Annotated in this window: 44 protein-coding genes; 21 read left to right on the forward strand and 23 right to left on the reverse strand. The window is 39.8% G+C overall.

The window, feature by feature from the left end:
- The first annotated feature begins 373 nt into the window (after positions 1-373).
- Positions 374-1,975 carry an F-box protein gene (locus AB7E63_RS02615; RefSeq protein WP_013925234.1) on the forward strand — a complete coding sequence of 534 codons (1,602 nt, stop codon included), beginning with the start codon at positions 374-376 and terminating at the stop codon, positions 1,973-1,975.
- Here AB7E63_RS02615 and AB7E63_RS02620 read toward each other — a convergent pair whose 3' ends face one another.
- Positions 1,976-3,121 (reverse strand): trans-sulfuration enzyme family protein, encoded by a 1,146-nt coding sequence (locus AB7E63_RS02620; RefSeq protein ID WP_006340184.1) that lies wholly within the window; start codon positions 3,119-3,121, stop codon positions 1,976-1,978.
- The gene (locus tag AB7E63_RS02625; RefSeq protein ID WP_013925233.1) at positions 3,118-4,104 is read right to left on the reverse strand and encodes a PLP-dependent cysteine synthase family protein; all 987 of its coding nucleotides are present in this window, start codon (positions 4,102-4,104) and stop codon (positions 3,118-3,120) included. Before AB7E63_RS02625 ends, AB7E63_RS02620 begins: the two co-directional genes overlap by 4 nt.
- A gap of 171 nt (positions 4,105-4,275) precedes the next feature.
- Here AB7E63_RS02625 and AB7E63_RS02630 point away from each other — a divergent pair, with 171 nt between their 5' ends.
- The 7 genes from AB7E63_RS02630 (at position 4,276) to rpmB (ending at position 12,021) form a co-directional block, all read left to right on the forward strand.
- Positions 4,276-5,160 carry a YicC/YloC family endoribonuclease gene (locus AB7E63_RS02630; RefSeq protein WP_013925232.1) on the forward strand — a complete coding sequence of 295 codons (885 nt, stop codon included), beginning with the start codon at positions 4,276-4,278 and terminating at the stop codon, positions 5,158-5,160.
- Positions 5,150-5,773 (forward strand): guanylate kinase, encoded by a 624-nt coding sequence (gene gmk / locus AB7E63_RS02635; RefSeq protein WP_013925231.1) that lies wholly within the window; start codon positions 5,150-5,152, stop codon positions 5,771-5,773. Before AB7E63_RS02630 ends, gmk begins: the two co-directional genes overlap by 11 nt.
- A gap of 56 nt (positions 5,774-5,829) precedes the next feature.
- Positions 5,830-6,117 carry a hypothetical protein gene (locus AB7E63_RS02640; RefSeq protein WP_006340188.1) on the forward strand — a complete coding sequence of 96 codons (288 nt, stop codon included), beginning with the start codon at positions 5,830-5,832 and terminating at the stop codon, positions 6,115-6,117.
- An 11-nt stretch (positions 6,118-6,128) separates the two neighbouring features.
- A complete protein-coding gene (locus AB7E63_RS02645) occupies positions 6,129-6,794 on the forward strand; it encodes a hypothetical protein (RefSeq protein ID WP_006340189.1) in 666 nt (221 codons plus the stop codon).
- A 2-nt stretch (positions 6,795-6,796) separates the two neighbouring features.
- On the forward strand, positions 6,797-8,839 hold the full coding sequence (gene metG / locus AB7E63_RS02650) for a methionine--tRNA ligase (protein ID WP_039377242.1): 2,043 nt from the start codon (positions 6,797-6,799) through the stop codon (positions 8,837-8,839).
- A gap of 590 nt (positions 8,840-9,429) precedes the next feature.
- Positions 9,430-11,484: a hypothetical protein gene (locus AB7E63_RS02655; protein ID WP_013925228.1), complete on the forward strand. Its 2,055-nt coding sequence runs from the start codon at positions 9,430-9,432 to the stop codon at positions 11,482-11,484.
- A 252-nt stretch (positions 11,485-11,736) separates the two neighbouring features.
- A complete protein-coding gene (rpmB, locus tag AB7E63_RS02660; protein ID WP_006340192.1) occupies positions 11,737-12,021 on the forward strand; it encodes a 50S ribosomal protein L28 in 285 nt (94 codons plus the stop codon).
- 26 nt (positions 12,022-12,047) lie between these two features.
- Here the strand turns inward: rpmB and AB7E63_RS02665 are convergent, their stop codons facing one another.
- Entirely contained in the window at positions 12,048-12,479 is a 432-nt protein-coding gene (locus tag AB7E63_RS02665; protein WP_013925227.1) for a hypothetical protein, read from the reverse strand.
- 187 nt (positions 12,480-12,666) lie between these two features.
- On the opposite strand from AB7E63_RS02665, the gene sthA reads away from it, so the two are divergent.
- Complete coding sequence (gene sthA / locus AB7E63_RS02670; RefSeq protein ID WP_226987400.1) at positions 12,667-14,070, forward strand: Si-specific NAD(P)(+) transhydrogenase; 1,404 nt, start codon at positions 12,667-12,669, stop codon at positions 14,068-14,070.
- 35 nt (positions 14,071-14,105) lie between these two features.
- Positions 14,106-14,639 (forward strand): hypothetical protein, encoded by a 534-nt coding sequence (locus AB7E63_RS02675; protein ID WP_013925225.1) that lies wholly within the window; start codon positions 14,106-14,108, stop codon positions 14,637-14,639.
- Here the strand turns inward: AB7E63_RS02675 and AB7E63_RS02680 are convergent.
- Positions 14,636-15,529: a methionyl aminopeptidase gene (locus AB7E63_RS02680; RefSeq protein ID WP_036745866.1), complete on the reverse strand. Its 894-nt coding sequence runs from the start codon at positions 15,527-15,529 to the stop codon at positions 14,636-14,638. The two genes, AB7E63_RS02675 and AB7E63_RS02680, sit on opposite strands and share 4 nt — an antisense overlap.
- 189 nt (positions 15,530-15,718) lie before the next feature.
- Here AB7E63_RS02680 and AB7E63_RS02685 point away from each other — a divergent pair, with 189 nt between their 5' ends.
- Together AB7E63_RS02685 and AB7E63_RS02690 are read left to right on the forward strand one after the other, a co-directional pair.
- On the forward strand, positions 15,719-17,569 hold the full coding sequence (locus AB7E63_RS02685; protein WP_039377229.1) for a hypothetical protein: 1,851 nt from the start codon (positions 15,719-15,721) through the stop codon (positions 17,567-17,569).
- A 9-nt stretch (positions 17,570-17,578) separates the two neighbouring features.
- Complete coding sequence (locus tag AB7E63_RS02690; protein ID WP_006340198.1) at positions 17,579-19,003, forward strand: cryptochrome/photolyase family protein; 1,425 nt, start codon at positions 17,579-17,581, stop codon at positions 19,001-19,003.
- A gap of 45 nt (positions 19,004-19,048) precedes the next feature.
- On the opposite strand, the gene AB7E63_RS02695 is transcribed toward AB7E63_RS02690, so the two are convergent.
- A complete protein-coding gene (locus tag AB7E63_RS02695) occupies positions 19,049-19,687 on the reverse strand; it encodes a tetratricopeptide repeat protein (RefSeq protein ID WP_039377226.1) in 639 nt (212 codons plus the stop codon).
- A gap of 240 nt (positions 19,688-19,927) precedes the next feature.
- Between AB7E63_RS02695 and AB7E63_RS02700 the strand changes: the two genes are divergently transcribed.
- The gene (locus AB7E63_RS02700; protein ID WP_428418636.1) at positions 19,928-20,509 is read left to right on the forward strand and encodes a thioredoxin family protein; all 582 of its coding nucleotides are present in this window, start codon (positions 19,928-19,930) and stop codon (positions 20,507-20,509) included.
- 22 nt (positions 20,510-20,531) lie between these two features.
- Complete coding sequence (locus AB7E63_RS02705) at positions 20,532-21,449, forward strand: TIGR01777 family oxidoreductase (RefSeq protein ID WP_013925221.1); 918 nt, start codon at positions 20,532-20,534, stop codon at positions 21,447-21,449.
- Positions 21,450-21,586: 137 nt separating this feature from the next.
- Here the strand turns inward: AB7E63_RS02705 and AB7E63_RS02710 are convergent, their stop codons facing one another.
- From AB7E63_RS02710 to AB7E63_RS02765, 12 genes are all read right to left on the reverse strand, one after another.
- Positions 21,587-22,135: a class I SAM-dependent methyltransferase gene (locus AB7E63_RS02710; RefSeq protein ID WP_226987399.1), complete on the reverse strand. Its 549-nt coding sequence runs from the start codon at positions 22,133-22,135 to the stop codon at positions 21,587-21,589.
- A gap of 10 nt (positions 22,136-22,145) precedes the next feature.
- A complete protein-coding gene (locus AB7E63_RS02715) occupies positions 22,146-22,463 on the reverse strand; it encodes a class I SAM-dependent methyltransferase (protein WP_226987398.1) in 318 nt (105 codons plus the stop codon).
- Between the two features lie 124 nt (positions 22,464-22,587).
- Positions 22,588-23,277, reverse strand: coding sequence for a hypothetical protein (locus AB7E63_RS02720; protein ID WP_059359265.1), 690 nt, complete (start codon positions 23,275-23,277; stop codon positions 22,588-22,590).
- A gap of 10 nt (positions 23,278-23,287) precedes the next feature.
- Positions 23,288-24,382 carry a hypothetical protein gene (locus AB7E63_RS02725; RefSeq protein ID WP_144016260.1) on the reverse strand — a complete coding sequence of 365 codons (1,095 nt, stop codon included), beginning with the start codon at positions 24,380-24,382 and terminating at the stop codon, positions 23,288-23,290.
- Between the two features lie 805 nt (positions 24,383-25,187).
- Complete coding sequence (locus tag AB7E63_RS02730; protein WP_428418640.1) at positions 25,188-26,087, reverse strand: DUF6602 domain-containing protein; 900 nt, start codon at positions 26,085-26,087, stop codon at positions 25,188-25,190.
- A 19-nt stretch (positions 26,088-26,106) separates the two neighbouring features.
- Positions 26,107-27,048: a GNAT family N-acetyltransferase gene (locus tag AB7E63_RS02735; protein WP_428418642.1), complete on the reverse strand. Its 942-nt coding sequence runs from the start codon at positions 27,046-27,048 to the stop codon at positions 26,107-26,109.
- Positions 27,049-27,063: 15 nt separating this feature from the next.
- Positions 27,064-28,047 (reverse strand): alpha/beta fold hydrolase, encoded by a 984-nt coding sequence (locus AB7E63_RS02740; protein ID WP_428418644.1) that lies wholly within the window; start codon positions 28,045-28,047, stop codon positions 27,064-27,066.
- Positions 28,048-28,148: 101 nt separating this feature from the next.
- Positions 28,149-28,442, reverse strand: a complete 294-nt coding sequence (locus AB7E63_RS02745) for a PDDEXK nuclease domain-containing protein (RefSeq protein ID WP_013925212.1) — start codon at positions 28,440-28,442, stop codon at positions 28,149-28,151.
- Positions 28,439-29,131: a hypothetical protein gene (locus tag AB7E63_RS02750; protein ID WP_428418646.1), complete on the reverse strand. Its 693-nt coding sequence runs from the start codon at positions 29,129-29,131 to the stop codon at positions 28,439-28,441. The genes AB7E63_RS02745 and AB7E63_RS02750 overlap by 4 nt, the downstream gene beginning before the upstream one ends.
- On the reverse strand, positions 29,115-30,197 hold the full coding sequence (locus tag AB7E63_RS02755; protein WP_013925210.1) for a site-specific integrase: 1,083 nt from the start codon (positions 30,195-30,197) through the stop codon (positions 29,115-29,117). Before AB7E63_RS02755 ends, AB7E63_RS02750 begins: the two co-directional genes overlap by 17 nt.
- 250 nt (positions 30,198-30,447) lie before the next feature.
- Entirely contained in the window at positions 30,448-31,488 is a 1,041-nt protein-coding gene (locus AB7E63_RS02760) for a hypothetical protein (protein WP_428418648.1), read from the reverse strand.
- Positions 31,489-31,573: 85 nt separating this feature from the next.
- A complete protein-coding gene (locus tag AB7E63_RS02765) occupies positions 31,574-35,524 on the reverse strand; it encodes a zinc-ribbon domain-containing protein (protein WP_428418650.1) in 3,951 nt (1,316 codons plus the stop codon).
- Positions 35,525-35,905: 381 nt separating this feature from the next.
- Here AB7E63_RS02765 and AB7E63_RS02770 point away from each other — a divergent pair, with 381 nt between their 5' ends.
- Positions 35,906-36,541 carry a hypothetical protein gene (locus tag AB7E63_RS02770; protein WP_428418652.1) on the forward strand — a complete coding sequence of 212 codons (636 nt, stop codon included), beginning with the start codon at positions 35,906-35,908 and terminating at the stop codon, positions 36,539-36,541.
- Here the strand turns inward: AB7E63_RS02770 and AB7E63_RS02775 are convergent.
- Positions 36,512-37,891 carry a hypothetical protein gene (locus AB7E63_RS02775; RefSeq protein ID WP_428418654.1) on the reverse strand — a complete coding sequence of 460 codons (1,380 nt, stop codon included), beginning with the start codon at positions 37,889-37,891 and terminating at the stop codon, positions 36,512-36,514. The genes AB7E63_RS02770 and AB7E63_RS02775 overlap by 30 nt on opposite strands.
- 310 nt (positions 37,892-38,201) lie before the next feature.
- On the opposite strand from AB7E63_RS02775, the gene AB7E63_RS02780 reads away from it, so the two are divergent.
- From AB7E63_RS02780 to AB7E63_RS02790, 3 genes are all read left to right on the forward strand, one after another.
- Positions 38,202-38,465: a septation protein SpoVG family protein gene (locus AB7E63_RS02780; RefSeq protein ID WP_428418656.1), complete on the forward strand. Its 264-nt coding sequence runs from the start codon at positions 38,202-38,204 to the stop codon at positions 38,463-38,465.
- Positions 38,466-38,498: 33 nt separating this feature from the next.
- On the forward strand, positions 38,499-40,220 hold the full coding sequence (locus AB7E63_RS02785; RefSeq protein ID WP_428418658.1) for a DUF927 domain-containing protein: 1,722 nt from the start codon (positions 38,499-38,501) through the stop codon (positions 40,218-40,220).
- A gap of 143 nt (positions 40,221-40,363) precedes the next feature.
- A complete protein-coding gene (locus AB7E63_RS02790) occupies positions 40,364-41,746 on the forward strand; it encodes a recombinase family protein (RefSeq protein WP_428418660.1) in 1,383 nt (460 codons plus the stop codon).
- A gap of 208 nt (positions 41,747-41,954) precedes the next feature.
- Here the strand turns inward: AB7E63_RS02790 and AB7E63_RS02795 are convergent, their stop codons facing one another.
- The 4 genes from AB7E63_RS02795 to AB7E63_RS02810 form a co-directional block, all read right to left on the reverse strand.
- Positions 41,955-42,761, reverse strand: a complete 807-nt coding sequence (locus AB7E63_RS02795; protein WP_428418662.1) for an NUDIX hydrolase — start codon at positions 42,759-42,761, stop codon at positions 41,955-41,957.
- A 160-nt stretch (positions 42,762-42,921) separates the two neighbouring features.
- Positions 42,922-46,131 carry an efflux RND transporter permease subunit gene (locus AB7E63_RS02800; RefSeq protein WP_428418664.1) on the reverse strand — a complete coding sequence of 1,070 codons (3,210 nt, stop codon included), beginning with the start codon at positions 46,129-46,131 and terminating at the stop codon, positions 42,922-42,924.
- A gap of 18 nt (positions 46,132-46,149) precedes the next feature.
- Positions 46,150-47,370, reverse strand: coding sequence for an efflux RND transporter periplasmic adaptor subunit (locus tag AB7E63_RS02805; protein WP_428418666.1), 1,221 nt, complete (start codon positions 47,368-47,370; stop codon positions 46,150-46,152).
- A gap of 8 nt (positions 47,371-47,378) precedes the next feature.
- A complete protein-coding gene (locus AB7E63_RS02810; protein ID WP_428418668.1) occupies positions 47,379-48,593 on the reverse strand; it encodes a TolC family protein in 1,215 nt (404 codons plus the stop codon).
- A 156-nt stretch (positions 48,594-48,749) separates the two neighbouring features.
- Between AB7E63_RS02810 and AB7E63_RS02815 the strand changes: the two genes are divergently transcribed.
- Positions 48,750-49,691 carry a potassium channel beta subunit family protein gene (locus tag AB7E63_RS02815; protein WP_006340624.1) on the forward strand — a complete coding sequence of 314 codons (942 nt, stop codon included), beginning with the start codon at positions 48,750-48,752 and terminating at the stop codon, positions 49,689-49,691.
- A gap of 26 nt (positions 49,692-49,717) precedes the next feature.
- Positions 49,718-50,413, forward strand: coding sequence for an SDR family oxidoreductase (locus tag AB7E63_RS02820; RefSeq protein ID WP_059359261.1), 696 nt, complete (start codon positions 49,718-49,720; stop codon positions 50,411-50,413).
- Positions 50,414-50,417: 4 nt separating this feature from the next.
- Here AB7E63_RS02820 and AB7E63_RS02825 read toward each other — a convergent pair whose 3' ends face one another.
- Entirely contained in the window at positions 50,418-51,344 is a 927-nt protein-coding gene (locus tag AB7E63_RS02825; protein WP_013925203.1) for a hypothetical protein, read from the reverse strand.
- A gap of 239 nt (positions 51,345-51,583) precedes the next feature.
- Here AB7E63_RS02825 and AB7E63_RS02830 point away from each other — a divergent pair, with 239 nt between their 5' ends.
- On the forward strand, positions 51,584-51,787 hold the full coding sequence (locus tag AB7E63_RS02830) for a hypothetical protein (protein ID WP_428418671.1): 204 nt from the start codon (positions 51,584-51,586) through the stop codon (positions 51,785-51,787).
- Positions 51,788-52,009 lie beyond the last annotated feature (222 nt).

Raw genomic sequence — 52,009 nt, forward strand, 5'->3', positions numbered from 1 at the left:
TTGCAGACTTTCCTGATTTTTATAATCCTTTAATTACTTCTTTTTTAATCTATTAATTTTATAATCTTAATTTGAAGTGGCTTTACCATAGTAATTTAATATGGTAAAGCCACTTCCTTTTTTTAATTCAATCAAAGTTTATCTGAATTTAAAAATAAAAAATGATCAAACAATGGATTTGATTTTAATTAATCTTTTTGATTAGATAAAGGGGGCTTTATCGCTCCAAATAAAATTTGAGAGAGATATTAAAGTTGTATCGAAATGGATATCGCCAGCTTTTAATTGAATAATCTCTTATAGGACATTTCAATTAGTATAAATTTGTTTCCGGTATTTGGAAATAAGAACTAATCGTTTTACAAGGAAAAATATGACACCCCTTTCGCCTTCTGATCAATTGACCATCGAATCTCTTCCTGATCTTCCTCTTATAAACATCCTGTCTCGCTTAAATCCAGTTGATTTAGATGCTGCTTCATTGGCTTGCAAAACGTTGCAAGCATATTCACATGAGTTGATTCGTATTTTTGCTCGACAATCTAAGGTTTTTTCCAGTCGCAAAATTGAATCATCACAACAGAAAGTGTGTGCCAAGGTTTTACAAATTGTCCGATGTGCGTGTAGAGTATTCCCTGATATGAAACGAATCAATTGTTTACAATTTTCAGTGTTCGCTAATTTTTTAGAGAATAAGAATTTGAAAGAGGAGCTTTCAGCTTATTTGGATGTTTCTACACAGCCGATTGAATTTGTGAAAATTCTGATTGGATTTGGAGTTGAAGCCGATGTTAAAAATTTATACTCTGCAATTGACATGAAAAGCCAAAAATTGGTCCAGCTATTACTCGATTCCAGAAATTGCGAAACATCTTGGTATAATCAGGGAATGGTACAAGAGTACTCCGCAGATAAATCGAAAACAGTCCAACTCGTAAAAAAATATGATATTTGTGCCTATACTTTGAAAATTGCTCCCGAAAAAATTTCTCATCTGGTCATAAAAAAACTATTTGGATCTCTAGAAAGGTTTAAAACGATAGAGGGCGGCTTCCTCAAAGAAATAAACAACACAATCGGACAAAACGTCATTAATTTAACAAACGCAATTGTGATTCGAGATTCCAAAGTTGTCCAAGAAATATTAAAAAATCCCATTTGGGATACAGAACTTGGAGGGGATTATTTAGATAAACCTTATGTCGTTGATATTCCCGATCGTTTTGAGCTTTGTCTCCATGCATTGAAAGTCGGAACCCCTGAAATTTTTCTTATCGTTCTGAATAGATTGTTCAGCTCAATTGAAGAATACTTGAAGGTTTTTGATGGAGATATAAAGGTATTGAAAAGCAGGCTACTTGATCTTTTACCGCTTATTGTAAAGGATTCTTCTTTAAGAAAAGCATGGTATGTCATCGATGTACAAGCAAAGAGCATATTGAAAGCTATTCGGGATAAAGACTTTGAATCCATTGAAAAAATGATTTCTGATAGAGAAAGTGTCATTCCTTGGTTTATAGAAGAAAATATTTTTGGTTTGTGGCGTGCTGCAAAATTAGCCATGGATTATGAAAATTGTTGTTTTGCTTTGTTGAAAGGCTCATCCAAGAGTTTTCTTCTTCTTTTGGATGTCATGCATATTTCCTTTGGCCAATTTCAGGAATTGGCTAATCTAAACAATCTATCGAACTCAAACGATAGAAGTAAAAAAGTGTTACGGCTTGTATCAAATATTGACAAAAACGAAGACCTTAAAAAACAGCTTAAGGCCAATAAAGAACGGGAAATGTGGTTGGAGGCAGATACAGAACTTGATGAAAGTTTCACGGATCAAATGGAATCTGGAGATGAAAAAAGGACTGGGGTGGATTCAACGCATGATTCTGAAACTGATTCTGACTCTGAATGCGGATTTCTTTCAGATGAAGAGTCCGCATGTGATGATCTAATGGATGTTGTTATTGAGCAAAGATAATTAAATTTTTTGCAGGGCTTGGTCGAGATCTTCGATCAAGTCCTCTGCGTCTTCAATTCCTATTGAAAAGCGAATTAACCCGTCGGTGATTCCCATCTTTTTTCGCTCTTCGGGAGGAATCGAGAGGTGAGTCATCAAAGCAGGGTGATTGACGAGAGATTCCACGCCGCCTAAGCTTTCAGCGAGCGAAAAAAGCTTAAAAGATGAAATGAGTTTTTTTGTCTGCTCGAGCTCAAGTTGAAATTCTGCCGAAACCATTCCACTAAAATTACGCATCTGTTTTTTAGCAATCACGTGTCCAGAATGACTTGGAAGTCCTGGATAGTAAACTTTTTTAACTTTTGGATGTTGTTCTAAAAACTGTGCAATAGCAAAGGCGTTTTTTTGATGTTGCTCCATGCGCACAGCCAATGTCTTGACTCCACGTGTAATCAACCACGTATCAAAAGGGCTTGGGTTAACGCCTAATGAAAGGCGTCGAAAATTGAGTTCTTTTTTTAGCTCTGCGTCATTGGTCATTACAACGCCGCCAATTACATCTGAGTGTCCTCCAATGTATTTCGTTGTGCTATGCCATACGATATCTACACCTAAATCTAGCGGATTTTGACAGTAAGGGCTTGCAAAGGTGTTATCTACAATGCTTAATATGCCGTGCTTTTTAGCTATTTTTGCGAGCAACTCAATATCAAAAACTTCCAAGAGGGGATTTGTAGGCGTTTCAAAAAGCAGCCACTTTGGGGCTTCTTTTTTTAAAGTTGCTTCAAGTTCATCATGGCTTGAGGGATTAATCGATTGAAACTGGACACCAAAGGGAGCAAAAATGCGATGAAAAAGGCGGTATGTTCCTCCGTAAACGCCATTCATTCCAATCACTTTATCGCCCGGTTTTAGTTGGCTGACCAAGGCTGTTAAGGCTCCTATTCCGGAAGAAAATACGGTGGCATACTGGGCATTTTCCAAAGAAGCTAACAGGTTTTCTAGAAGAGTAAAATTGGGGTTGCCGCCTCGTGTGTAATCATATCCTTTCGTTTGACCTGGAGCCTCTTGTTCAAAAGTGGATGTCATGTAAATGGGCGGCATGACTGCCCCATAAAGAGGTTCTGGCTCATAGCCAATATGGATAGCTTTTGTTGCGAATTTCATAGGGTTCTCTCTAGTAAATGGTGATTTTCCATCCATTCATTGTCAAATATTTTGCTTAAATATTTGACTCCTCCATCAGGTAGGACGGTGACAATGGTCGCAGGTTTTGTTAAGAATTTTGCTAAATTTAGGGCAGCCCAAACGTTTGCTCCAGAAGATCCTCCAGCCAATAGGCCTTCCATGGTGGCGAGTTGTCGAGTAACTTGAAAAGCATTTGCATCTGTCACAGGGACAACGTCATCGACGACAGAAAAGTCTAATGCATGTGCGATGTGATCTTCCCCAATCCCTTCTAAAAGGTAATTGCAGTTGCCCCCTGGCGGAATGTGCCCTGTTTTAAAGTAATCATAGTAGATAGACCCAATTGGATCTGGCATGATCACTTTTACTTCGGGATTGTGTTCTTTAAGATAGCGACCAACTCCTGTGATCGTTCCTCCGGTGCTTGCACTGGCTACAAAATAATCCACTTTCCCCTGGGCTTGTTCCCAAATTTCGGGTCCCGTGGTGAGATAGTGAGCTTCCGGGTTTTTGAGATTGTCGTACTGATTAATGCGAAAGCTGTTAGGAATGTCTTGTGCTAATTGTTTGGCTCGATTGACATAGTGTTCAGGGGAGTCGGGAGAAGCAGAAGTTGGGCAAACGATGATCTCAGCTCCATAAGCTTTAAGCGCATTTTGCTTTTCTTTGCTAACTTTATCTGGCATGGTTAAAATTACGCGGAAGCCTCGGATGGCACCGATCATAGCAGCGGCTGCACCCGTGTTACCAGATGTGTTTTCAACAATCGTTCCGCCAGGTTTTAGTAATCCCTTTTTCTCCGCATCATCGATGATATATTTGACAATTCGGTCTTTAATGCTGCTGCCAGGATTTAGAAATTCAACCTTAGCTAGGATTGTGACATGTGGATAAGGATTAATTTTATTGAGTTTAACTAGAGGTGTATTTCCGATAACATCTAAAATGGTAGGATGGAACATGGCGGCCCTCAAGTTCTTTGATTGCGACTCTAGAAAAATTGATAAAAACGATCAAGCTTAATTTGATTTATGTTAATTAATATTTGAATGAAATAGCTGTTTTTTTCTGGATTTTAATGTCTTACACAGTGTATTCTGTGGAAAAATCACTTACACTAAACGGTTAATTGCATGCTCAAAAGTATGACTGCCTACGGGCGCGGCAAAGCTTCTACCCCGATTGGAACTTTGACCGTCGAAATTCAATCTGTTAACCGGAAACATTTAGAAGTTCAAACGAATCTTCCCCGTGAGTTTCTTCAATTTGATAGCGATATCAAAAAATGGGTCGCAGAAAAAGTGTCTCGCGGACAAATTAGTCTTAAATTAACTGCCGCATTTGAAGAAAATGCATCCCGAAAATTAAAACTCAATCAACCGCTTGCTCAGCAATTGCAATCCGTTTGCCAAACCTTGCAAGCTACATTACCCGCATGCAATCAACAAGTTAACTTAGATTTTTTCTTGAACTTCCCAGGGATGATCGTTAGTGATGAAGAATTCGTTGATGTAGAGATTTATAGGGCTTCCATTAAAGAAGTTGTGGAAGCTGCTCTTCTGAAGTTGATGGAAATGAAAACAATTGAAGGGGAATCTTTGCAGAAAGAAATGCAAGGAAGATTTCTTTCCCTCCAAAAAGGGATTGATGAAATTAAGGGAAGCTCGACACAGGCGACTGAAAAATATCGGCAAAAGTTGAAAGAGCGTCTGGAAGAAATTTTGCCCGGCAGCGTCGAAAATGATGAGCGAATTCTTCGTGAAATTTGTATTTACGCTGATCGCATTGACATTGCAGAAGAGGTTGTCCGTTTCCAGTCTCATCTAGACCAATGTAAGCAACTCTTCCAGTCCTCCAATGATCGCATTGGGAAAAATCTGGAATTTATTCTTCAGGAGTTGCATCGCGAAATCAATACGATTGGATCAAAAACACCCGATGTTCAAGTCTCGCATTTGGTTGTGCATTGTAAAACTGAATTAGAACGTATCCGCGAGCAATTGCAAAATGTCGAGTAACATTCCACAATCGCCATTAGGGGATTTGAAAGACGGATTAATTTTTATTCTAAGTGCTCCCGCTGGGACAGGTAAAACGACACTTGTTCAAAAACTTGTGCAAGAATTCCCTAATGTTGTGCAGAGTATTTCGACGACAACTCGTCCTCTTCGACAAGGGGAAATTCCTGGAATCCATTACCACTTTGTTAGCGAAGCCGATTTTCAGAAAGCGATAGAAGATGGGGAATTCCTTGAATATGTTAAGCTTTATGGGTATTATTACGGAACCTCGTTAAAGTGGATAACAGATCAGCAAAAAAGTGGAAAACATGTTGTTTTGGTGATTGATACGCAAGGTGCAAAACAATTAATGGGGAAACTTTTGGCAACTTTTATTTTCGTTTTGCCACCTTCACTTGATGTTTTAAAAGAACGGTTGATTCGACGTAATACGGAAGAAAGTCGCGTGATTGAAAAACGCTTAGCCATCGTAGAAGATGAATTAAAGGCGGCTTCTCTCTATGATTATCACTTGATTAATGATGATTTAGAAGTTGCCTATGATATTTTAAGAAGTATTGTAATAGCCGAAGTACACAAAAATCGCGGCAAATCTCATCAAGAGAATTGATGACGCGAAAATTTGATTAAAATGTTTTTTTGATTTTGTTTAACTAAGGAGAATCCATGGATCGTAGTAAAAGTTCGTTAACAAATGAAAAGATAAGTCGCAAATTTGGAAATCAGTTTGATCTTGTTAACTATGCGATTAAACTAGCAGAAAATATGATTAAAACAGGCCGTGATGCGCGTGTGAGAACTGACAGCCAAAATCGTGCTTTACAAGTTTTAGCTGAAATTTCTGAAGACAAAGATCGTTTTGATGAAATCATCACACATGTCGACACAACGAATCAGCCTCAGGCTCATTCAAAACCCGAATCATCCAAAAGACCACCAAGAAAAAACATCTAAATGGATTTTAGATGTTCTTTACTTATGCAATTGATTTTTACATCGCTGCGGTAACACCTAATGACGCCATTTTTTTTAGTGCGCTCATCTTAGGCGTTTTTGTATTGCTTGTTGTTTTATGTGTAATAGGAATATGGATCTCTAGACAGCCGGATAGCGTAAGCCCTTATAGTGGGCTGCCTTTGCGGTATGCGCGAGATTTAAGTCTTGAAACAAAAGAAAAAGTCGTACGTTTTCTATACAATTTTCATCAATATGATAATCGTATTTTTGAATTTTCTCAGGCAACTTTTTGTCGTGAAACGGGACGCATTTTTCCCAATACAATCACATTATTTGGAAAAACTTCTTTAGATTGGACCTTTTTAAAAAAAAGGTACCCGGGAAACTATGTCTCATGGGGGAGCTTATCGGAAACCCAGCAAGAGATTATTCGAGATAAGCATGTTTCCTTGGATGGTTTTCAAACAGAACATTCATGTCCTTCTCCATCACCGCGGGCGATTACTCCCGAGTATGCTTTTACCATCCCAGGTCCCTTGTATGTTGATGTTGAAACACAAATTCTAATTGGTTGGAAGGAAGTTCCCGGAACTGAAGTGGAAGTCCTCATTGTACAAAAGCCGAAAGAATTGAAAATCAAAATTTTACCCGAAGACACTCAACCTGTAAAATAAATATGACAAAAAAAATTCTCGTCACTTCCGCATTACCTTATGCAAATGGTCCTCTTCATTTTGGTCACATTGCAGGGGCTTATCTCCCAGGCGACTGTTACTCTCGTTTTCAAAGATTACAAAAAAATAACGTCTTATATGTCTGCGGGTCAGATGAATATGGGGTGGCTATTACAATGAGCGCTGAGCTCGCCGGAAGAGCTCCCAAAGAACACGTCGACATTTTCCACGAAGTGAACCTCAACTTGTTCAAGAAATTGAATTTTTCCTTTGATCATTATTCTCGAACAACCTGGAAAGGACATGCAGAAACTGTGCATCAATACTTTCTAGACCTCCTGGCAAATGGATATATCGAAGAAAGAACAACCGAGCAATTGTATTCAGAAGTCGATCAACGTTTTTTAGCGGATAGATATGTCGTTGGAACATGCCCTCGATGTGGCTATGAAAATGCGCGTGGAGACGAGTGTACAAAATGTGGTGCTAGTTACGAAGCAACAGATTTAAAGAATCCTCGCTCCAAACTGACAGACGCTCCATTGATTCTAAAGCCAACGAAACACTGGTTTTTGGTCCTAGATCTGTTTAAAGAACGTCTTTTAGAATGGATTGATAGCAAAAATTGGAAACCCAATGTGAGTAATTTTGCCAAAGGTTACATCAAAGATCTCCATGCACGAGCCATCACACGCGATTCTACTTGGGGGATTCCGATTCCGTTGCCAGATACCGAAGGGAAAGTGTTATATGTATGGTTTGATGCTCCGATTGGCTATATCTCTGCCACAAAAGAGTGGGCCGAATTGCGAGGATCTCCTGAGAGTTGGAAAGATTACTGGTGTGATCAGTCTACTCAGCTAGTCAATTTTATTGGAAAAGATAATATCCCTTTTCATGCGGCCATTTTTCCTGCGATGACAATGGGACAAAACCGGCCTTATAAATTAGTTGATGAGCTTCCCGCGAACGAATTTTACAACTTAGAGGGTAGGCAATTTAGTAAATCAGATGGTTGGTACATCGATTTAGATGATTTTTTCAAAAGGTACACACCAGATCAAATCCGCTATGCGATTGCGGCGAATGCACCTGAAACATCTGACTCCGAATTTACTTGGAAAGATTTTCAGCAGCGTTGCAACATTGAATTACTCGGTAAATATGGAAATCTTGTTAATCGCGTTCTCGTATTCGCTCATAAGCAATGTGAAGGGTGTGTTCCACAAAAAAAAGATTTGCAACCGATCGATTTAGGATTTTTGGAAAATATGCAGCGGCTAGTTGAAGAAGCGGCTCAAAGTTACGATACTTTTAAATTACGACGCGCGAGCCAAATCGTTATGGAGCTAGCGCAGTTAGGGAATGTCTATTTTGATGCAAAGCGTCCTTGGCAGGATGCGCGTGAAGAGGCGACTCGTGCAAGTATGGAGACAACCATTGCTTGTTGTTTAGATTGCTTAAAGCTCTTGGCGCTTATTTCATTCCCTATTATTCCTGAATCCGCAGAGCAAATCTGGAAGATGCTTGGATATTCTTCGCCTTTAAAAACGCAAGATTGGAATACCGTGGCTCAAACTCCTATTCCGGTGAGTCAGCCGTTGTTGCAGCCAAAGATTTTATTCCAGAAAATTGAAGATGAACAAATTCAGCAAGAAATAGATAAATTAAAACAGGCAACAACAATGACTCAGCCAAAATCCCAAGAATATACGGCTCTTAAAGATGTAATCGGAATCGAAGACTTTCAAAAGCTCGATCTGAGAGTGGGACAAATTCTCGAGGCCGTTCCTGTTCCTAAGAGTAAAAAACTGCTAAAGCTTTTGGTGGATCTCGGTTTCGAAAAAAGAACCATTGTTTCTGGCATTCACCTGGCCTATAAGCCTGAGCAACTCATAGGAAAGAAAATTGTGGTTGTTGCAAATTTAAAGCCCGCCACTTTAATGGGAATTGAGAGTCAAGGCATGGTTTTAGCTGGTCAGTGGCAAGATTCCTTAGAGGTTCTCTCTATTGAAAATTTAGCTCCAGGAAGCGTTGTGTCCTAGGAAAATAACCAGGTTGAGAAACAATCATTTCTCAGCCTGGTAAAAATAGTTTGCGTCTTTTTTTGAGTAAAAGTTCTCTGTATCTGACGTGTCCAAATCAACTCAACTTATCATTATAAAATTTGTTTTTTGCAATCTGTTCTGCATAAAAAATGGCATGAGATGCTTTGCTCTAAGCCATTATCTAAGACAATCATTACTTCAGTATTATCAAACAAATTTTTGTGGATTGATCCACTTACATTTGTGTATATTTTTAATGTATAATAAGTGGTTTTGCTTTCCAAAAGTTTTTTATGAAAAATTCGACTGTAAATTAAATTTTGTTTATGCAATTGCTACTTAGTGTTCTTGCATGGAAAACAAGAAAATAAAATCACGCCGGATCTAATCTAATAAAAAGAATCTTGCAATGGTTTATTTAAATAATTTTTTATGTTGTTGTGTTTTTATTAATAAATTTGACTGTATTTGCTTTTTATTGCTATAATATTTTTGATATTAATGTAGTTTATTTGAAAGACTGGCATTCTATTTGCAATTTGCGCTTGTTTAAGTATGCCACATGTCTTCGTTACAAAGGATTTTTTATGAATGATTTTAATTACCGGGACTATAAATTTAATAATCATTACGATAAACCCGGTCATAATTATCTTGAGGATTTAAAGAAATTTTCGAAAAAAAAATGGATTGGTGGTAGCCTTGTTGTGAAAAAAGATGGCACGCTTGAAGAAGTTGGGCTTTTTGGAAGTTTTCGTAATTTCTTTCGAAAGGATAGAAAGAAGCTGACACAACTTCGTGTATTGCATTTTATTGCCTTTGGGAAAAAAAATGGTGCTTTTTTGACACAAGAGAGGATTAAAAAAATAGAAGATCTAGCAAGACGTGTTGGAATCAAAGACATCAATAAAAATGACGATTTAAAAAAGCTTATCGGATCTGATGAAACACGCGAGATAGATAGAGCTATCGAGAGTTTTTACTCATCTCATAAAAAAGAATACCTACCCTTCGAAAAAAAGCATGGATGGATCCATGGGTATGAGCAAGACCCTCAAGATTCAAGTCTAGATTCAACTGAAAGCACAAGACAAGATCCTCAAGATTCAAGAAATGACGCAACTAACGATCTCTTAGACACCGATTCTTTCTCAGAAGACGATTCTCATTTAGGAGCCCATTCTTCCTCATCATCTCCATCAACAGATTCTTCTTGCGCAGAGACGAGTTCCTCCTCTTTAAGTACTGATGCGGGATCAACGAATCATGGATCTGAACCGTCTTCCCAAAGCTCAAGTGGTTCGTTATCCGAAACTGTAAGAGGAAGTATTCAACTTGATGAAGGAGAGCCTTCTGAAAAAGAAATTAGCAGTGGGTCAGTCTCAAGCCGCGGCAATTTACGTTTCGCAGATGATTCAGATCGTGTAGATGACCAAGAACAGCCTCGAAGTGAAAGAGAAGAGTTAAGTGATAGTGAAGATGAAGCTTCTGAATCAAGCGAGGGCGGTAATGGATCTGCTTCAACATCATTTGGATCTTCAAGACAAGGTAATGATTCATTTTCTGGTAATACTTATAGAAGAGACAGAACACGTTCATTAGATCTAAGTTCTTCAAAAAAAGCTGAAGATAGTTCTGCAAGGCGAGGATCTTTAGATGCTGGTTCTAGAAATGTATCTCCGGAAAGACCAAGACCGCTAGATGATCTTCCTATTCCAAGAAGTTCAGTAGTGCAGCGGGAAGAAGAGCAACCAGATGATACGCGTTTAGGTTCTCCTGAGCCTCAAGTGCAAGCTGAAATTCCTACAGAGCCACACTTAATACCTGATGCTCCACCTTATGTTCCAGCTCCACCGCCGCAGCCCACTATACCAACTCCCCCCCCTATCGGCATGCCTAATTCATCATCTCAGCCTCCACGACCTTTAGCTCCGCCTCAGCCTCGTGTAGACGACAATTTGAAGAGTCGTGTGGCACAAAGACGAATAGATCTGGGGGGACATGAAGATGAAGGCGAAGATGTCAATAGTTCGGGAGAACTTGAACCATCAACCGAAACTGGTAATGGACCTACTATTAATAATAATCAGATCATTCGGCAAGCAGATGCTATTATAGAATTTGCTCGTGTATTTAGTGAGTCATACAAGAATCTCAAAGAAAAATTTGAGGAATTCAGGCAAATTGTAGGTTTAGAACCTCGTAACGAACGACAACTACAGACTGCATTTAATCTGCTAAACAAAGCATTTAACGATACTGATACTAAATTGTCTAAATTACGAGATTATGTGAGTAACGCAGATAAGTATGAAAGAGCGATGAGAGAATTGTTAGCGATCCGTGCAGCAAGATCAAATCCAAATGTTGTGTATCAAAACACTACCGATGCGATAATGAAGCGTGGTAAACGTATGACAGATAGCTTGAATAAGCTAAAAGAGATTGATGAGGAAGCGCTCCTGCCACGCGATGGAAGAGAACCTTTCTTCCGAATGGCTCGTGCATTTACCAGTGCTAACGCACCTAAAGAAACGATATCCTTGCAGCAGAGGATAGTAGATGCTGGAAGCTCTAGTAATATTACTAATTCAATCACTGATTCGTGGTTGATTGATAGCAGTTATCAAGGTGAAGATTAACAATTAGGTTAGTTGAGATAAAATTAAGCTACAGGGCAATAAGAATATTGTTCTGTAGCTTTTTATTTAATTCCTTTTGAGTCGTCATTGAGCTTTTCTGAGTCGTGGGATTAGGGGAATATCTGAAATGGACGCATAAGGTAAGAGCAAACAATTGTTTGTTTTTCCTGACAAAACTACTTGTTTGGTAAGAGAGTTTATGTTACACTACGCTCTTTACATATACAATACGCTATTATTCTGGAGATTTTCATGTCTAAGGTTTGTCCAGTAACTGGAAAAAAAACAACGCGCGGATTTAAATATGCTATCCGTGGTATTGCGAAAAAGAAAAAAGGAATTGGTCTTAAAGTGACAGGCAAAACAAAGCGTCGCTTTAAAGCAAATTTAGCAGATCGTAAATTATGGCTTGCAGAAGAAAACCGCTTTGTCAGCATTCCTAATTTGTCTATTTCAGGATTGCGCACTCTTGAGAAGAAAGAGGGTGGGGTAGCTGCATATGTTCGCCAAGTGCGTTCTCAGCATAAAGCTAGCTAAAGTAAAAGGCCGAGCTTGCTCGGCCTTTAATGCAAAGGCAACCATTTGTCTCGAGTGTTAAAACGTTTTGTTTTTTGACTTTTCAATTCGGATTCAATAATACGCTCGTTTTCAGAATCTGAATTTTCAGGCTCTACGCTTTTCTTGTATTTTTCGATTTTAGTTTTTAATTCTTCCAACTCAGCAATTTGTTCTTTCGTATAAGGATCTTTTTGTTTGAGTAATTGCTTGATATGGCCTTTTTCCACTTCCAATTTGAGCACAAAGTATTCATCGCGTTTCGCATACCATGTGAATTCGTGACGAAGAGATGCAACTAAAAGTGAAAGCTCATCTTTGTTAGATTTTTCCTGCTTTTTTGTGTGTTGGTCAGCTTCATTTAAGAGCTTGCTGACTGTCATTTTGCGTAAGCCTTCCGCTAAAGCTTCCTCAACTTTTGTAAAATTTGTCTTGGCCATTGTTCTCTTCTCCCGGGTTACCAGTCTAATCCTATTATAACAAACAAGAGAATATGCAATATAGTGAAATACATAAAAAAATCTTGAGTATTTAAAATGAATGTGGATGATCAAGGTTATACCAAGGACAAGGATGGCTGCAAATTTTTGTAGTTGGTCAAAAATTTCCACAACAGGAATATGCGCTATGGAACAGATAAATGTGGATCTTGCTGTAATTGGGGCTGGACCTGCTGGGCAGAAAGCCGCAATTCAGGCTGCTAAGCTTGGGAAAAAAGTCGTGGTTATTGAAAAACTCCCGGAGCCGGGAGGGAATTGCTTATTTTCAGGGACTATTCCATCTAAAACTTTACGCGAAGCAATCATCGATTTAACGCGCTATCATGAGCGAAGTTTTTATGGGGATGCCCATTTCATTCAAGAAGTTTCCATCCATGACTTGAATAATCGTCTTTATAAAGTCATTGATGAAGAAAAGCACATGCTCCAAAGACAATTCAAAAAAAATAACATTCAATTTATCCAGGGAAATGCGTACTTCGAAGCCTCTAATCGCATGACAATTACAAATGCGGATTTTAGGCAGTTGTATCAGATTCGTTCTGAGATGTTTATGATTGCGACAGGATCGCAACCCCGCAATCCTCCCGAAGTCCCTTTTGATGATGATGTCATCTTAGATTCAACCCGCTTACTCGGTTTAGACTTTGTTCCTAAGAGCATGCTTGTCTTAGGGGGTGGGATTATTGGGTCCGAGTACGCCAGCTTTTTTGCAGCTCTAGGAACAGAAGTCACCATCATTGATAAAAAAGAACATATTCTACCTTTTGTTGATGCCGAAATTGGCATTCATTTACAGACTGCTTTAACAGATATTGGTTTAAAATTTATGGGGCATAAGGAGCCGGAAGAAATTTCCCGCGTAGGAAACAAGGCTGTTGTGAAATTTAAAGATGGGACAGTTTGCAAGGCCGACTGTTTGCTATATGCCTTGGGAAGAAAAGCGAATGTGGATACTTTGGGCATAGAAAATGCAGGATTAAAGTTAAACTCAAAAGGGTATATCCCAGTGAATGCGCTTTTTCAAACAGAGTCCTCTCATATCTATGCAGTTGGGGATGTAATTGGCGGACCTTGTCTAGCTTCCACAAGCATGGAACAAGGGCGCTTGGCGGCTTTGCATGCGTGTGGTGTGCAAACGCATTATTTCCCTTCCGTTTACCCGATTGGGATTTACACAATTCCTGAGATCTCAAGTTGCGGGTATACTGAAGAGCAATTGGAACATATGGGATTTCATTACGAGGTAGGGCGCGCCTATTACTATGAAATTGCACGTAGCCACATTGCAGGTAGCAATACGGGGATGTTTAAGATTTTGTTTCACGCCGAGACTTTAGAAATTTTAGGTGTGCACGTAATCGGGCGTAGTGCGACAGAAGTGATTCACATTGGTCAAATAGCGATGAGCTTTAGAGCGCGCATCGATTATTTTATCGACCATGTATTTAACTATCCCACCTACGCAGAAGGTTACCGTGTGGCTGCATTAAATGGGGTGAATAAAATACGTTTAAAGAGTAAAGTGTAGAGAATTTTCTAAGGTTAACTTATTCGAGGCACTTTATGGTACGGTATGAATTTCCGTCGGGCAATCAAGACCCTTCATCAAAAAATGGAGACCCTAATAAAAATGGGGGCATGACTCCACAAAAACTTCCTGAATTTATCTATATTGATGATATTCAAATCGAGCCAGACCAGGAAGAATCGAGAAAAAGCACTCGAGAAGAAAATCTCTATGCTTCGATTAATGAGCTGGAAAAAGCGCGCTACCCCTGGCTTTTACGCGTTCTCACTTTTTTTGCGTCGCTTGTTCTTGTTGTTGTCATTCCCATCTTGCTAATAGTTGTTCTTTGCAATGCACTATTCGCTTTTGGATTGCTTTGGAAGTTTGAACCTTTCAATAAGCAAACAATTCGCTACTGGAAGCAATTGAAAAAAGCTGTGGTGATTGCTTTAGGACTTTTCATTGCGACTTTAAGCCCAGCTTTTGGTTTTGGAATGATTCTCCTTTATTTTGTTTTGCAAGGAGAAGAAATAAACAATAGCTTTCTCAACCAAATGATGAAAAGTCGCAATGGGACTTCTCCCTTTTAGGGGTGTTTCCAAGGAGTCAAAATTTCATAGCCAGTTGGGGTAATTAAGAGCGTGTGCTCCCATTGTCCGCTGGCTTTTCCATCTTTTGTCCTTGCTGTCCATTGATCTTTGCGGTCAACTACAGCTCCACGTACACCCGCATTAATCATCGGCTCAATTGTAAAGGTCATACCGGCCACTAAAGGAATGTGCATTGAGTTTTGATAATGAGGAATTTGAGGTCCTTCATGGAAACCCACTCCAACACCATGGGCGACGAATTGATTGACCACAGAGCACCCACGGGAAATGGCATAGGGTTCAATGACCTTACCAATATCAGAGACGAAGACACCAGGTTTTAAAATGGCACAAGCTCTCATCAAACATTCATAGGAAACATCGACAACCAGTTGTCGTTCAGGTGTTGTTTTCCCTCCAATCACAACCATTCGACTGCAATCTCCGTAGTATCCATTTAAAATGCATGTGACATCTACATTTAAAATATCTCCATCATGTAAAGGGATATCATTTGGAATTCCGTGACAAATCACTTCATTCAAAGATGTACAAATGCTTTTGGGAAAGGGAGGGTGTCCATAATTGAGGGGAGCTGGAATCGCTCCTGCTTCGCGGTGCATTTTATCAGCAAAGTCATTCAGCTCTTGGGTTGTTACTCCAGCTTTAGCAAGAGCACAGGTTTCATCAAGAATTTTTGCTGCTAAATGGCAGGCAGCGCGAATCCCTGCAATTTGTTCTTCTGTCTTAATAATAATATCATATTCATTATAATACTGCTCGGCTACAGATTTGGGAGTATTTTGCGTAATGCCGCCTTCTTCAAGAGGGTAATGGCATTTTTTCCATTTTTTCCAACTTCCGCACCAGCAAGGGTCATTTCTTCCGATCATTAGTCAACCTTAGATTGTTTTCGTTTGCAATAGTTTAGCTGAATCTTTTATTTTTTTACATACCAATACCATTTTCTAATTTTCTTTTTCCTGAGGAGGTTTTGTTAAAAAAAGTTGAGTCTTTGTTGCATAAAATTTCATATCTGAACATAAATAAACGACCGATTACACCATAAGAGTTTTAAAATGGCAAAAATAGAAGAGAACTTATCCGAATTCACCCAGATGTTAGAACAAGATAAAGCGATTCGTTATCAAAATAATGAATGGCACATTGAAAAAGGTGCTAAATCATTTTGTCGACGCCTTTTTCGCTTAGAACAAACGCGCATGCGTGAAGTAGCAAAAGCTTTTAATGCTTTTTTAGATCAGCAAGAGCGCATTCCTGTTGTGTTTTCCACTCAAGGAGTAATTGAAAACAAACAAAAGGAAAAATTTGAAGGAATTTTGAAAGCTTCAAAAGAGATTAAAAAACGCTTACAATCTTCCAACTCTAAAAAAAATCAAGGTGCTCTAAGAGCCTTAAAGATGCGTACAATAGCCTTAAAGTATCGAGTTGGAAAGGAATTAGGGGGGCTTGATTTACAAAAAGCCGAACACATCGACGAGCAGCTTAAGGATGCGATTACAGAAGCTTTTAAGGGATGGAAAGAACGACAAACCGTTTATTCCGAAAAAGCGATTACACCAACAGAGCAGAACATTATAAGAAATCTCTGTCAATATCCTAAATTTGTGAAAATGCTCCTGAAAGATCCTTATCAAAAGGAAGAATGCTTTAAAAGGCTTTTGCGTGATCGCTACGGTGTTCAGGAATATATTGAATTCTATTCTATTTATAAGAGGATGGAAGAATGTTTATTAGTTGGATGGATTGGACGTTTCGGAAAACAATTACTTTCAGTAGAAACGGAACGAGATGGAAGTATCCAGCGAAAAGTGGTTACCCTTAAAGTTGAAGGCAAAAAAGTCAATATTTTAGATGAAAAGAGCTCTGTGACATTCGATGGACATCTCAAAGTTGATATTAAAAATGTTTTAGACGTTTTTAAAGCAAAAAATGATGATCCAGGCAATTTTGCAATTTTTGGCCCTAATGGCGTGACACGTTTTAATGTGCACGTGCATGATCACTATAATGCCGAAAAAAATTGTTATGAACCAATTGACATGACTCAACCGAACATTCCATGGTGGGAACGTTATCCAGTATTTGAAATTGTGAGTCGACAAGAGGTGAGCCGACGTCATCCCCAAGCAATCAATAAAGAAGGCTGTGCAACAGACGTAGCTGGACACCTGAATGGAGGTAAATGGCTAGTGATAGAGAAGGCATCCAAGGAATCTCCTGGATTAGATTTGGATGCAAACCACGGATATTTAGATATTTATATTCCAGCAGGACCAGATCACTATATGCTAGTACCTATTGGCAAATTTGCCAGCCAATTTCCTAAAGGATTTTTGGGCCGCTTAAAATTTATTATGGGGACTTTTGAGGGAAAGATTGCTTATGGCGATGAAAATCAATGCTATTCCCGACGTCAACAAGCCTCGGTTCCCTATTTAGTCGAAGAAGATTTAGGGAAAAAATTAATGGAATTGATTCGCCAAGATATTCTTTTATCTCGCGAAGGATTTTTAATTTTCCAATTTCCTTGGGAAAATTGTTCCCATTGGGCCCACTTTAAGTTAAAGGCGGCTTTAGGGAAAAAAATCATTGTGAATCACTACAAGTTGTCTATTCTTAAAATCACGCCCTCTAATCCTTTATTAAAAAAATTAGTCAAGGGGGTCTCTCGAACTCCGAAAAAAATTCACCCTCCTCTGATAAAATTTGTCTTATTCTTTTTTGGTTCTTTTCGAAAAAAGGAAACTATGGAAAAAGGGGAATTAACGGAAAAATCTATGAGCCGAGTTTTCAAGCAAAGTACTGGAGAGGAAGTTGAAATCTACCTGCCGGGAAATCTGCATGAAAAAATTAAAGAGGGATCTATAGTCGGGACACTTTCTGTAGGTCCATTCGTACAACCATAAGGAATTAGTATGGCAAAAGTCACCATCGTATGGATGCGTCAAGATTTGCGCATTGAAGATCATCCGGCCCTAGACGCTGCAGCACAAAGAGGAAGTGTCATTCCTCTTTACATTTGGTCTCCTCAAGAAGAAGGGCATTGGCCTTTGGGTGGAGCGAGCAAGTGGTGGCTGCATCATTCTTTAAAGTCTTTAGAAAATGATCTACGATCCTTAGGTTTACCCCTGATCATTCGTAAAGGGAAAAGCCTAGATTGTTTGCGCGATGTGATTAAGGAAACGAATGCCGATGCCGTATTCTGGTCACGGCGCTATGAGCCTTATGCCATTAAAAGGGACATCCAGGTTAAATCAAAGCTTTCGGAAGAAGGCCTTTTAGCTAAAAGTTTTCCGGGAAATGTATTGTACGAACCTTGGAGCATTCAAAATAAGCAAGGGAAGCCTTTTCAGGTTTTCACTTTTTTTTGGAAAAATTGTTTGGCTAAAGAACAGCCGCTTGCTCCATTGTCGGCACCCATTGGTGTGAAAGGAAAGATTGTTGAGGTCGATTCTCTCCATATCGAAGATTTAAAATTGCTCCCAACAACTTCTTGGGATGAGGGGATTGCCCATACCTGGAAGCCTGGAAGTGTGTATGCTAAAGAATTTTTGTCATACTTTCTTGAAGGGGGAGCACATGATTACAATGAAAGGCGGGATCGCCCCGATTTGCCCGGGGTGTCTCGTTTGTCGCCCTATCTGCATTTTGGTGAAATAAGTGTCAGAATGGTTTGGGATGAAATTGTGAAAAAGCTTGGATTCCAAGAAGCCGAACCCTATTTAAGGCAGCTCGGTTGGCGTGATTTTGCTTACCATTTGCTCTACCATTTTCCTAAAACCCCAGAAGAGCCTTTACGACAAGAGTTTGCCTATTTTCCCTGGAAAGAAAATAAAAAACTGTTGAAAGTCTGGCAAAAAGGAATGACAGGTTATCCCTTTGTTGATGCGGGAATGCGGCAGCTGTGGATGACTGGTTGGATGCACAATCGAGCACGCATGGTGGTGGGGTCTTTTTTGGTAAAAGACTTGCTTCTTCCTTGGCAAACAGGGGCACAATGGTTTTGGGATACCCTTGTGGATGCCGATCTAGCGAATAATACTTTAGGCTGGCAATGGGTTGCAGGTTCGGGAGCTGATGCCGCTCCCTATTTCCGCATATTCAATCCTATTACGCAAGGAGAGAAATTCGATCCTGAAGGTAGCTATGTGAGAAAATGGGTCCCTGAAATTGCTAATCTTCCTGATAAATGGATTCATAAACCCTGGGAAGCACCTCTAGATGTACTAGAAAAAGCAGGTGTTAAGCTTGGACAAACCTATCCATATCCCATTGTTAATCATGATGAAGCTCGCTTGGCAGCGTTAGAAGCTTTTGAAGAAATCAAAGCGGCTCGATAAAACAAAAGGCCTCTTTCACATTCATGTGTAAGAGGCTTTATTTGATTAAAAACCTTGGGTATCTTCTATATCGCGCCACATTTCAGTTGCCTGAAGTTTTGCTAAGAATCCCAGGGCATTTGCATTTCCAAGATCGACAGCTTTTTTTAACCAGTCATATGCCAATTCTTTGGTTGCTTTTTCTTCAGCATTTTCTAAGTATAGTCGACCAAGAAAGTAAGCCGCTCGGTCTGATTGATAAGCAGTAAAAGCTTCCTCAAACCATTTTTTAGCAGATTCCATATTCTCTTCCGCTTGAAAAATCAAACCTAGTTCAAGTTGTGCTTCTTCATCGCCTAAAATGGCGGCTTGTTCGAGCCAATACTTTTCTTTTTCAGGACTGATTTCACATCCTCCTGTGCCATCTTGATAGAAAGAGCTGAGATCTACCATAGCGTCGACGTTTCTTTGCTCAGCGGCTTTTTGGATCCATTCTCTGGCTAGCGTGTAATTCGGTTCTCCATCCAGTCCATTAACGTACATATTGCCGAGAAGATATTGAGAAGAAGCATCATTTTGCATCGCTGCTTTTTCTAACCAAAATTTAGCTTGTGGATAGCTTTCTTGATCAAGAAAGTACCTTCCAAGCTCAGCTTGTGCCTGTAAATCACCTTTTTGTGCCTTTTCCTCAATGTCTTGCTGCATAAATTTTCCATACTTTTGAAATTATATCTGTTATAAAAATCAAATGATTAACGAGTGCGAGCCAGTATGCTATATTGAGGAATTTAGGGAAATTAATTTTCCGTAAGTCGTTCGTTTTAATCTGTTCTAAGCACAAAAAAGGAAATATATAAAAAATTTAAAAACGGTAAATTGACAAGATTGTGGAAAAAAGAAATAATGCGCCGTGAATAAAGCTTATATATGTTTTGGAGAGAAAATATGCCTTTTACGCTACCTATCGGGGAAAAAGCTCCCAATTTTTCCTTACCGGCTACAGATGGAAAAACCTATGCTTTAAAAGATTTTGAAAAGTATCCCGTTCTTGTACTCTTTTTTACATGTAACCATTGCCCCTATGTAATTGGATCGGACGAGGTGACTCACCAAACAGCAGAAAAGTTTATGCCACAAGGGGTCATATTTGTCGGAATCAATTCAAATAGCAAAAACACCTACCCAGAAGATTCTTTTGAGCACATGGTTCAAAGAATGCAAGAGCATCACTTTCCATGGCTTTACCTGTATGATGAAAGCCAAGAGGTGGCAAAAAAATATGGTGCTCTCCGTACGCCCCATTTTTATGTGTTCGACAAAAATCGCACTTTAGTCTACACGGGAAGGGGTGTTGATCGCCCTCGAAATACAAAAGAAATGAAAGAAAATGATTTAGATCGCGTGTTAACAGAGCTTTTATCAGGGAAATCGATTTCCACCCCTATGTTGAATCCGATTGGATGCAATATTAAATGGGAAGGAAAAGATGCCCATTGGATGCCTGACGATGCATGTGACCTTGTTTGAATTCTAACATTGGAGTGAGTGAATGGATATTGTAATTTCAGGTTCTTCAGGTTTAGTTGGAGCTGCTTTAACCTCTTTTTTTAGAGATCAAGGGCATCTTGTTAAACGCCTCGTCCGAAAAAAAGGGGGATTGGCTCATGACGAAATTGGTTGGGATCCGGAAGCTGGAAATATTGATTCAGACCTTCTTGAGGGAACAGATATTTTAATTAACCTTGCGGGAGAAAATATTGCGCATGGCAGATGGAATGACTTTAAGAAGAAGAAAATTTTAAATAGTCGGCTGAAGAGCACCCAACTATTAAGTAAAACATTGCATCAGCTTAAGGCTCCTCCTCGAACATGGATTAATGCTTCTGCTATAGGCTATTACGGGAACCAGGAAGGAGATGCAATTCTCGATGAAAGTTCACCGGCAGGTACAAGCTTTTTGTCGAAAGTTTGCAAAGAATGGGAAGCTTCCGTACAAGCTCCTGCAAGCATTCGCACTGTTTGTACACGATTTGGATTGATTATGACTCCAAAAGGAGGCGCTTTAAAGCAGATGCTTTTACCCTTCAAACTAGGTTTAGGAGGTATGTTAGGGACAGGAAAACAATACATGAGTTGGATAACTCTGCAAGACCTTATGCATGCCATCGATCATGTCATTAAAACTCCTTCTTTAAAGGGGCCAGTCAATATGGTATCGCCTTTTCCTGTGACGAATCAGGAATTTACACATGCTTTAGGCAAAGCCTTAAATCGTCCCACCATTTTATCAATGCCAGCTTTCGCTGCACGCGTTATCTTTGGTGAAATGGCAGAGGAATTATTATTAAGTAGCATTCGTGTAGAACCAAAAAAACTGTTAGAATCGTCTTTTACTTTTGCTCATCCAAAATTGGAAGACGCTTTACACGCTTTGCTCGAAGTTGAACACCATGCGCTAACGTCTTAATACCAGTAGTCCAGGAAAAACTTTTTCTCCATCTAGTTTTATGAAAATTAGGACTTGAAATAGATACAGAACCTCTTCTAGTTGACCCATAATATGGGTCAACTAGAAGAGGAATATCTATCTTGTGGAGGAACCATCTATTTGTCAGTAAACAGTGCACAGCATTCTGAGCTGGGTTTGATAGCGATCACTTCTAGCTTATTTTGATAGATAAAGGGTTTTTCTGTGGCCTCAATTTCATAATTTTCACTTAGAACTAACGAAATGAGATCAGAAATAAAGTCAGCGCGCTGAAATTCAGGGAGGTAGTGTGCATGGGCGGAAACTGGTAAATAGTAGGCTTCTATTGCATCTTGATCGGAAAATTCGACCTTTTGCAGGATCGTCTCAACATGTTTGGGGATAAACCCCACTTTATATAGCAACTCAGAAAATTCTCTAGAATTATAGTATGTTCGTGTGCTTTTAAATTCTCTAAAGTCATTCTTCCATTTCTCAGATCGTGAGAGACGGTCTGAATGAACAGCCAGTGAACTGTCAAACTTACCAGGTAATGTAATAAGAGCTGCTCCACCGGGTTTTAAGCACCTTAACATGCAGATCAAAGCTTTTTCTGCATCTCCATAGTGAAGAGAATATCCGGCATGAACAACATCGTATTTTTCTTCAGTTGAGAAGTTAGTCATGTCTGCGACTCTAAAAAGTGAGACGTGGATTAAAATAGCTCTGCGAGGCTCTTTCTATCATTTTTTCCGAGATGTCAATGCCCCGAACATGGTTTTTGGTGCGATGTTGGCAAAGATGATCAGTCACTTTTCCATCGCCACACCCAAGGTCAAGCACCCTTTCAGTTCCATTGAATCTAAATAATTCAAAAATCTTCATGGCACCATCCCACTGATATGTCGAATTATTGGCATATTGTTCGACTTGCCCTTTTTCCGAAAAATGTGGGGCTTGAGCGTGAGAGATTGGTTTGATGAATGTCGTTGCTTCTGCATAAGATATGGTCATTAAAATCTCCTCACCATCAAAATTCCTGAACACAATGGATAGCAGGAATTTGTCTTTTTTAATCGATCTTTTAGAGAGGTCTAACGACCTCTCCTTAATTGATTGGTTTGAATCCTCTTATCCGTTATAAATAAATTTCTGTGCTTCGATAATTGTTAATTTTAGGGTTAATGATTTTCCAATAATTGGTGAATTCAGTGTAAGACCCTCCAATATCACTTGGGCACATTTCATTCACATGCTTCACAATTAAACCACGCTCTTCTAAGGATTCTTTTACCCATCCCATCACAATAGGTGAAATCGAATTCGGTTTTAATGTATATTCATGATACCCGGGATATTTGAGAATTGTAGCTTCAATTTTAGAGGTTAATTCTTGATATTGCTTATTCAAAGACTCTTGAATTTTCTTTTTTATTTCCGACGCTTTAAATTTAGGCTCCCAACCATCACTGAAGTATCCATCATCTTCTTCAATAGGGTTTTCGGTAAGAGATACTATTAGTTTTGGTTTAGTAAAACCACCATGGTCACCCATTCCCCCCGGGCAATACTCTGCCTTCATATGCTTACAAGAAAATCCCCGTTTGGTCATTTTAGATTGAAGTTTTGAAAGTGTGGAATGGCCGATATTTTGGGTATCAAATTCCCATGACATTTCATTGAAGTATTTTAAAACGTAATTTTGAATTTCTTTTTTCTTTTTTTTATAAACTTTTTTTTCTTGATCCTCATGTTTTTGCTGGACTGTTTCACTAGTCAGTTTATCCGAAAAACCACCGGAAGGTCTTTGAAAGGTAAGATTATTCATAGAGTTGCCTTTAATTTTCTTTGATTTTTTGATTAAACGTATCGACAATTTCAGCGTATCTTTGAAGGTCTTCTTTTTTTATCAATGGTTGTATGATGTCATTAAATAAAACAGTGAAATATCCCTTTCTTGGGACAGGAAATTGTGTTAATAAAGGCTCCTGAAAATCATTATGATGATAGCGACCGTTTGGCCAAAAAGTTTGATGAGCACCTAACCGAACTGGGATGATTTTTCTTTGAAGTCCTCTTATTCCTTCAATCGCATCAAGCCACATTTCTTCTTTTTGACCGCAGAGACTGTTTTCAGATTTCGCTTTATGTAATGAGTCTGTAGCAATTACCACAACAACTTTAGGTAGTCCAGATCCATTTAGGTATGAACCTTGTAAACGAGCAGGAGATTCTGATTTTTCCAAAGCTTCAGCTATCGTATTTGCTTTAATTGAGGCTACTTTAAGATCATCAGCCAAATCTTTGACCCATACCTTGTCAAGTTCTTTTCCTCTTTCCCATGGGGCAATGTCAACACATAAGAGTACGTCGTTTCTCTGAAAAAATTTACTACCCTCGCTAAGCAATATCTTAATCTTATTTAACGCCTCTTCTTTGGCTAGTTTGACCTTGGAATCTTTTCTCATATCCAAAAATTCGTAGAATGCAGGATCATCAGGTGGTGTTTGTGCTTGTAAAAAGCAGTCATAATGGTAATTGACTTCTTTTTGCAGAAGAGGTTTCACTGTGTGAATTAACTCGACCTGAATATCTTCATCATCAGTAACAAAATATTTTAGTTTTTCAAATGTATGAGCTGTCAATGAATTTATTTGGGATTTTAATTCTATTGCACTTGAATTTGTGGGAAATTCTTTAATCGTTTGAAATATTGATAGGCATACTTTTTTTAATTCTACTAGAAACTCTTTATCCTGAGTAGTCGAACAGGATTTTGCCAGTTCATCTATTTCAGAAAGCGTTGTCCGAGATTTTTCCCGCATCTTAGCTTTTTTTCTCTCAATCCCATCTCTATCTGCTCGGTTTTTGATATCTAATGCAGTGAAACTATCACTAAATCCTAATCCTCCGGGGCGTACAAACATTGACATTGCTACCTCTCTCATGTTGTAATCTCGACTTTGTACAAGTATTGAACTCATCAACGTCGATGTAAATTTAATGCATCGGCGAAATAATATTAAAACGCCTTATTTCTGAATAGAGCCAATATAAGTAGGGAACAATTGGAGAGAAAGTGTTTTGATCGAATGCCCACAAAAAGGTGAGAAGAGATTTTAGTGTTTATTCGAAAATTGAAAAATGTTTAATAATTGTCTCTTTTTAGTATCTATTTGCAAAATACACCAATTCGAATTTTTTTAATTCAAACTGTAAATGACGATCTAAATGAATTGATCAATTTCATGATTAACGTTAAGAGAAGGGATCACAAATTCTTGAAAGGCGTTTTTAGATCCAATTTCTTGAAGTATTGGAATCTCGCCTGGGAATTCAATCAAGAAATTTGCTTGAAAATTTAGTTCAATTGTACGGAACATCGTGATGTCTGGATGAGTTTTAAATCACACATTTTAAGTTTGGTATGGAGCTACTCTCAAGCCGATTTTCAAGGTTAAGTGAAATGAATTTAAATGAAAAAGTTGTGATTTTCAATTATGCTGCCCCTGCAGGGCGGATCGACTTTTTGGATGGTTTTCACATTGAAGAAGTTGTTAGAAGATGAGGAGATATTTCCTAAGAGAAAATAAAAACAAAGGAATTTGGGAAAGATGGGGGCGATTGGACGGCTTCAGAACTTTTGATTGGGTTGGAATGAAGGAAAAACTTCACGTTTTGACCTGCTTAGCTAGTGGTTAATTGCCAGTTTTATGCGTACAAGGGCTTTATTCCTTCTTAGGGTGACTGAATTTGTTTCTTTGTTTGGAACAAATTCTGGTTTTCTTGTGGGAAGAAGTAATTTGAAATATTTTTGATAGGGCGTCCTGCAGTCCTGGATAAATAATCAAGAATTAGCCCTATACCTGTAGCAAGAGCAAATTGATTGTCTTTTTCAGTAAAAAGATATTCATATGTTGAGCTACCTTGTAAAAAACGGTTCCCAGCTGGATCAATACGGAATTTATTTTCAGATACTGTAGGAGCCAGGAGGAAGCCGCTGGCACTCAAGATAATATCAATTTGAGCCTTATCATACAGAGGTGCAAGAGCACTTACCTTGCTAGGGTTATTAAATCCATCTGAACAATCCGCCGATAAAATCCCTAGAAGAGGATTTGTATAGAAACCTCCGCATAAATCACCCAATACGAATCCTCCTGGTAAAATTCTCAGCTGGTTCGTTTTATCTAAAGCAGCCTGTTTTTTTATTTCATCCAGATGATTTAATGATTTATGAATCGACTGTGAATCGCTTTGGGTAAAACTGAGCTTAGATTTTACTTCAAAGACTCCTACGACTGCTTCGACTGGTATTACATCGAATTGAACTTCGGTATTTTCGGCAAGCATTAAAGAGTGAACAACGTTAGTATCTGCGATAATTATGTCGCATTGACCGGAAATTTTTTGAGTATCCCCATTCCATATGTGACCAGAAGTAACGTAGAAGCGTTTAGGGAGGATTTGTCGTAGCAATGAGCGAAATCCACTCTCTATAAAATCCCCACTAGCTCTGATATTTCCAATTTTGTGCGCGAATAAATGATGTTTTACAAGAGCATTGAGATTATCTTTAGCTGCGTTGAAAATGGTCTGACGATCAGGAGTGATTTTTTTTTTAATTTTTTTAGCCATTCAGCTTACCTATGAAAAATTAGTGGTTTTTAAATGCAATAATTATGTCACTTCTTGGATTCTTGAATCGTTTTATTGCTTGAATACGCGTAAAAAGACCGAGCGTTTCGACTGTACCGCCTGAAAATCCAAACTGCTCTAAGTCTTTTGCGAATTGAGTGGAGTGGTCGGTACCTTTGTCGTTTATGAATCGAGAAGTTGGCTCAAAGATGATAAGAATACCGTCGAGTCGCAGTGTTCTTTGAGCTTCTTTTAGATAGTCTGAGAAGTTTTTTCCCATTAAAGATAAGGAAAAGAGAGCTACATCTAAAATTTCGTCTTCAAGTGGGACGTTAGCCAAATCGCATGCGATGACGTTATCATTGATCGCAATGTGATCAAATGAATAGATGGTGTGCGTACCGTTTATCGCTTCAGCTAATTTGGCTTCTCCACATCCAAAATCCCCGATTTTGTAGTTAAAACCTGTGCGTTCTCGGCACCAATTTGGATGATCGAAATCATCTTGAGTGCGGTGGTGCATGCCAATCTTTTCCATAACATGCCTAGAGCACATATTACCCATAGTCGAGAATGAAACAATTTGATCTAACCTAAGAGTTTCAAATCCGTATTTTAAAGCGGCTTTTGCACCTTCTGTTGCATAACCTTTTCCCCAATGGTTAAAAGCAAGTCTCCAGCCTATCTCAACTGCTGGCGTAAAATGTGCTTGAAAATAGACGTCTTCTAGACCAATAAAACCGATGAATTCGCCAGTTTCAATTAAAGAAGCAGCCCAAAAGCCCCATCCACACCTGGCGATATGATCGGAGGCAAGTTTGACGGAATGGTCACTTTCTTCACGGCTCAAAAGGCCAGGAAAAAACTCTCGAACTCTAGGATCAGCATTTAGAGCTGCAAATGCTGTCAAGTCAGAGTCTTGCCAAGGGCGTAAAATCAACCGCTCTGTTTTAACTGTCACGTATGACTCCTCGCTTCAATTGCAACCAGCTGCTTGGATTTGGAGTTTGTCTAAGAAATGATTCAATTCATCAAAAAACTGGGATGGTTGTTCGATGTAGGGAAAGTGATCACAATCATCTAATACAACGATTTCAGATTGAGGAATCGCATCTTTTATCTCTTGGGCTGTCCAGACAGGTACAATATCTTGCTTGCCATGAAGGATAAAAGTTGGCACTGATAGCTTTTTGAGGCTTGGAAATAGGTCAATATTTGGTCGGAGCCAGGATGTCTTTGACATCTCTTCCATTACTTTAAAGCCGCTTTGTCCAGATGCTACGCTAAAATTCAGACTTAAATCTTTAATGTCCTTAGGATTGTAAACATAAACAGAAAACAATTTTCGGTATAAATCTGATATTTGCATGGCGTTTAATTTTTTGAAGTCTTCGTATGCAAATAGAGGCTTGATATCATTATGAATATTTTTAGTTCTCGCTCCAAATTCATCTATGAAAGCTTTTTGTCCTTTGTAGTCCGCAGGAGCGCTATTCAATAAGATTAGTCCAATTAAATGATCTTGGTGGTCAACAGCGTATTGCATTGCAAGCAGTCCACCCCATGAATGTCCCATTAAGACAAATTTATTGAGGCCAAGCGATTTGCGTAAGTCTTCTAAATCCTCAACAAACTGATGAATATTGATATGGTCTTCATCCAATGGCGTTTCAAGAGACTTTCCTGAGCCGCGTTGGTCATAAAAGATTAACTTATGATTTGCAGCTAGCTGTGATAGCTGGGGTTGTAAGTATCCATGATCCAAGCCAGGACCACCGTGAACAACGATTATTGGAATACCTTGACCAATTTCATTATAATACAGGCAGCCATCCTTGACCTTAACAAAGCTTTGCTGTTGTTGCGCCACATTTGATTTTGGGGTTTGTTCGTTTGCAAAACCTGTAAACCCTAACCCTAATAATAAGAGAGCAAATATTGACTTTGATAAAGCCTTCATTGGTTGGATTCCTTCTATATATTTTTTTTAACTCTTCTCTTTTACGGAAGGTCATTATGCCAACATCTCAGTTAAAATTCATTCTAAACCAGCCAATTTGTCTAACGGCTGTTAGACTTTTTTGTTTTGGTCTTTTTCGGTTTCTTTTGGCTTTCGGGGACTGTGCTTAATTCGGCTTCAATCTCTTCAACTGTGGGCAGGCTTGACTTAAGCTTTTTTGGCAGCTTTTCAACCACTTTCACTTCAAATTCTGCCACCCCAATAGGTCGATTAAAGTTCCTTAAAACGTACTCAGCAAAGATATTGTCCTTTGTCTTGCATAAGATAATCCCAATACTTGGTTGATCATCACTACGTTTAAGCTGATCGTCTACAGCCGAAAGATACGCACTCATTTGTCCAGCATCGCGACTATCGAATTTTCCTCCTTGATAGAAAGTCCGAGGGCTTCTGCCGCACAAAATTGAGCATTTGGCCTGCCATTTAATATCTCTCCAACCAAGCCTTTTAAAATTTCTGCTGTGGTGTAAATATCAATTGGGTAAGCTGTAGGTGGGTTTTCTTTTGCTATTTTGCCATTGATTAGCTTCATTTCTTCAGGAAAAACTTCTTCAATACATCCTCGTTCATCAAGTGGATAAATCTCCTCTCTTAAATATGAGATTAGAGAACGAAGAGAGCGCCACTTAACTGATTTGCAATACCTGTCTTCATGAATTTCGGATGAAATTCTTTCTAGATAATCTTTTAGAGTTTCTTCTTTCGTTGGGGGTTGAATAATTAGTTGAGGATAAATTTGAATGTCCCGGTTTAGGTTCCACCATCCTTTGTAGTGCGGTAAAGCCAATTCATGCATTGCATCAACAATAGGTGCAGTGCGATCAAACCGACCGAAATGATCATATAGATCAGCAAATATCCAACAACAGGCCTCTTTACGAGGCCATGGGTCCGTGTCTTCATCTCCAAAACCAGAAGTCCCTGCAATATTTTTACCTAATGCCTTCCACATTTCTTCTTTTTTCTTCATTTGAGATAAGAAACCGCGTAAAATCTCTTTCAATGGTTCAAGCTCTTTGTTCATTCATAGCTCCGACATTGAGATTTTTGGTGATGCCTTCGGAATACTTTCTTACAAGATCTGCTTCCAGATGTGTGTAGCGTTGGAGCATTTGTAAAGTCCGATGCCCCATAGCTGTGGCAAGCTCAAGATTGGAGGCTCCTTGCCTTGCTGCTAAGGTGGCAAAACTATGCCTGATGTCGTGAAAACGTAGATTGATGATACCCGCACGAGCTAAAGCAGCTTGCCAAGGCTTCTTGATATCAATCTCGCCAAAAGCTGTCTTGCTTGCAAAAACTAACTGCTTGTGAAGATCTTTAGCCTCATGCAGCTGTTTCAACTCCTCAATAACCTCATCTACTAAAGGAACACTTCTTGGTCGGCCATTTTTAGTTTCTTTCAAGTGTGCAAGCTGGTTCTTGAAGTCTATTTGATCCCACCTAAGCTGTAAGATTTCTCCCTGTCGCATACCTGTTGTAATGGCCATCAAAACAATGCAATAGAGGTAGGGATTGCTGCTCTCTCGGCAAGAGTTGATCAACCGTGATGCTTCATCCTCTGATAAGATGCGATCTCTTCCTTTAGATTCTTTTAGCTTGATCAGGTTGAAGCAAGGATTCTCATCAATCCAGCGCAGCCGACGACAGGCATAAGTTAAGCAAGAAGATAGCGCCGCAATATAGCGGTTGACCGTGGCAGAGGTGCGCTTTTTGCCTTTAAGGGTTGGCATATCTATGAGTCGCTGTCTTTCCTTGGATAATAGTTCTGGCGTGACATGAACAAGCGCATAGCCAGAAAGTCGTTCTTTCCAGTAGTTCATATGGCGGATAGCATCTCTCTGTGCTCTTAGATGCTCTAATGTACCATCAGATATATAACGCTGAACAAGATCAGCAAAAGTACGGTGGGTGTTAACTCGGTCAAACTTGAACTGTCCTATCTTGATTTGGCGTTCAACTTCTTGTGCCCAATCCTCAGCCTCTTGCTTTCTGTCAAAATGATTGCAGACGGTAGGGTAGCCTTTTAAGCGAACAACTGCACGCCAGTGGCTAGTTCCATTTTTATTTTTACGTTTTTGTATTGAAGCCATTTGCTCAAACCTCTTGATGTTTATGGTCTGAGCGGTTGGATCGTGTGTGTTAAGATTGTTTTTTGTTAAACCGCCCTTGCACCGCAATGACAAATCTTAACTTGAAAAGGCTTGAATATCAAGCTTAATCGTGCTCACACGTATTAGAAAAAAGTGGGGGCGATTGGACGGGTTCAGAACTTTTGACTGGTCTGGAATGAAGGAAAGACTTCACACTTTGACCTTCTTGGCTACTGGTTAATTGCTAGTTTTATAGAGAAGAGGTGGGCTGGATCGCGTGCTCAACGGTTTCTTTATACAGGAGGTGTTGTTCTAAACAAATAACTTTGCACGAGTAAACAGGATTGAGCCGCCAGTCCTTAACCTCTGATTGAAGTTTTTCTAGAACATTGCGGAAAAGCTTTAACCGGTTGAAAACATCAGTTGAGTCATCCATTGTTAAGACAGTAATGGGAGATTGTCTGAGCTCCCCATTTTCTACTTCTATATATCCAAGAATAGCTCGATCTAAATAAATACAATCAGCGAGGTCGCCTCTTTTTCGAGTTTGATGTTTCTGTCTATACTCTTGCAGCCATATCACATCTGGTTGAGTTAATTTTTTTTCATATTGCCGGATCGTAGATAGGTACATCGCTTCGGCGAGTCGGAAGAAATTTAGTTGGACGCCATAACTCAAAACAGCGTGATGTATGCTAGCCATCATGGGTTCAAAAAGTCTTAATACTAAATCTGGCTGGCTGCTTATTGAGACTTCATTAAATATAGTCCGAAGAATTGTGGTAAGTAACTGCCAAGCAAGGTGTCGACTAATACTATCATGCATATCCTGAGGATGATTTTGAAGATTTTCCAAGTATGAATCAGAAATGATTCGGTCCAAAAATTTAGCTCCTTCTCCGGGAAAATGACTAAGGTGATCTTTGTGTTGGGTAAGTAAAGCTTGAGGGTTGATCTCAGGAAGAGCCTTGCATGCGGAGAAACATTGGACAAATGCATTATCCAAGACTTTATTTATGTCGGTAATTTCAACAGATTTTGTCTGGCGAAAGAGATCAATAATAGAGCTTTTAATGGTTGGGAGTAATGTAGAGGATGTTTTTTCAAGAATTTTTCCAAGCCCAATGAATTCTAAGAATAAAAAAATGTCTGTTGCAAAGCAGTTTCTGCGATCCTCCAAAGAGAACCCTCTAGAGTTCATTGTATCTAAAAAACTATTCCAGAGATTGCCCTTAGTATCTTTACACAAAGTGTTTAGTAATCCATTGTCAATAAAAATTCGATCAACCATTCAAAATCATCCTGATAGGATTTCAAAGAGAAGCAGTCTATTGTATGATGATAATCCTTGTCAATATTGATAAGGTGTAATCAGATCATCTATTTTTAAATGAGATGCTTATGTCATTTCTCGGGTTCTTGAAGCGCTTTATTGCTTGAATGCGGGTAAATAGACCAATTGTTTCTACTGTGCCACCTGAAAATCCAAACTGTTCTAAGTCTTTTGCGAATTGGGCGGAATGGTCGGTACCCTTGTCGTCTATGAATCGAGAGGTTGGCTCAAAGATGATAAGAATTCCGTCGAGGCGGAGTGTTCTATGGGCCTCTTTTAGATAATCGGAGAAGTTTTTACCCATTAGAGATAAGGAAAAAAGGGCTACGTCTAAGATTTCATCTTCCAGTGGGACACAAGCCATATCGCATGCGATGACGTTATCATTGATGGCGATGTGATCAAATGAATAGATGGTGTGCGTACCATTTATCGCTTCAGCTAATTTGGCTTCTCCACATCCAAAATCTCCGATTTTATAGTTAAAACCTGTGCGTTCTTGGCACCAATGAATCATCTCTTCATAGGGAATAACAGTCCAAGATTCTCTTGCGGATCGATAGAGGTGATGGTAGTGATGCCATTCTTCGGGATTTTCTTTTAATCGGGTGTGTGTTGTAGCACTGAGACTCACATTCCATAGTTGGTTTAGTTTAGAGAGGTCGCCATATTTTGCTAATCTTCTTGTTTCCTCGGATGGAGAATCTACAAATGGGGAGATTAGTAGAGAAGAGCGTTCGATCATATTTACCGATCCAGAGGAAAGCCGTTCAAGCCAATCTAAGAGATATTTGGTTGTTTGCTCAGGAGTTTGTAGATGTCCTTCAGGAATAACACCATCCACTGCTGCGCTTGCAACGTCTTTTTTCCACTTAATTCTGCTGAGTTTTGACTCCTCCCATGACCAGCGAGTTCCATTAATATGAGCGTATGTAATAGGAAGCACTATAGTGACGGAACTGGATTGCTGTCCTTGTCTAGCAATCCTACCAGTAAGCTGTTCGTATTCAGAGCTTGTCCAGGGCAAGATATTAACGATAAGTTGATCGCAGACGTTTTGTAGCCCGTCTATACCCGTTGCGATGGCAGAAGAGCCAATAAGAATGTTCACATTTCCTTTTAGAAAAGGTTCAAGCCCTGTTTTATCTTCACCGGTATAGAATCCCACAACGTGTCCATCAGCTCGAAGAGTAGAAGCTAGTTTTTCAGTGATGCCCTCAACATAGTGGGTGTAGATAAGGGTTTTCTTCCCAGTAGAGCAGTTTTCCCTGATAATAGGCAATCGAGCTTCTGTGAGCAGCTCATCGATATCATAGGGAGGAGTATTTTTTCCAAGGGCCCGGATTTTCTCAATATATTGAGAACAATCCACTTCAATCCGTTTTTCAACGAATTCTTGAGCATAGTTGTGCCTCCATCGATAGCCATGAATGACTAATTGTTGGTGCAGTTTGTGACAATTAGGGATGGTTGCCTTGGTTTCGAGTTCAGGGTATTGGACCCCTGTTATCATTTCTAAGAGGCTTTTCCCCTCTTGGAGGTTATTAATGATGGGAGTAGCGGATAGACCGAGCACTCGCAGATTAGGGTTTTGTTGTCGTGCTAGTATGATAAGAGTTGTAAGAAGTTCTCTACGAAGAGAGAGATTTTCCTTTTTTCTCTGCTTTGCGTAGTGAATTTCATCAATGATAATCATATCGATTGAATTTTGATCTATTAACTTGCGGATGAGGGGAGACGCTTCAGGCTTTTGTAATTGTTCGTAATTAATAATGAGGTATTTATGAATATCATGTGCTTGCCACTCAGGGGAAAGTGTTTTGATTTGTACTTTGCTATCTGGGAAGATGGAAACAATTTCATCAGCCCAACCACGACCTGTTTTTGAGCTTCCTACTACAGGGTTTGGACAGCACACAATAGTAAGACGGGCATTAATGGCACGACTGGCTAATATGGCAGAGAGAGTTTTCCCAGTTCCCGTGCCGCTCCAATTTCCAAGTCCAGTTCTCTGTTTTAACTGCGAAGCTATAAGAAGTTGCATTAGATTGGGTTGTGTAAGCTTTCCCTTAATGCGGAATGAATAGTTCTTAGGCAATTCAAGATTTTCTGCTGCATCTAAGTCGGCTAAGAACCTATCTCTTACTCGTTCGGAATATTCGGTACCTCTGAATGTTTGAGCTTGTTCACGAGCTTGTACCTTATTTTGAAAGGCATGTTGCCACAATTGGGTTGTTTTAGAAGCCAAAAGGAATTCAATAGCCTCGCTATCCATGGATACCAATTGAACTGCTCTATCTATTGATTCTAGAGATTGATGAGTGTTAATGATGGGTAAATCTGACTCGGTATCCAAAAGAATTTCGAGGGGATTTTCTTCAGGATTAACTGTGACTTGATTGATATCATCGGAATTTAAGCTATCAGCTAGTGTTGCACAAGAATTTATTTCACCATTAATAAATTGGTCGGCGAGTGAATCCTGACCAGCAGAGAATTTCTCAAGCTCTTCGTGAGGAAAGCGCCCAGTTGTTATTGCTTTGATTAAATCTTTTGCGCGACCAGTGCATTTTAATATGCCTGCCTGTTGAAAAATCATGTAGCGTTCAGCAGGAGTGAAAAATTCGATGTGATTAATAAGCGATTTTACAAAAATTCGTAGAACTTCAATAGTGGTGCCACCGTTGCATAGAGGGCATCCGGTACCATCAGGTTTTGTGCGGTCGATTATCTGAGCTTCCCATGCATGACTAGGGTTTTTCAAACATTGCCACCATACCTTGTCATTAGACCCAGCAATAAGTTGTTCTGCAGTAAACCCCTCATTTTTTGTTGGATGTAATTCCTTAGCAATAAGGGGATATAGAGAGGCAAGAGAGTTAGTGACAGATACCTTCTTATTAGCGCAACAAGGACAGTTAGTCCCGTTAGGTTTTGTTCGATCCGCGGGACGAGCCTCCCATTCATGATCAGGACCTTTGGGACATTTCCACCAAAGTTTTTTATGAGAACCTGCTACGATTTCTTCGGCAATAATTCCGTTATTTTTTGTTGGATGTAATTGCGCAAATATTTCAGGGTGTATTGCTTTGAGAGTGTTTGTTAAAGAAGGTTTCAAACCAGCGCAATGAGGACAACCAGATTTATTACTTGTTCGTTCATTTGCTGTTGCCTCCCATTCATGGTCTGGACCTTTGTCGCATTTCCACCAATATTTTACTGCAGAACCCGCAAGCACTTTATCAGCTGTAAGACCATTATTTTTTGTAGAATGGAATTGATTGGCAATTTCAGAATATTTGGCTTGAAGAGAGTTGGTAATAGATAATTGTCGCCCAGAACAACAGGGACACCCTAAATTATTAATAGCCCGATTATAAGGTGTTTCATCCCATTCGTGGTCGGGTCCATTAGGGCATTTCCACCAAATTTTTCTACCCGATCCGACCGTCAATTGATTTGATTGTAATGAACCATTCTTTGTAGGATGAAATTGCTTTGATATTTCAGGAAATAGAACAACCAAAGAATTGGTCGCAGATACTTTTTTCCCGGCACAGTGAGGGCAATTCCTTTTTCCAATAGTTCTTCTAGATGGCGTTTCTTCCCATTCGTGATCTGGACCTTTGTCGCATTTCCACCAATATTTTTTTGCAGAACCAGATGGAATGTCATTTACTTTCGTTTGTCCGTTTTTTGTTGGGTGGAATTGTTGTGCGATATTTGGAAATAGAATTAAGAGAGAATTAGTGACGGATACCTGTCTCCCAGAGCAACAGGGACATCCTTTTCCTGACACCCTGCTATAAGCAGCTGCTTCCCATTCATGATCAGGACCCTTAGGACATTTCCACCAAAGTTTTTTATGAGAGCCTGCAGCAACTTGATTGGGCAATAGAACTCCATTTTTTGTAGGATGCCATTGTTCTTTAAGTAGGGGGAAATCACCGATAGTTTGTTTAGCAGTTGTTCCTGGTTTTTTTTTCGAGCTCATTCTTCAGCTCCTATATTGATGAAGGCATCGTCGTATGCACTTAAGTTCATCCCTGTAAGATGGCGCTCTGATGTGGTATTCCATTCAGCTGAGAATAAGTTATTCATTTTTTGCCATGCAAATTAAAAGTAGAGTTAATTTAAAATTTTTAATTTCACACTATTAATGAAATTAATTTGTAATAATACGCAATAATACACGCAATGATGATCTTTTTCAATTCTAAAGGGATTTGGAAGAGGGATTTGGAAGTGCCCCCAAGGAATAGTTCGTGGTTAAAGATTGATCCAAGAGAATTGATATCGTAGTATTATTATACGTTGATATATGCTTTTTTTTAAGTTAGTTTATAGATTTCGGATAAAATCAGGTTAAATTTATATGGGCGGGATAGGCAGCGGAAAGGGAACGAGACGTAAAGCATGGCGAAGCAAAAAGAGATATATCATCAGCCTGCCAGAAATGCCAGTCTCCAAATTGATTCGTGCACAGAGAGGCGATCCCAATAATCAATTTATTTTGGGTAAGCTGAAGTGTGAAATTCATCCATCTTCGATCCATTTGGAACACGACGAAAAACTCCCTCTTGACGTTTCAGAGATCGAAATTAGTGCCTTTCCATGCCACTACGGTGGTTATCGCTACTATGCCCTTTGTCCTGCATGTAACAAGTGTGTGAGGTCCCTATATGTTCTTGATGGGACAATTCCAGTTTGTCGTGTTTGTTTAGGCATGGTGTATTCGAGTCAAAATGCCACCTTCTCCTATCGGTTGTATAGAAAACTGCAGTCGGTCAAAAATAAGCTCAATAATGATGCATGGACAAAGCCAAAGTGGATGCGAAAAAAGACATTTGAACAATTGCGAGTGAAGCTTTCTGAGCTTGATGAAAAACGAGAAATCGCAAACTTCTTCAGCTTGCGAAATCATCGATCTGTGAATAAAATACTTGATAAGTATGGGTCTGCGATTGGAGCCGCAGAAGTACTAGGAAGTCGACTTTACGGGAATTTTTGATAACAGAAAAGAAGGCGGTTCTGGTGAGCCGTAACCTTGATGGAGCTCGGAGACTTCTTTCACAAGCTGGTTTGTGTTTACTCCATCTGTGGCTTCTCCTAAGACATTTTGTCCGTTAAACTTAACTTCATAAGTAGAAGGTTTACCAAAGAATATTTTTCTAATTTCGCCACTAAGATTGGAACGCTCCATTAAATCAGCTGCACTTCTAGCAGGTGCTTTTATCATTGTTTCAGCTTCAGCTTTTGAAATTTGCTGAATGAATTGATGTGTAATTGAGGAATCGTTAGGCTTGGCTATCAAGTAGCAGTTGGGTTCTTGCCCTTTCTTCCATTCAATTGCGAACCAAAGTGCTTTGTAATCAAGGTATAAATGGTATTGATAGGGCACATCATTTTTACTTTGATTTTGATATAATTCAGGATCGTGTTTGAACAGCTCCCTAGCTATATGGTTTTCCAATCTCAACAAATGATTTTTGTATCGCTTTAAGGGAAACAAAGATTGTTCAGGTCCCGAATAGTTTCTTTGTTTCATCGCTTGCATTTCATACCAACGAGAGTGTAGTTCCAGGCAAATTATAGATTTTGATCTGCCTAACGGAGTCTCATACTTTAGAGATTTGTCCGTAAAATATGATTTGGAAGTATTCCATGCCCAATGTGCTATGCAAAGATGATGATATACAACCCACAACTCCTCTGATTTTGGATCAAATAACGAAAATCTAGCTTCTTGAAGCTTTGTTATAGCAGGTGCAAACTTTATTCGTTTTACATAATGCTCTTGGATAAGGGTGAATGACGCCATATCTCGCTTCTTCAAGGGAGTTAGCTGATGACGATTCCTAGTTTCTTCCAGATTTATTACTTGTTTATCCCTGGAGGCGATATCTACGAATTCCGCAATTAGAGACCCATGGCCTTTTTCAACTATTTCACAACAAACATCTTTCATGTATTCATGGGCCATTTCATAATCTTTTTGAGCGCAATATCGTTCCTCAATAGCGTTGTTTAGTAATCGATCAATTTTGGATAGACACTTCGAGACATATTGTCCCTTTGCGATTGCACTGTCCTTTATACAAGCGACAAGTTTTTTGTAGGAATCCCGCACTTGTCGCTTTGCAGCGTTTTCTAGCCGAGATATTATAGTTAAATGCTCTTGTTTTTTGGTTTCAAATTGATTTCTAATCGGTTCCAGTAGAGGACATTGTAAAATCAAAGGCATTGTTTCTTTGCAAACGTTACGAAAAAAGCTATATGGATCGGTTTCTTGCAATGCTTCCTTTAGAAAGCATGACAACGGACCGAGAAGAGGTGGCAGCTTTTGAGCTTGATCGTGCATGTGTTTTTACAACTTTTTTACATCTCTATTTAAAATGGTATGTATAGAGATTTTTCTGTAACAGAAAATTACATCTATTTGACGATTTTTCCCTAAGATTTTCCAAAAAAACCCCACCTATTTTGGGAATTTTCCCATTTGTTCCCAAAATTTGTATCTCGCAAGAAGATACACGACAATAGGGGTATGAAAAAGCAAAAGTGTAAAAGATCGATTTCGTTTGAAAGACAGTCTGAAGAATCTTCAGATCGCCTTTTTCTATTTTTCGATCTTCTTATGCGAATAGATCAACGTAACAATCAGGAGCCTTATGTGCATAACCAAAGTGGAACTACTTCCGATCAGACCCCAAAACGGCCTGATGGCCTTTGCCTGCGTGGAGATTGATCATCAATTCTACGTCAATTCCATCGGTGTCCATAAAAGGCGAGACGGAAAGGGCTATAGGATCACCTATCCCACTCGGAAAGTTGGTGAACAAAATCTTACGATTTTCCATCCAACTGAGCCTTCTCTGAGTAAAGAGATTGAAGAGGCTATTTGCAGTAAAGCTGAAGAGGTTATGGGTCTATAAATATCAAAAAAATGTAACAGAGAGGTAAAACTTATGTCCCCCAAACAATCTAAATTAAAAGGCATCAATTATCTCCTTGCTGAGGGATTTGAAATCAACCAAAAAGGAGTCTGGTTTCTTATCACAAGACAAAATGAAGTTCAAAAAACATTTGTGTGCGCTCCGCTATATGTGCTTGCCTATGCACGAAATGATCGTCATGAGAACTATTCCAAACTACTCGAGTTCCTCGATCCTGACGGCAAAGTGCATGAATGGCTTATGCCTCAAGAGCTGCTCGCAGGTGACGGCAGCGAGGTAAGAAGGACTCTTTTGTCCATGGGACTAAAAATCGGTGAAGACAAGAGGGCGAAAGAGCTTCTGACCAGATATCTTTTATCATGTGATCCGATTGATCGTGTAAGAACTATTGATAGAACTGGATGGCATGGCCAATTCTATGTCCTTCCAGATGGACCCATAGGAAAACAGGCTGGCGAAAAGGTTTTATTTCTAGGTCCACAGATAGGGCAGCCTATTTTTCATTCATTGGGAAGTATAGAGGAATGGCAAAACCGCATAGCTGCTCCATGTATTGGCAACTCTCGCTTAATGTTTTCTCTTAGCGCGGCATTTGCAGGGCCCCTTTTAGGTATCTGCCATGAGGAAAATGGTGGCTTTCATCTACGCGGCGCAAGTAGTACAGGAAAAACAACCGCTCTTGATGTTGCAGCTTCCTTATTTGGTGGGAAGGACTATATCCAACGATGGAGAGCTACTGCAAATGGATTGGAAGCTACAGCAAAAATGTATAACGATCTTCTGCTGCCTTTAGATGAGATGGGAGAAATTAATCCCAAAGATGCTGGGGAAGTTGCTTATATGTTAGGCAATGGCACTGGCAAAGCAAGAGCAGACAAAACTGGGGGAGCTAGAGATAAGGCAAAATTTCGCTGTCTCTTTTTGTCCACTGGAGAGATCAGTCTTGCTCAGCACATGCTTGAAGATGGTAAAAAGGCTAAAGCAGGTCAGGAGACACGTATAGCTGATATCCCAGCTGATCTTGGAATGTACGGGGTATTTGAGTCACTGCATGGTTATGTTGATGGAGCTGCGTTTTCGGATGCCATTAAGGCAGCAACAAGGGAATGTCATGGTGCAGCGGGACCTAAATACATCTACCATTTATCAGGAGATTTTCAAGTGGTTAGAGATGCGGTAGATGCCACGATAGATAGCTTCGTCGAGGAATATGTCTCTAAGAGATCATCTGGTCAAGTAAAGCGAGTCGGTCGTCGTTTTGGGCTTGTAGCAGCAGGAGGTGAGCTAGCCATTCATTTTGGTATTATTCCATGGCAAAAAGGTTCCGCAATAGCTGCCTCGGGTAAATGCTTTCAGGATTGGCTTGCACACCGAGGTGATGATCAAGATTTAGAGGAAAAGAAAGTCATCGCAACGATTCAACTTTTCTTTGAAATGCACGGCAACAGTCGCTTCACTGGCTGGCATGATGACGATTCCAAAACATACAATCGAGCAGGTTTCAAAAAAATCGAGGGAACTCGAACGGAGTATTATGTTTTTGAAGAGGTGTTTAAAAATGAACTCTGTCAGGGGATTGACTGGAGGCATGCCTCTAAACTGCTTATTAAAAAGGGTTATTTAAGGCCGTCCAGCGATGGAAGATCAACCCGTACTGAAGGGCTTCCTGGCATGGGGAGTGTAAGATGCTACCGATTTGAAAAAGTCCCAGTGGGAAAAGAAGAAACTGTATGAAGCTATTCAAGAGTGGTGATACTGGTGAGAATGTGAGAAATAAATCTCACTTTCTCACAAATCTCACCTTAAAATTAGCTCGAGAAAGTTGAAGAAAACTGATACAATAGTCCCTCAATTAAAGATGTAACAAGGGTTTAAATATGAAAGCGATATTGCTCGCTCGAGTCTCGAGCAAAGAACAAGAGGAAGGACAATCGATACCTGCTCAAGAACGGCGTCTGCGAGAATACGCCGAGAGAAAAGGGCTTATCGTTGATCAGGTTTTTAAAATCACAGAATCATCTACCAAGGATACTCGAAAAGAATTTGAAAAGATTCTTGTGCAAATTCGGAAATCCAAAGAAATTATCGCCTTAGTTGCTGATACCATTGATAGAGTCCAGCGTAGCTTTAAAGAGTCTGTGGTTTTAGAAGAACTCCGCAAAGAGGGAAAGGTTGAGATTCACTTTATGCGTGAGGGGCTTGTGCTAAACGTAAAATCAAATTCAGCTCAAATTCTTTGTTGGGATATGGGAGTCATGTTTGCTCGAAGCTATGTTCTTCAATTGAGTGACAACGTGAAACGTAGTAAAGAGCAAGCAGCGAAAAACGGAACATCAATAGGCTTATCCCCGTTAGGGTACCTTCATGTGCTGAACGAACAAGGCGAAAAGACAATTGTCCCTGATCCTGATAGGGCTCCGTTTATTGTTAAGCTTTTTGAGCTTTATGCGACTGGAAATTATTCACTCTTAAAGCTGGCAGAAGAAGCCGAAAAGGACGGGCTACGCACAAGAAAAGGAAAAAAAGTGGGTAAATCTCAAGTCGACTCTATTCTCAAAAATCCATTTTACTGTGGTACGATGAAGACAAAATATGGATTAGCAGAGCACCACTATCAGCCTCTTATTTCAACAGCTCTATATCAACAAGCACAGGACGTAGCTGCTGGATATCATAAAAAGCCTCATAAAAAGATCAGCGAGCCGTTTATTCTTCGGGGCTTGATTACCTGCGATCATTGTGGATGTACCGTAACTCCCGAAATTCATAAAAAGCGTTATATTTACTACAGCTGCACGAATGCCAAGGGGATTTGTAAAAAAGTCTATAAACGAGAGGAGCCTTTGGTTGAGTCTCTATCCCAGTATTTTGATCATATTGCTCTGAGTGAGAAACAAATTGCTGAAGTGACAAGCTATCTCAAGAAAATCCATGAGTCCGAAAGTCTTTTCCATACCGAAAGCTTAACAGCTTTACGAAAAGAGCAAGATCGCGTTCAAAAACGGATTAACCAGATGTACGACGACAAGCTTGATGGCCTTATTGACGAGAAAATGTATCTGGATAAGGTTAAAGACTACAAATCCCGCCAAGTAGAGCTAACCGAACAAATGACGCGCCATGAAAAGGCCGATCACAATTTCTATGTTACAGCCAATATGGTTATGAACCTGGCTACAAGAGCTAGGGAAATCTTTGAAAGTTCTGAAGTGGACGAAAAACGTCAACTTTTAGATTTAGTATTCAGAACTTGCAATTGAAAGACGGAAGTCTCTCATTCTCAGTGAGAGAACCGTTCTTAACGATGCTGGATTTTAAGAATCGTCCAAAAGAATGGGGCAACTTGGACTTGAACCAAGGACCAGCGGGTTATGAGTCCTATTTCATAAAAATAGCCTTCACTTCTTCCTGCTGTTATTGGAGCAATTTAAGTGCAAACCCTGCCAAACTCGCTAATATGGCTATTTGTCATAGGTCCTTACTACCATTAATATTGGTTTTAAGTTCATACATTAGGATTGCGTAAGCAAGAAACGGATCTCTAAATGGGATTTGTTTTTGTATCCCTCTTACTTTATGTTCATAGTAACCCTGTATAAAAGCCTGCTTTATTTCAGATAGGGTCAAACATAAAATTTCTTCGATCGCTTCCGAATCTTCACGTTGAGGAGGCTGATCACCAATTACTTTTGCCATATAAATTGGAACAACAGCACTTGTTAAACCGGTATCCGGAGGAATTTTTCCTAGCAGCAGCAAGTCATCAACCAACATTCCCGTTTCTTCGATAGTTTCTCTCTTGGCCGCAGCTTCTACCTTTTCTCCGAAGTTTATGCCACCTCGAGGAAGTTCGATTTCCCAAGAACGCGTCGCATGACGATAATTGCAATTTAAAATAATTTTACCGTTAGACATAACGGGCATTACTGCTACTCCAGGACATGATTCTAAAGAGTTAACCCATAAAATTCTTCCATACACGCCTTTTTTCCCATTCGGAAATATGCACGCATCATTAATCCATAACCAATACTTATCCTTCACTATAACTCCAACATCCCTTGCCGTACTTTCTTCAATTAAAGCCATTTCTTGTGCATCTAAGACAATTTGGATTTCACCATCGGCATAATTTCCTTGAGATTCGATTAACTTTGGAAAATTCTCCAGGAGTTCAAAATATTGTCTTCTAGAACTTTCTCCAGCTTGGACAAACGTGAATAAAGCATGACAAGTGAGGATAAAGGTAAGCGTAAATGAAAACAAAGCTTGCATTGGCCATTGTCCTTAAGTCAAAGAGGTTTTATTATTGATCAAGTATGCTACGTAAAATCATCTATTAAAATCTCCAAGCCAATTCATTTCTACAGCACAAGACGACTGGACCAGTGGGATATGTTGGGATAGCTGTTGCAGCTCTCACAAAATATCCCATTTACTGTTCGAGACCCTTGGCAGCCTGATGATTAGGGCGCAGGAATAGCTTGCATAAAACAGGCAGGACGAAAAGGGTCAAAAATGTCGAGGTGATTAGGCCTCCAATCACGACGATGGCGAGCGGTTTCTGAACCTCAGCTCCTGTACCTGTGGCAAGTGCCATGGGGAGAAAACCAAGCGAAGCGACTAATGCAGTCATCAAAACGGGTCTGAATCGTATTAAAGCGCCTTTAAAAATCGCTTCTAAAGTTGGCATTCCTTCTTTCATGAGTTGTTGAATGCATGACATCATCACCAAGCCATTCAAAACGGCAATTCCTGATAGCGCGATAAATCCAGCAGCAGCTGAAATGGAGAAAGGTATTCCGCAGAGCCATAAGGATGCGATTCCTCCTGTTAAAGCAAATGGCACACCTGTGAAAACAACGAGCGATTCACGTACTGAGTGAAGGGCGCTTAATAGCAGCAGGAAAATCAGAAAAAAGCATAGAGGAATCGCGAGGAATAAACGTTCACGAGATGAGATCAGATGTTCAAATTGACCTCCCCATTCTAACCAATATCCGGGAGGAATCGAAACCTCTGTTTGAATTTTTTCTTTTGCCTGCTTGACAAATGAACCTAAATCCGTCCCACGTACATTCGTTTGGACAGTCACGATGCGCTTTCCATCTTCACGGCTAATTTCATTCAGTCCTTCTGTTAAGTCCAACATGGCCACTTCTCTTAAAGGAATGGACATAGGACTCAGATGGGGCAATGGCAAAGGTAAATTACCAATGGCAGTGACGTCATGTCTTAAATGTTCTGGTAAACGAACAAGAAGGTCAAAACTTCGATCTCCTTGCATGAGAATTCCAGCTTTGCTTCCTCCCACTGCAATGGAAATTAGATCGAAAATATCTGCAATTGGAATGCCTAGCTTATTGGCTTCTTCTCTTTTGACGTTTACTTGTAAAACAGGTAAACCATGTGTATGGGCAACTTGAACGTCTGCCGTTCCGGGTATTTTTGAAAGCGTATGAGCAATGGAATGTGCCGTTTTTTGCATGAGATCGAAATCATCTCCATATACTTTTACAGCTACATCGCTTTTCACCCCTGCAATCAGTTCATTAAAGCGCAATTCAATCGGTTGTGTAAACTCATAGTTGTTTCCCGGAAGCTTTTCCAAGGCATTTTCCAATTTTTCGATCAATTCTGCTTTGGAAAGATAAGGATTTGGCCATTCAGAACGTGGTTTTAGCATCACAAACGTGTCCGATACGTTGGGAGGCATGGGATCAGATGCCATTTCAGCTGTACCTGTTTTAGAGAAAACCAAGGCTACTTCTGGAAAAGATTTTAACGTTTTTTCTACAACTAGCTGCATCGATGTAGATTGTGTTAAGGAAGTGCTAGGGATACGAGAGACGTTGATGGCCAAATCTTTTTCATCCAATGTAGGCACAAATTCTTGTCCCAGTTCTAAAAAGAGGACTGCAGAGCAGATAATGAACAGTGAACCGACAGAAGCAACCGCTAAAGGGCGATGAAGGGCTTTTTCTAAAAAATGGCAATAGACGTTTTTGCAAGTTAGCACAAGCCAGTTTTCTTTTTCCGTCACACGTGTACTTAAAAGAATGGCAAGCAAAGCGGGGATGAAGGTAATCGACAAAATGAAGGCGGCGATGAGAGCAAAAATGACCGTTAAAGCCATGGGTTCAAACATTTTACCTTCGACACCCGAAAAGGTTAGAAGAGGAAAGTAGACGATTAAGATTATGAGCTGCCCATAAACTGTCGGTTGAACCATTTCTTTTGCTGAGGCATAAATTTCATCCAATCTTTCCTGCAAATTCAAGGTTCTGTTTAATTGTTGCTGATGAAGGGCTATGCGACGTAGACAATTTTCAGTGATAATGACTGCGCCATCGACGATCAATCCAAAGTCTAAGGCTCCCAGGCTCATTAAGTTTCCGCTAATTTTGGAATGCAGCATGCCGGCGGCAGTTAATAACATCGAAAGGGGAATAACGCAGGCTGTAACAAAGGCTGCTCGAAAATTGCCCAGCATGAGAAATAGGATACAAATCACGAGCAGGGCACCTTCGGCAAGATTTTTGATAACCGTTTCAATCGTGGCATCTACAAGCGTGGTGCGGTTTAGGACCGTGGTTGTGCGAATATCGGGAGGTAAACTATGCTGGATATGCTGCATTTTTTGATCGACAGCTTGTGCAATGGTGCGACTATTGCCTCCGATCAACATCATGGCTGTGCCAATCACAATTTCACGTCCATTTTCAGATGCACTACCCGAACGCAGCTCCTTTCCAATCACGACATCTGCGACATCTCGAATTTTTATACTTGTGCCATGATGAGCTCTTAAAGTAATTTCACCAATTTGTTCTGGATTTTCGATCCGTCCATCACCTTTTACAACATAGGCTTCACTATTTTGCTCGATGTAGCCTGCACCAACGTTCAGGTTGTTGGATTTCAGCGCTTGCAGAATATCTTGAAAGGTAACACCCAATGCAAGCATTTTTTCAGGGGAAGGTTCTACATGATACTGTAAAGTATATCCACCAATCGAATCTATTTCAGCAAGACCGGGGATTCTTTTAAGTTGAGGGCGAATAATCCAATCCTGGACGGTTCTAAGATAGGCCTCTAATTCTGCCGAGGTTTTAAGTTTTTGTCCTTCAGGAGTTAGATAGGCACCATTTCCTTGCCAGCCTGGCCTTCCTGGCTGAGTATGTGCTCCTATTCCATCTGGGTGTGCGTACTCTACTGTCCACATGTAGATTTCGCTTAAGCCGGTGGCAATCGGACCCATGGCAGGATCTATCCCTTCAGGCAAGCTTTCCTTAGCTTCATTTAGTTTTTCAGCAATCTGTTGACGGGCAAAATAAATGTTTACACGATCATCAAAAATAGCTGTGACTTGAGAAAATCCGTTTCGAGAAAGCGAGCGTGTTGTCTCTAAGCCAGGAATTCCGGACAGGCTATTTTCTATCGGAAAAGTAATCTGCTTTTCCACTTCGGAGGGGGAAAATCCAGATGCTACCGTGTTGATTTGGACCTGATTATTGGTGATATCAGGTACCGCATCGATCGGAAGATATTTCAAACAATAAAGGCCATAACCCGCTGCCATTAACGTTAAAATCAAAACCAGATAGCGATTGGTTACAGAAAACTTAATGATTTTTTCGATCATGCCCAGTCCTTGCAATTTTTAATGTTCATGATGAGCTTCTGCTTTTCCTTGTTCTGCTTTGATTAAAAAGGCATTTTTGACAGCAAAAATTTCACCTGCAGATAGGCCTGAGATAATTTCAATTTGTTTATTATCCTGTCGACCTACTTCCACTGGTCGGATATGAAAGCCTGCTGTTTCTTTAACGAAAATCACTTGCATCCCCTCCATCTTTTGGACAGCTTCTTTGGGAATTACAAGGGGAGGAGAGCAGCAACCTGTTTCAATTTGGGCAAATACGAACGTTCCAGCTGGGCTATTTAAAGCATCTTGCGAAATGAGTGCAACAGCTGTTCCCTTTCGATTTTCCTCGTTCAGCAGAGGACTGACGTAAGAAATTTCAGCAGGAGATTCTCTTCCTTCGCATGTTTGCAACACAATAGGATGACCGACTTTTACTTTGTAAAAATCAGTGGCCGGAATATCTAATTCCACCCAATAAGTTGAAAGGTCTGCAATCTGATAGGCCTCATGTGTTGTTTCAATCAACTCTCCAGGTGTGAGGTGACGATGAACAACGGTTCCTGCAAAGGGCGCCCGCAGCATGTAGTAACGTAGCGGACGGGTGTCTTTATCGAGCTGGTTCACTTCATTCTCTCGAATGCCTAGCGCGAGAAGGTGTTGTTTGGCGAGTTCCAGATCAATGACACTTTCTTCAAAGTTTGCTTCTGCTTGGAGGAAATCTTGTTCGGAAGAGAGTTTCTTTTCATAAAGCTCTTTTTCTTGTTGGAATACTCGATTTTTTAGTCTTTCCCGTTTAAGAGCAGCTAAAAAGACGGCTTTGGCTTCTGCCATTTCACGGCTTTCGAGAACAGCCAAGATTTCATTTGCTGCAACAGTGTCGCCGACATTTTTTTTGGCTTCTACGACAATTCCACTCACTTTAGGAACGATGTAAGCGATTTTGTCGGGATGCATTCGAATTCGACCCGATGCGGTAATCATTTCTTTTAAAGTTCCAAACGAAGCCTCTTCGAGAGAAATATTGCCAGAGAAGATTTGTTCGTTAGAAAAGGTAATAAAATCGTCATGATCGTGTTCATGATCACCATGCGCATGATGGTGGTGGTTGTGATGATGATCATCTTCATCTTCAACTTTAAGTTTTTCATTGGGAGATTTTTCCCAAAGAGAAAAAGCTGCTAACAAGCTGATCGCTATGAGGACTAACGCAATAATGACACCGAAAATATTTTTCATCTTTAACCCTAATAAGGTTGGTGTGTGCATAGGAAGTTTGTTCCTATTAAAGTTTCTAAACGTATTTTTGCCTCGTGGTAATCTCTTAAGTATTCCAAATATTCTTCACGCAGTGCAAAAATGGTATTTTTCATTTCCATCCAATCTCCAAACCCGATTTTACCTTTTTGATAACCTTCTTCAGTCAATTCCATGGTTTGCAGGGCTTCATTAAGCATTTCTGTTTCTACCATCTTGGCATGTTGATAGGCAGTTGAGAAATGTTGATAGGCCTCTAAAAATTCTGCTCGTAATTCTTGATACACTTTGGTTTGAGCCAATTGAGCTTGATTTAGGCGATGGTTAGCTTTACAAATGTTTTCTTGATTACGATTAAAAATAGGTAGTGGGATGGCGAAGTCAAAACAAAAACCATCATCAAGTGAGTAAGCGGCTGTTACCTCGACATTCGGGACTCTTTCTTCCCTTTGCAAATGTAAGCTTTCGAGAGCCAAATGGACCCCATCTGTTTCCTTCAAATAGCGAGGATTTTCTTTTAATAATCCCTCTAAATACTCGAGGGGTGGAGGGGAAGGTAGTGAAAATAACGGGTATGAAACCGATTTAAAATCCGGCTCAACCTTTCCCCATTTCATACAAAGTCCCTTCTTAATTTTATCAAAGTTCGCTTGCAATTTCGTACAAGCTAATTGGCTTGATCGATGGGCGATTTGGGCTTTGCAGGCGTGAAGGGAGTCTTTTTTTCCTATGGCAACTTTTGAATTTGAGCTTTGTAGAATTTTTTCAGAGAGCAATCGACGCTCATCCACAATTTTCATTTTCTCTTGCATCAATGCAATGTGGAGAAAGGCTAAGGAAACCTCCTGACGTAAATCCCTACATAGGATTTCCACAGTCCACTCTGCTATGGATTTCCCTTTTGAGGCTACTCGATAGCGTTGGACTCGTTTCCCGGCAGGTTCAATAATTTGAGATACGGCATAGGTCATGTCATGGTCGACTTCGAGAACAAATAGCGGATTCGGATAAAGGGTCGCTTGCCTCTGCTCAGCTTGCCAGATCGCTGTTTCCTCATTGGCAATTTGCAGCATAGGTGAGCTTTGTAAAACTCTTTGCCAAGCTGTTTCAAAATCAAGAGGGAATGTTTCGACATCCTCTCCTAAAATAGGCTGAAAGCTGATCAAAGCGAGGAGTGGAAAAAAATATAAATAACGAGTGTTCATTTTTAACTACTATGTTTCGTTCAAAAGCGGATTGTGTCAGATTCTAAAAAAAAATCAAAGTTGAAATTTTAATATAATCAAAATGAGAGCTCTTGTTGATTTAAATCTTTTATTTGGTACTATCGGCTCATGTTATCAATAGACGCGGGGACTTACATGGAATATAGACGATTAGGAAAAGCGGGTCTAAAGGTCAGTGAACTATCTTTTGGATCCTGGATTACTTTTGGAAGCAATTTAAATTTAAATAACATCCGACAGTGCTTAAAAATGGCTTTTGATGCGGGGATCAATTTTTTTGATAATGCAGAAGTTTATGCAAATGGCGCTTCTGAGCTTTTGATGGGAGAAGCTATAAAGGATCTGCGAAGAGAAGACCTCGTGATATCAACAAAAATTTTTTGGGGAGGCAAAGGACCCAATGCGACAGGATTAAACTGGAAACATCTTGTAGAAGGGACAAAAGGGTCATTACGTCGCCTACAACTTGACTATGTAGATCTTTTATTTTGCCATCGACCAGATCCTACTACACCCATTGAAGAAACAGTCAGGGCTATGGATGTTTTAGTACGATCAGGATTGGCTTTTTATTGGGGCACGTCAGAATGGCGTGCAGAAGATATCGAAGAAGCTCATCAGATTGCACGGGCAATTCATGCTATTCCACCAGCTATGGAGCAACCAGAATATAATATGTTTCAACGTGCACGGGTAGAGGAAGAATATGCCTCTCTTTACCATAAATATGGAATGGGAACCACCATTTGGAGTCCACTTGAATCTGGCATTCTTACAGGCAAATATAATGAAGAAATTCCTCCAGGAAGTCGCCTGTACCGACATGAAGAATTACGTAATCGATTGACGAAAGAAAAAATTGCAAAAGTGAAAGCATTAGAAAAAATCGCGCACGAATTATCTTGCACCTTATCTCAGTTAGCCATTGCTTGGTGCCTAAAAAATCCCCATGTGAGTTCTGTAATCTTAGGGGCATCATCAATCCCTCAACTACAAGAAAATTTGGGAGCGGAACAAGTTAAGCTGCAGCTGACCGATGAAGTCATGCAGGCGATCGAAGGTATTTTACAAAGTTGAATGACGCAAGGTTAAGGATAAAGAACATGAATCAAAAAGTCGCCCTTGTGACAGGCGGAAATAAGGGGTTGGGATTAGAAACGTGTCGACAGCTAGGAGCTCAAGGATTTCAAATTCTTTTAACAAGCCGAGACCCTGCAAAGGGGAAACCTAGAGTTGAAGAATTGCGAAAACAAGGTATTAATGCAACTTACTATCCACTAGATGTTGCAAGCTCAAAAAGTATTGAAGAGCTTTTTCATAGTATTTTAAAAGAGATTGGACACTTAGATGTTTTAGTGAACAATGCCGCTATTTTTATTGATGCCGATCAATCAAAACCTCGTGATGTGATTTTAAGAGAAACACTCGAGACAAATGTGGTTGGAGCCTATCATCTATGTGAACTTTTTGCTCCCGTCATGTATAGACAAAAGTGGGGGCGTATCGTCAACGTCTCAAGTGGTGCTGGCCAGCTTTGTGAAATGTCTGGTGAATACGAGGCCTATGCGATTTCGAAAACGGCTTTAAATGCTGTGACCTGTGTCTTTGCTGCTAAAATGAAAGGCGTTGATGTACTGGTCAATTCCATATGTCCAGGATGGGTTAAAACAGATATGGGAGGAGAAAGTGCACCGCGATCGCTAGAAGAGGGGGGTAAAAGCATTGTCTGGGGAGCCTTATTGCCTACAGGCGGTCCATCAGGCGGATTTTTCCGTGATGGACAGCCTCTAGACTGGTAGACGATTAGAAATTGAAGTTAAGCATTGCTCCAACGTAGGGCGCACTGTCAAATTTCAAGTGTGTCGCATGGTTGTGATTGCGGTTGGAAATTTTAAGTTTTCCACCTGAACTATAACCAATATGAGCATCTGCTGTAATGTAAGGATCCCATTCATATCTAATGGCCCACTCCACACCCACATTCCGATATTCAATAATGCCTTTTCCCAAAGGTTCATTTGAACCGACACGGCAGCGTGCGCTAAAAAAACGTGCGGCCACAAGCGTGCACCAATGCGGATCAAATGTATAAACAAGAGACATTTTCACTGGAAAAACAGCATTTAGCTTCCAGTCACGACTAAATTGCCAGTCGAAACCTAAGACGGGAACGACGCGATCAGCTTCCATCCCTGTTTGGGCATAAAAGCCTAAATGGATTCCCGCTAAACAAGAATAGGTATAGCGGCCCCACAAAAGTAAATCCCAAGTGGAGTAATCGTCAAAATCGGGATGATCAATATCTAAGGCATAAAGAATTTGAGCTTTCCAGTCCCAATCGCATAAACGTTTCGTAAAGCCTGTGATTAGCACATTGTAGGCATTAAAGTTTTGTTGATCAAAAAAAGGATTTTGGTCCCATGCTATTTTATTATAGGTGTAACCAACGCCGAGAGCTAAGCCTTCCTCGCAGGCACGATTGTAATAGACAACCGCGTTAAGTGAAGTCTCACCCTGTTGAAACCGAAGTTTTTGGTGATCGATTTCGTCTTTTGTGAACTTTGCAGGAGCAACAGCATCAAAACTCGTAAGAAGTGTAAATGGTCCTCCTTGGACATCTGCATTTTTTGTGATTTGCTCAGTCGAAATTGCAGTTTCTTCTACATCAGCATGCAATGTTGACATGCAGATTAGAAGTGTCGGAAGGAGAAAGCGGACTAGGTATTTCACGAGAAGCTCCACTTGGTAAAGGTTCTAAAAGAAGTTATTTGTATACGAAGTAAAACATCTCGTCAAGAATTAGATGAGCATCATGTTTTGTTTTTTGGAGAAGCGATCATTCCAAAATTGCGAAAATCATTTTAAGCCTGATATTTGAATTTGGAGAAAATAGAGAAAAATGTTGATTACTATTTTCAATTTTAATATAAACCCTCTGTTTTATTCATTTTTATTTTGAAGAGGGTGACATGAGATCTTTTCTAAATCTACTAGCCAGCCTAATTTTGCTCCTTAACCCCTTGATGGCAGAAGAAGATTTCACGTCTGAACCCTCGAACGAAGTGGTTAAAATTCCCCGCTCAACGACGGATGACAGTGATGGCCGTATTTCTTTTGCCAACCTTTTAGGCCTGCCGAGTGGAATCGTTGCGGGGATAGCCCGTTTACATTAACTCCACCACAGCCTCCCCGAGGTTTAGATGTAGTATTGAGAAAAGAGTTTGTTAGAAAAAATACACATTTGGAATTAGGCCCATGATAGAATCCATGCTGATACAAGTTAAAAGATATCTACCTTTAAAAATTTTAAAAATCGAAGGGAATGGAACCACTTTTCATATGCACGGATCTTCTTGGGGTTTTAGTTCCTTAAGTTCTTGGCGAATTTCAGCAGA

The organism is Parachlamydia sp., from assembly GCF_050255895.1.
In the GTDB taxonomy this organism is placed as follows: domain Bacteria; phylum Chlamydiota; class Chlamydiia; order Chlamydiales; family Parachlamydiaceae; genus Parachlamydia; species Parachlamydia acanthamoebae.

Coding starts and splice junctions, on each gene's coding strand:
- AB7E63_RS02790 (WP_428418660.1), top strand. CDS start 40,364: ATGAAAGCGATATTGCTCGCTCGAGTCTCGAGCAAAGAACAAGAGGAA.
- AB7E63_RS02815 (WP_006340624.1), top strand. CDS start 48,750: ATGGAATATAGACGATTAGGAAAAGCGGGTCTAAAGGTCAGTGAACTA.
- AB7E63_RS02685 (WP_039377229.1), top strand. CDS start 15,719: ATGGCAAAAATAGAAGAGAACTTATCCGAATTCACCCAGATGTTAGAA.
- AB7E63_RS02665 (WP_013925227.1), bottom strand. CDS start 12,479: ATGGCCAAGACAAATTTTACAAAAGTTGAGGAAGCTTTAGCGGAAGGC.
- AB7E63_RS02710 (WP_226987399.1), bottom strand. CDS start 22,135: ATGACTAACTTCTCAACTGAAGAAAAATACGATGTTGTTCATGCCGGA.
- AB7E63_RS02625 (WP_013925233.1), bottom strand. CDS start 4,104: ATGTTCCATCCTACCATTTTAGATGTTATCGGAAATACACCTCTAGTT.
- AB7E63_RS02770 (WP_428418652.1), top strand. CDS start 35,906: ATGGGCGGGATAGGCAGCGGAAAGGGAACGAGACGTAAAGCATGGCGA.
- AB7E63_RS02695 (WP_039377226.1), bottom strand. CDS start 19,687: ATGCAGCAAGACATTGAGGAAAAGGCACAAAAAGGTGATTTACAGGCA.
- AB7E63_RS02675 (WP_013925225.1), top strand. CDS start 14,106: ATGGTACGGTATGAATTTCCGTCGGGCAATCAAGACCCTTCATCAAAA.
- AB7E63_RS02640 (WP_006340188.1), top strand. CDS start 5,830: ATGGATCGTAGTAAAAGTTCGTTAACAAATGAAAAGATAAGTCGCAAA.
- AB7E63_RS02705 (WP_013925221.1), top strand. CDS start 20,532: ATGGATATTGTAATTTCAGGTTCTTCAGGTTTAGTTGGAGCTGCTTTA.
- AB7E63_RS02740 (WP_428418644.1), bottom strand. CDS start 28,047: ATGAAGGCTTTATCAAAGTCAATATTTGCTCTCTTATTATTAGGGTTA.
- AB7E63_RS02760 (WP_428418648.1), bottom strand. CDS start 31,488: ATGGTTGATCGAATTTTTATTGACAATGGATTACTAAACACTTTGTGT.
- AB7E63_RS02795 (WP_428418662.1), bottom strand. CDS start 42,761: ATGCAAGCTTTGTTTTCATTTACGCTTACCTTTATCCTCACTTGTCAT.
- AB7E63_RS02620 (WP_006340184.1), bottom strand. CDS start 3,121: ATGAAATTCGCAACAAAAGCTATCCATATTGGCTATGAGCCAGAACCT.
- AB7E63_RS02800 (WP_428418664.1), bottom strand. CDS start 46,131: ATGATCGAAAAAATCATTAAGTTTTCTGTAACCAATCGCTATCTGGTT.
- AB7E63_RS02775 (WP_428418654.1), bottom strand. CDS start 37,891: ATGCACGATCAAGCTCAAAAGCTGCCACCTCTTCTCGGTCCGTTGTCA.
- AB7E63_RS02655 (WP_013925228.1), top strand. CDS start 9,430: ATGAATGATTTTAATTACCGGGACTATAAATTTAATAATCATTACGAT.
- rpmB (WP_006340192.1), top strand. CDS start 11,737: ATGTCTAAGGTTTGTCCAGTAACTGGAAAAAAAACAACGCGCGGATTT.
- metG (WP_039377242.1), top strand. CDS start 6,797: ATGACAAAAAAAATTCTCGTCACTTCCGCATTACCTTATGCAAATGGT.
- AB7E63_RS02780 (WP_428418656.1), top strand. CDS start 38,202: ATGTGCATAACCAAAGTGGAACTACTTCCGATCAGACCCCAAAACGGC.
- AB7E63_RS02750 (WP_428418646.1), bottom strand. CDS start 29,131: ATGAACAAAGAGCTTGAACCATTGAAAGAGATTTTACGCGGTTTCTTA.
- AB7E63_RS02730 (WP_428418640.1), bottom strand. CDS start 26,087: ATGGCTAAAAAAATTAAAAAAAAAATCACTCCTGATCGTCAGACCATT.
- AB7E63_RS02615 (WP_013925234.1), top strand. CDS start 374: ATGACACCCCTTTCGCCTTCTGATCAATTGACCATCGAATCTCTTCCT.
- AB7E63_RS02820 (WP_059359261.1), top strand. CDS start 49,718: ATGAATCAAAAAGTCGCCCTTGTGACAGGCGGAAATAAGGGGTTGGGA.
- AB7E63_RS02645 (WP_006340189.1), top strand. CDS start 6,129: ATGTTCTTTACTTATGCAATTGATTTTTACATCGCTGCGGTAACACCT.
- AB7E63_RS02700 (WP_428418636.1), top strand. CDS start 19,928: ATGCCTTTTACGCTACCTATCGGGGAAAAAGCTCCCAATTTTTCCTTA.
- AB7E63_RS02715 (WP_226987398.1), bottom strand. CDS start 22,463: ATGACCATATCTTATGCAGAAGCAACGACATTCATCAAACCAATCTCT.
- gmk (WP_013925231.1), top strand. CDS start 5,150: ATGTCGAGTAACATTCCACAATCGCCATTAGGGGATTTGAAAGACGGA.
- AB7E63_RS02720 (WP_059359265.1), bottom strand. CDS start 23,277: ATGAATAATCTTACCTTTCAAAGACCTTCCGGTGGTTTTTCGGATAAA.
- AB7E63_RS02785 (WP_428418658.1), top strand. CDS start 38,499: ATGTCCCCCAAACAATCTAAATTAAAAGGCATCAATTATCTCCTTGCT.
- AB7E63_RS02765 (WP_428418650.1), bottom strand. CDS start 35,524: ATGAGCTCGAAAAAAAAACCAGGAACAACTGCTAAACAAACTATCGGT.
- AB7E63_RS02810 (WP_428418668.1), bottom strand. CDS start 48,593: ATGAACACTCGTTATTTATATTTTTTTCCACTCCTCGCTTTGATCAGC.
- sthA (WP_226987400.1), top strand. CDS start 12,667: ATGGAACAGATAAATGTGGATCTTGCTGTAATTGGGGCTGGACCTGCT.
- AB7E63_RS02690 (WP_006340198.1), top strand. CDS start 17,579: ATGGCAAAAGTCACCATCGTATGGATGCGTCAAGATTTGCGCATTGAA.
- AB7E63_RS02745 (WP_013925212.1), bottom strand. CDS start 28,442: ATGAGTGCGTATCTTTCGGCTGTAGACGATCAGCTTAAACGTAGTGAT.
- AB7E63_RS02630 (WP_013925232.1), top strand. CDS start 4,276: ATGCTCAAAAGTATGACTGCCTACGGGCGCGGCAAAGCTTCTACCCCG.
- AB7E63_RS02830 (WP_428418671.1), top strand. CDS start 51,584: ATGAGATCTTTTCTAAATCTACTAGCCAGCCTAATTTTGCTCCTTAAC.
- AB7E63_RS02755 (WP_013925210.1), bottom strand. CDS start 30,197: ATGGCTTCAATACAAAAACGTAAAAATAAAAATGGAACTAGCCACTGG.
- AB7E63_RS02725 (WP_144016260.1), bottom strand. CDS start 24,382: ATGTCAATGTTTGTACGCCCCGGAGGATTAGGATTTAGTGATAGTTTC.
- AB7E63_RS02805 (WP_428418666.1), bottom strand. CDS start 47,370: ATGAAAAATATTTTCGGTGTCATTATTGCGTTAGTCCTCATAGCGATC.